Here is a 56,313-nt window from a genome sequence, read left to right as displayed (position 1 = left end):
GCGGCAGCTTTTTGCTGACCTGGGTACCCACCGAGCCGTCACCCGTGGTGGCGATCGAATCGAATGAGGCACGTTCGAGGGACTCGTCGTAGACGTTTAAGCCCCGCCCCGGTGCCGTGGGTAGTGATCGGCGCCTGTACATCAAGGCTGCCGAGGGCACCGAAGTTGACGAGCCCGATCCCGCTGGGGACGTGCGAGGTCACCGGCGCGGTCGCCGTCCACGTCTGCACCCGCCCCCAGTTGTCCAGCACCATGTCGTTCTGCCCATACGTGGTGACCGGTCCGGCGGTGAGTACTTGGTCGACCGCGGCCCTGAGATGACGAACACTCCAGCGCCGAAAACGTCCGGTGTCCCCGCGGGGATGCCTCCGTCGGTGTGGATCTCCCCGGTACGCAGCGTGCTCACCCGCATCGCGCCCCCGTCGGCGGCCCCGTCCCAGTCACAGTGCCCGCCGACGAAGACGCCGCTACCGCGCACCGGACGGTCGGCGCTGCCGGCACTCAGACAGAGTAGCTCCGCAGTGATCTCCACGGCCTGGTCGGGCTGCTGGTCCCATAGAGTGAAAGCCCCCTGCAACGCGTCGGCGCCGAAGCCGTGCGGGCGCTCGACGCGTCCTCGCACGTCGGCGGCCTCCACGACCAGACGGTTCACGGCCACGTGGTCCGAGCGCACGGCGTCCCGGGCGAGCAGCACCTGGCCTGTGACACGTACCCCACGCAGCGCGAGAGTGCCGAAGTCGGCCACGGAGGTGTCGTTGAGGAGCGTTCCCATCTGGCACATGCCGTATCTGTAACTTCGCCACGACCTATGAGGGCCTGCCCGGACAGCTCCACCCCACGGAAGGTCTTCGCCATTTCTTCGGCGGCGATGACATGCAGCTCGTCCTGCGGAAGTAGGAGCGCGCGCGAGGCCCCGGTAGGTCAGAGACTGCGCCGGAGGAGGGGGCGCCGCAGTACCGGCGGAGACAGGACGCCCCCCCCAAGCTCCCGGCGTCACAGGCGGAACGGGGGAGCGTCAGAGGGTCTGCTGCTTGCCGAGAACAGCCGAGTCGAGCAGTTCATCCGTCTCACTGTCGGTCAGCGAGAGCGCCAGTGCCAGTTCTGCGACGATCGGCTGACGGGCGCGCTTGAGCATGTCCTTCTCTCCTGCGGATAGCCCGCGCACCTCCTGACGCCGCATGAGGTCACGGACGACTCCGGCGGTGAGCCGAAGGTCGCCGGCGTGGAGCATCTCGCTGTTCGCCTTGAACCGCCGAGACCATGCCTCCTCCTGCTCACCTGTGGGAGCCCTCAGCAGACTGAACAGTTCCTGCACCTGCGCCACGCTGCAGACCGACCGCAGGCCCACCTCGCGGGCCCTCTCGACCGGAACGGCGATGCGAAGGTCGGTCCGGTGGATCTGGAACTGGACATAGCACGTGCTCTTGCCGTTGACCGAGCGATTGAGCACCTCGGTGACGGTGCCCGGACCGTGGTGAGGGTGAATGAGTGTCTCTCCTTCGGAGAACTGCATGCTGTGCTCGACTCCTACTTGGGTGCGATGCTGCGCTCGGCCGTGCCTGCGTTTGATGCAGGGCGTAAGGCCGTCCCAGCGCTCAGCCTCCTACCGCAGACGGTCAGAGGCGGGCGCGCCTGGGAACGCAGAGACCGGCGCGTTCATACGGATTAACGCGCAAAGCCTCTGCGAACCAGCTCCTCCATTTTCCCACCACGCCGCACGTAGCTTGGGGTGTAACCCCGGTCACATTTCTTCGGGCGGCCGGGCGGCCGGGCAGCCGGGCGGTCGGGCAGTCGGCCGCGGGGTCGAACTCAGGCAAATGATATGCATCAGCCGGGCAGTCGGCGCTCGTTCATGGGGTGTATCTGCGCTGAATACAGTTCCTATGCCTGCGCACTGGAAAGCTTCAACGAGGCAGGCAGTCACGGCATTTTGCTGCTACTGTGCAGGTGACACGCATATCGATGAGATGCTTGAGTGCACCTGTTTTCAGGATTTCCATCTCCTCCGCGTCGGGACCCGCTGTCATATCCTCCGGGCGACAGTCGTGCGGAGCGCAGATTGGGAAGCGGGGTCCGCATGGCCGACAAGGGTAGTGCGCTGGATCTGGTGCTGGCGCAGATTGAACGGCAATTCGGCAAGGGTGCGGTCATGCGCCTCGGTGAGCGGCCGAACGAGCCGATCGAGGTGATCCCCACCGGGTCCACCGCGCTCGACGTCGCGCTCGGCGTCGGCGGTCTCCCGCGCGGCCGTGTGGTGGAGGTGTACGGCCCGGAGTCCTCCGGCAAGACGACGCTGACGCTGCACGCCGTGGCCAACGCGCAGAAGGCCGGCGGCCAGGTTGCGTTTGTGGACGCGGAGCACGCGCTGGACCCGGAGTACGCGAAGAAGCTGGGCGTCGACATCGACACCCTCATCCTCTCGCAGCCGGACAACGGTGAGCAGGCGCTGGAGATCGTGGACATGCTGGTCCGCTCCGGCGCGCTTGACCTGATCGTCATCGACTCCGTCGCGGCCCTGGTGCCCCGTGCGGAGATCGAGGGTGAGATGGGTGACTCGCATATGGGTCTGCAGGCGCGTCTGATGAGCCAGGCGCTCCGGAAGATCACCGGCGCGCTCAGTCAGTCCAGGACCACCGCGATCTTCATCAACCAGTTGCGCGAGAAGATCGGTGTGATGTTCGGTTCACCGGAGACCACGACCGGTGGTAAGGCGCTGAAGTTCTACGCTTCGGTGCGTCTGGACATCCGCCGCATCGAGACGCTGAAGGACGGCACCGACGCCGTGGGTAACCGCACCCGCGTCAAGGTCGTCAAGAACAAGGTCGCACCCCCGTTCAAGCAGGCCGAGTTCGACATCCTCTACGGCCAGGGCATCAGCCGTGAGGGCGGTCTGATCGACATGGGCGTGGAGCACGGCTTCGTCCGCAAGGCCGGTGCCTGGTACACCTACGAGGGCGACCAGCTCGGGCAGGGCAAGGAGAACTCGCGCAACTTCCTCAAGGACAACCCGACCTCGCCAACGAGATCGAGAAGAAGATCCTGGAGAAGCTCGGCATCGGTGTGCACCTCGAGGAGTCCGCAGAGCTGGTCCAGCAGCGGGCGGTCGACACCCCTTAGCCCAGAGCAAGTCCGCGCCCTCTGCCGTGCCGATCACCGTCGCACCGCACCACACCGACAGCTCAGCGGACGCGTAACCTCAAAATTCTCTGCGCACGCGATGAGCCGCTCTGTCAAGAGAGATATCTACCACGCTGGAAATGGCCTGAGCAGTGGGCCGGCCATTAGACGACACGATGTCACGGTTCGATTCGGATGGTTCTCGATACCACCTGAGGTTTACGAAGTGAGAAATCGGCTCGTCGTCAAGGGTGCACGTCAGAACAATCTCCGTGACGTGTCCGTCGAACTACCCAAGGATGCGCTGATCGTGTTCACGGGCGTATCTGGTTCCGTAAAGTCAGGTCTGGCATACGACACCATATTCGCAGAGGGGCAGAGGCGTTATGTCGATTCCCTCTCTTCATCTGCACGACAGTTTCTCGGGCAGCTCGACAAGCCCGATGTCGATGCCGTCGAGGGAATGTCTCCGGCGATCGCCATCGATCAGAAGACCTCAAGTCGCAACCCGCGCTCCACGGTGGGCACCATCACCGAGGTCAACGACCACCTGCGCCCGCTGTACGCCAGGATCGGCCACCCCCACTGCCCCGAGTGCGGTGAGCCGACAGACACCGCGGCGCATCGTCGACCTGCTGCTGACGAGGACGAGGGGACCCGTTTCCACGTGCTGGCCCCGGTCGTCCGCGACCGCAATGGCGAACACGCCGAGGTCTTCCGTCGGTTGTCCGCCGACGGGTTCAGCCGGGTCCGGGTGGACGGGGCGGTCCTGGCGCCGGCTACCCGCCCACTCTGGACAAGCGCAGGAAGCGCTCGATCGATGTGGTCGTGGACCGGCCGACCGTGAAGAGGGGAGTCGAGCAGCAAATGGCCGTAGGTGGTCTCCAGCCGCCTTCCCTCGATGGTGCCGTGGTCGATCATCACGGTTGACGTGGGCCGAGGTGACGCCGGCGAAACTCGACTCGCCTCGGACACCGGGCACCCGGCGACGCACTGAAGTTCACGTCTGTGTGGGGTTTGGTGACGCTGGTTCAGCTGGTGCGTGCTCGAAGCGAACGGCACCGCCGATGCCCGGCAGTTTTCCCTGGGTCCGCCTGCTGAAGCTTGAGCGGTTCTGCTCGCTGACCGACCACGGGCGCGACAGCGTCACCGGCGAACAGCCGGACACGGTCGGGCTGTTCCGCCACCCGTGGGGAATCGAATCGGATCCCCCCGGAGTGAGGCGCCGACGCTGGCGAGGCGGCGATCTCAATGCAGCCCACCCAAGCATCGAGGTCAGATGTGATCTGTTGACATGCTGAACCGTGCTCGATTTACTCCATCCAGCGCCGGAGTCGACCACTCCGCGCCAGAGGTACGCCCAGCCGGTATCGCGGTCCACGCACCGTAAGCCCGGACTGAGTCGCCAGGATCCACGCGGAGCGCGGAGTCCGAGGCGGGGACGTACCCTCCACTCACGGGAGCTCAAGATGTCCCCCACCCATCGCGTTCGCTTTCACAGGCGGGTCCCTGTGGCAGTCGCTGCGACAGCGGCTCTGACCACTGCACTGTTCGTGTCCTCCACCGCGAACGGTGCGTCCCAAGCAGCGAGTCCTCCGCCGGCACACGCCGACTTCGACTACCAGATCGGCGAGCCGTACACGCCGCCGGCCGGGGTGAAGGTCGTGAGTCGCGACCACAGCGCCTCTCCTGCGGCCGGCCTGTACAACATCTGCTACGTCAACGCCTTCCAGGCTCAACCGGGAGCCGAGAGTGAGTGGGGCGACCTGCTGCTGCGGGACGCCGACGGTGACGTCGTCTATGACGAAGGCTGGGGCGAGGCGATCCTGGACATTCGGAGCGACGTAAAGCGGCAGCGCATCGCCGCCAAGGTGAACTCCTGGATCGACACGTGTGCGACCAAGGGCTTCCAGGCCGTCGAGCCCGACAACCTCGACACGTTCGCACGGACCGATCTGATCACCGAGGCGAACGCGAAGACGTTCGTCAGGATGCTCGCCGACCATGCCCATCAGCAGGGTCTTGCGATCGCGCAGAAGAACACCGCGAACTTCTCCCTCGCCCGGGACGAGACGGGCCTGGACTTCGCCGTCGCCGAGGAGTGCGGTGAGTGGGACGAGTGCGGGGACTACACCGAGGGGTTCGGTGACAACGTCATCGTGATCGAGTACAAGGCCTCGGCATTCAAGGCGACGTGCGCCGATTTCGGCAGCCGGCTCAGTATCGTTCTGCGCGACGTCGACGTCAGCGCCCCGGGTGACAGCGGATACGTCCGAAAAACCTGCTGAGTCGCTTCCGGGGCCGGGGCCTGGCCGTGGACTCATCTGGGCCGGGGGATCCGTACCGGCTCACGGCCCGCCCCTGTGGACGGCGGGGCAGGCCCCGGACTCCGGAGGCGATCCTCGTCCGTGATCAGCAGCAGGCCGGAGTGACATGCGTGCACCGTCGACTACCGGGTAGTCGGCAGCGCAAGGCGTAACCGAGCAAGAAGGGGTTGTTTCCCATGTCCTCCTCCCTCGTCGAAACCGTCGACATCAAGGCGCCGGTCAGCGTTACCTGGGCTCTGTGGAGCGATGTGGCGCAGTGGCCGAAGTTCCTCAGCCACGTACAACGTGTCGATCCGATGGACGAGCGTCGGTTCTCCTGGCAGTTGTCCCTGCCGGGCGCCGACAAGAGCTTCGTCGCGGAGCTCACCGAGGTCGTCCCGCAGGACCGGATCGCCTGGAAGACCATCGAGGGCGTGCATCACGCCGGAGTGGTCACATTCCACCGCCTGGACGAGACGTCCAGCCGGGTCGCCCTGCAGATCGAGTACGACCCCAGCGGGTTCGTCGAGCGCCTGGGTGCTCTGACCAACCTCGACTCGGTGCTGGCCAACTACGACCTGGGTGAGTTCCAGAAGCTGGCCGAGTCCACGGTGGCGGGCGACGTCCCCCGGGGCCTGTGAGACGGCCCGTTCACCGGGTGGAGCAAGATCACAGACGTGATCGCCCGTACGCACCTCTGGAGTGCGTACGGGCGATCACGTCTGTCGCAGGACACCGACTCCGTGTCAGCGTCGTGACGGCGTAGAGGAATCGGCCTGCCGGGAGGCGGGTTCGTCCGTCTCTGCGTCCGGCCCGTGCTCCGCGTCGGCACTCGGGCCGCCGGCTTTCGCCGACTCGCGTGCCGCCGCCGAGGCGCGCGAAGTACGAAGCGGCGACTGGGTCCACTCGGCGAACCACCAGACTCCCGCCACCACGCACGACCACAGGAGCCCGCCCAGCATCGCGCTCGGCCACGGGGACCGCTCCGCGTACCGCTCCGCAGCGGTCAGTACCACCCAGCCGACGACCAGCACGGTCACTACTCGTACGCGCCTATACCTGAACATTCCCGCCCGCTACCCTCTCGACGAGGGCTTACGCAGCGTGACCCCGAAAGAATTTCTCCGGTTGGCATCCGGTTGGCGCCCGATCGGCGTCCGGGTGGCAGTGCGGGTGCGCCGTCGGGATGACAGTCATGTGTCCGCCCTTCCGGGTAGGGCCCGCGCCCATGTCCGATGCGAGCGTCGAGGCACGGGCGGGGCTACGGATCAGAGGTCAGCTCGGCCTGCCCGCGCGTCGTCTCCTCCCGTGGAACGGGGGTTGTCCGCGGCGGCGGGAGCAGGTGGGATGATCCCATGAAGAAAGCGCTTTCACCGCTCCACGCCGAACCCCTGGCACCCTTTGACCACCTCGATCACCGCTACCGCGGGGAGAACCCGGTCCGTACCCTCGGCCATCTCTTCCGGCCCGACCGCGGCCGGCTGGCCCTGGCCGTCGCCATCTTCGTCGTGAAACACAGTCCGATCTGGCTGCTGCCGCTGATCACCGCCACCGTTCTCGACGTGGTCGTCCAGCACGGTCCCGAATCGGGGATCTGGAAGGCGAGCGGTGTTCTGCTGTTCATCCTCGTGATCAACTACCCGCTCCACCAGTGGTACGTGAGGTGCCTCGCCGGCAGCATCCGCCGTATGGGCATCACTCTGCGCTCGGCCCTCTGCCGCCGGATGCAGCAACTGTCCATCGGCTATCACTCCCGGGTGAGCTCGAGCGTGCTGCAGGCCAAGGTGGTCCGTGACGTCGAAGCCGTCGAGCAGATGGTTCAGCAGAGTTCCGACTTGGGGCTCGGTGCGGTGGTCACCCTGATCGGAGGGCTCGTGGTCATCGGGGTGCGCGTACCGGAGTTTTTGCCCGTGTTCCTCGTCGTGGTGCCCGCATCCGGCTTCCTCGTGATGAAACTGCGAGGGCGGCTGCGCAGCCACAACGAGTCCTTCCGCCGCGAGGTCGAGCATCTCTCCTCACGCGTAGGCGAGATGACCACGCTCATCCCCATCACCCGCGCCCACGGTCTGGAACGGACAGCACTCGGCCGGGTCGACGGTTCGCTGCGCCAGGTGTTCGCGGCCGGGATGCGCCTGGACCTGATCAACGGCCGCTTCGGGTCTCTGGCCTGGGTCATCCTCAACACCCTCGGTGTGCTGTGCCTTACGGGCTCCGCCCTGGTGGCGTACCACGGGTGGATGGCCATCACCCCCGGGGACGTGGTCATGCTGAGCTCCTTCTTCACCGTCCTGACCGGCTCCGTGACTACCCTGCTGGGTCTGGCTCCCCTCCTCGCCAAGGGCCTGGAGTCGGTGCGGTCGGCAGGGGAGGTGCTGCAGGCACCCGATCTGGAGAACAACGCCGGCAAGGCCCGGGTCGAGAGCGTCGTCGGGCGCATCGACTTCGAGGACACCGGGTTCGCCTACGAGGACGGGGAGCCTGCGGTCGACGGCTTCACCCTCTCCGCCCGGCCGGGGGAGACCATCGCACTCGTCGGAGCCTCGGGCGCGGGCAAGTCCACGGTCCTCAACCTGCTCATCGGCTTCATCAGGCCCACTTCGGGCCGCATCCTGCTCGACGGCACCGACATGGCCGGACTCGATCTCCGTACCTACCGGCGCTTCCTGTCGGTGGTGCCCCAGGAGTCGATCCTCTTCGAGGGCAGCATCCGCGACAACGTCACCTACGGCATGGGAGACACGGACGACGAGGCACTGGAGCGCGCCCTCCGGGACGCCAACGCGCTTGAGTTCGTGAACGGCCTGCCGAGCGGTCTGGACACCGTCATCGGGGAGCGCGGCGCGCAGTTGTCGGGCGGTCAGAAGCAGCGTCTCGCCATCGCGAGGGCGCTCATCCGTGATCCGAGGGTGCTGGTGCTGGACGAGGCGACCTCCGCGCTCGACAACCGTTCCGAAGCCCTCGTGCAGGAAGCTCTCACCCGGCTCGTGCACGGACGGACCGTCTTCGTCGTCGCCCACCGGCTCTCCACGATCCAGGGCGCCGACCGCATCGTCGCCATGGAGGGCGGGAGAATCGCCGAGGTGGGGACGCATGAGGAACTGCTCGGTACGGGCGGTGTGTACGCGGGACTGCAGCCCGCTCACCCGAGGTGATCCCGACTGGCGTTGTCTCTGAATCGTCCGGCGGCCAGGACATCCACATGACCGACGACCGGTCGATGCGGGGATGAGGAGGGTCGGAACGCTGTGACGCCGCGTAGTCGAGGTGGCGGCGTTCGAGGAGAGCGTGCGGTCCCGTCCGGACATATGCCCTGATCAACCACACGCCCCATGACGTCGACGCCCCGGCCCCCCAGCCGCGAACTCCTGCGCGGCAGGAACATCACTGCACGGCTCACGGTGCCTGCGCCGGACCGCCGTCGTTCACGAGCGCTGACACCCGGACCGGCGGCGTCGCGCACCTCTGCCGTACCGGAGTGGGGAACTCCTGCTGCAGGCCCGGAAGTCCTGCTGTCGGCCGCGGAGAGTTTCGCGACGGGCGTCTGCCTCAGTACGCGGCTCACGCGCGCACAGACGAGGGAGCGGGGAGGCTCTGAGCATCCAGGGCTCCCCGCTCCTCATGCGCCCGGACCTCGCGCGACCGCTCGCGTGATTCGTACACGGGAGCGTGTGCCGCGCGTCCGTGCGGAGTCGAGGGCAGGGAGATTCGGCTAAGCGTGCGAGGCGTCATACCAGAGCGGGACGCCGGGCGGGCAACTTCGACAACTGCACGCCGAGCACGGGCGATTGACGACTACCGTGTGTGTCCGGTGATCAACGGTGGGCTCATATCGGTCGAGCCTGCCTCAGCCGTTGACCCGTGCCTGACCGACCACCGTAGGTGTCACCACACGAATGCCGATTCCTGGTGCCCCACGTACCGAGGACGATGATGTCTCAACTTCGCGCACCCACAGCGCGACCGGAACGCCGCGAAGGCGGACGGCACGGCCGTCCGGGTGGCCGCTCGCACCCGGCCGCGAACCGGCCGCGCGCCGCGCAGCCCGCTCCAGACGGCCGTCTGCGTTCACAGCTCCTGCGCTCCGCCGTCCTGCCGACCGTGGCCGCCGTGCTCAGTGGCGCCGCAGCCGTCATCTTCACCGTCCGCGCCTCCGGGGTGCAGCCGTCGGGCAGCCTCCTGGCGGCGCTCGGCGGATCCGGCGCACTGGCCGTGGCGGCGGTCGCCGCGGCCTTCCTCGGCGCCGGCCGTGTCGCCACGGGGGTGCTCGGCCGCGTGCTGGCGCTCCGACGCACCGGTGCCCAGCACCAGGCCGAGATCCAGCGCCTCGTGGAACAGCTCCGTGACGGCGAGCCCGTGCCGGCCCGTGGGGCCACACCCGCCGCCGCCCCCGACGCGGACGCCTTCGATCTCCTCGCCCAGGAGATGGGCCGCTCGCAGGACGACGCTGTTGCCGCCGTCGTCCAGGCCTCCCAGCTGTTCCGCAGCAGTGGGAACGAACAGAAGGTCGAGGTCTTCGTCAACCTCGCCCGGCGACTGCAATCCCTGGTGCACCGTGAGATCCAGATCCTCGACGAACTGGAGCACGAGGTCGAGGATCCCGATCTGCTCAAGGGCCTCTTCCACGTCGACCATCTCGCCACTCGCATCCGTCGGCACGCCGAGAACCTCGCCGTGCTCGGCGGCGCCGTCTCACGGCGGCAGTGGAGCAATCCCGTGACCATGACGGAAGTGCTGCGCTCGGCGATCGCAGAGGTCGAGCAGTACCCACGGGTCAAGCTGGTCCCGCCGATCGACGGCACGCTGCGCGGACACGCGGTCGCCGACGTGATCCACCTCCTCGCCGAACTCGTGGAGAACGCCACGGTGTTCTCCGCTCCGCACACCCAGGTCCTGCTGCGCGCCCAGCGTGTCACCGCCGGACTCGCCCTGGAGGTCGAGGACCGGGGGCTCGGCATGCCGGGCCCCGAGCAGAAGCGGATGAACACCCTGCTCGCCGACCCCGATCAGGTCAACGTCGCCCATCTGCTGCAGGACGGGCGGATCGGGCTCTTCGTCGTCGCCTCCCTGGCCCGCAGACACGGCATCGCCGTACGGCTGCAGAGCAACATCTACGGGGGCACCCAGGCAGTGCTCGTGCTGCCCGAGATCCTGCTGGGCATCGACATCGATGCCACGACGGCGCCCGGCACCGCTCCGGCGCCGCAGCCCCGAGCCGAGCACCGGCTGCCTCCCGCGCACGACGCCCCGCCCGTCGCCCCGCCGCAGGCCGCGGTCCAGCCTCCGCCACGGCTGGACGCGATGCCCCTGCAGGACCGGGGCCGGGGGCAGGGGCCTCCGTTGCCGCTGCGTGCCGAGCGGGTCGACCGTCCGAACCTCGCCGCCTCGCCGCCGGGTGGGCCTGTCCAGTCGGCCGGCCCCCTCCCGCCCGGTGGAGGGGTGTCGTCGGCCGGGCTGCCCGACGGGCCGGCGCCGTCGGCCGCACCCGCCGCACTGCCCGGGACCCTCGCATCCGTCCCGTCCGCCTTGGACGTGGCGGCCCCCGCCGAAGCGCCGGCGCCCCCTGTCACGGTGGTCGACCCCGGCCGGCCCCGGCTCCCCAGGCGCAGCAACCAGGAGCATCTGGTTCCGCAGCTCAGGGAGGCTCCCGTTCCGCGTTCCGAGGACGAGAACGCCCTGCACGACCCGGGCCTGATGGCCGCCTTCCGCCGCGGGGTCGATCTCGCGGAGGCCCAGACCGCCGAGGATCCGCAGACGACGGAGGCTTACGGCACGCCCGGCCCGGCGCCGGCCGCCTCCGGCGTCATGACCGTCGGGGCGCAGCGGTCCCACGCCCTCGCCCCGCTGCCCTCCCGCGGATCCGTCCCCACCGCGACCGTCGGTACGGAGCGAGTGGACCCGGATCACCGGGGACCGCTGACGCCCGAACCGGATCCCCGAACCGAGAACATGTTCAAGGAGTAGATGCACCATGACGAGCGAAATGCCGTCCGGGCAGGTCTCGGACCTCGACTGGCTGCTCGGCGGCCTGGTCCAACGAGTGCCCTACACGCGCAGTGCCGTCCTCCTCTCGGCGGACGGCCTGGTGAAATCCGTCCACGGCATGGACGTCGACAGCGCCGACCACATGGCCGCCCTGGCCGCGGGCCTCTACTCGCTCGGCCGGAGTGCCGGTGCCCGGTTCGGGGACAACGGCGACGTGCGACAGGTCGTGGTCGAGCTCGACTCGACGCTCCTGTTCGTCTCGACCGCCGGTTCGGGCACGTGCCTCGCAGTCCTCGCGGGCCGCGAGGCGGACGCCGCCGTTCTGGGATACGAGATGGCCATGCTGGTCAAGAGCGTCCGCCCGTACCTGATGACGCCGCTCCGACAGCCGGCCGGAGCGCCGTTCACACCGGGGTTGTGAGGATGCCGGCCCCGCAGGACGGGCCGTTGCTCGACGACGCGGCAGGCCGGCTCATCCGCCCGTACACCGTGAGCAACGGCCGGACGAGGCCGACCGCCGTGCTCGACCTGCTCTCCCTCGTGATGGCCACGGGGAGCGAACCCCAGGTCCACCTCGGCCCCGAACACACCGTGGCCCTCGAGCTCTGCGGCGGACCCACGTCAGTGGCAGAGGTCGCCGCCCATCTCCGGCTCCCCGCCGTCGTCACCAAGGTCCTTCTGTCCGACCTCGTCGACTGCGGGGCGGTCACCGCGCACGCCCCCGCGTTCCATGACATGCCAACCGACCGATCCCTGCTGGAGGCAGTGCTCGATGGTCTACGACGACAGCTCTGACAGCTCCGGAAGCTCCGAATTCTTTCCCGTGGCCCTCAAGATCCTGGTCGCGGGCGGCTTCGGCGTCGGCAAGACGACATTCGTGGGCGCCGTCAGCGAGATCGCGCCCCTGAGTACCGAGGAGCTTCTCACGCAGGTCAGCGCGGCGACCGACAGCCTCGAAGGCATCGAATCCAAGTCGGCGACCACCGTGGCCATGGACTTCGGCCGGATCACGCTGTCCGCGCAGCACGTCCTCTACCTGTTCGGCACCCCTGGGCAGGAGCGCTTCTGGTTCATGTGGGACGAGCTGTCCAACGGGGCTCTGGGCGCGGTCGTGCTGGCCGACACGCGTCGGCTGGCCGAGTGCTTCGCGGCCGTCGACTTCTTCGAGCGGCGCGGTATCGGATTCATCGTCGCGGTCAACGAGTTCGACGGCGCCTACCGTTACGAACCGGAAGAAGTGCGCGCCGCGCTCGATCTCGGGCCCGCAGTGCCTGTCGTGCTCTGTGACGCAAGGATCGCCAGTTCGGGCACCGGGGCACTGGTCACCCTCGTCCAGCACCTCATCAACGCCACGGCGCCCGCGCCGCTCTCGGGCTTCGGAGCCCATCCGTGACCCCGTGTGGGGGCGGGTGACTCAGTCGTGCAGGAAAGCGGTGATCCGCTGCCGCAGCGAGGACGCGTCGAGTCCGTGCGCCCTGAGGTGGTCCGTCATCTGTCCGTACCTGCGCAGTTCGCTCCGACCGACGCCCAGCCCCAGTACCCGGTGGGGCAGGTCGGCCAGGGCGTCGTTCGCCGACGCCGTGGACGTACCCGCCAGGTAGGGCTCGACGATCACGACGTCCGCCGTGTCGGCCGTGCCGACCGCCCGGCGGAGCCCCGCGGCGTCGAAGGGGCGCACGGTGGTGGAGTACAGCACGGTCGTGTCCAGTCCCTCTGTCGCCGCGAGGACGTTGTCGAGCATCGGTCCGACGGCGACGACCACTCCGCCGCTTCCCTGTCGCACGACGTCGAATCCTGGATGCGTGACCGGGCGGCCCGTGCTGTTCGACTGCAGGGAGAGCCGCACGTAGACACGGCCGTCCCCCACCACAGACTGCCGCAGCAGCGCCTCGGCCTCGTCGGGGTGGCCCGGCACGTGCACGGTCCAGTCGTCGAGCGTGTCGAGGAGTGCGACGTCGCCCGGCGACATATGGGTGAAACCCCCGGCCGGCCAGTCGTAGGAGGCTCCGGCGCTGACCAGCACCCCGCCCACCCCCTGATGTCCGAAATCCAGCTTCACCTGTTCGAACGGGCGCTCCACGAGAAAGCTGGCGAAGGTGTGCATGACCGGCCGCACCCCGGTCAGAGCCATCCCGGCGCCCGCCCCGATGAGCAGCTGTTCCCTGATCCCGACATTGACCACCCGGTCCGGATGGGCCTGCTCGGCCGGGCCGAACCCGTCGCGGCTGATCTCGGCGAGCACCAAGGCGATGCGGGGGTCCTCGTCCAGCAGTCGGGTGGTGGTGGTGATGAACCGGTCACGCATGGTGTCCATCGGTGTGCCTCTCGTCATGTTCGGATGCGGATGATCAGCGGGTGGGCGCCACGCGGGCGATCACGGCGTGCGGCCGGCCGGGGTGCGGTGTGGTGAAAGCGGCGTACAGGGCTTCGTGGTCCCGCCCGTCGACGGTCCGGACCGACCACCCGGCGGCCTCGAACCTGGCCGCCATGCCGCCCGGCCTGGTGTACGTCGCCGAGGCGTTGTCGATCACCACGGTGTGCAACTGCTCGAGCCCGGCCGGCCCCGCGTAGGCGATCGCCTCGTGGTTGCTGCCCTCGTCCAGCTCGGCGTCGCCGGTCAGTACCCACACACGGGGGTCGTCCAGCCCTTGCGCCCGCAGTCCCAGCACGCTGCCCACGGCGAGCGGGAGGCCGTGCCCGAGGGACCCGCTGCCGATCTCGGCTCCCGGCACCAGCAGGCGGTCGGGGTGGTGCCCGAGCGGTGAGTCGTACGAACCGAAGCCGGTGAGCAGCTCCTCACCGAAGAAGCCGCGTGCGGCCAGCACGGCGTAGTACGCCATGGGGCCGTGGCCCTTCGAGAGCAGGAACCGGTCGCGGCCGGGGGAGCCGGCGGTGTCGGGCGAGACCCGCAGCACCCGGTCGTACAGCACCCAGAGGGCATCGAGCGTCGAGGTGGCGGCGGGGCCGTGCTTCTCGTCACCGGTCATGAGACTCATCAGCGGCCGGAGTGCGTCGTAGCCGTGGACCGGCGGGGGAATCGTCTTCGTCATGCGCCCAGCGTTCGGCCTCAACCATGGTTGAGGTCAAGCCCCGGGGAATGGGTTCGTAAGCACCGGTGCAAGTGCGGTATTGTTCTCATGCGCCTTCAGCCAGGGGGAAACCCCAGGTCAGGCAGGTAGCGGGACGTAGCGCAGCTTGGTAGCGCACTTGACTGGGGGTCAAGGGGTCGCAGGTTCAAATCCTGTCGTCCCGACTGGAGACAGTCGCAGGTCAGGGCCGGTATCGGAGAAATCCGACACCGGCCCTCGATCGTTCCTGCAAGCCGGTGTGTCCTTGACGGCGTCGGCGGGTGGCCGCGACCCGGGTCTGCGGGGGGATGCGCCAGCGACTGGGGCCGTGTGTACGCGAGTAGCGCTGGGCGGCCGTCTTATCCGTGGCTGGTGATCGCGCGGACGATATGACCCGGGACTCCAGAGTCGACGAAGCAGGCCAGGCCTCCGTGCCGGAGGTCGTGGCGGCATACGCGCTCGAACCCGAGTCCGCTGCTGAACTGATCGTTCCACGATGATTTCAGCAGCGGGTCGCCGACGGGAACCGGCACGACGCCACCCAGTTCCTGCCGCTGCTGGATGCCGTCCCGCCGATTGGGGGGCTGCGCGGACGCCCTCGCCGCAAACCGCGGCGTCTGTACACCGACCGTGGCTACGACTTCGACAAGTACCGCCGCCTGCTGTGGAAGCGCGGCATCAAACCCGTGATCGCCGAATGATGGGCAAGGATCAAGTACGGAGCCCGAGATGCCTGCCCAGCTGGCTGCGCAGACGCGCGGAAGCCCCACGCAGAGTCCCGAGTTGCCGCACTTCTGCCGCCGCCAGCTCTGTCCGTCCTGCCAGCGCGAGCACAGCGGCGTAGGGGCGTTCGCCGTCGGCGAGCTTCGCCGCCACGGCGTCACGGACGGCTCGCAGCACTGTGTGGTCCGCGCCCGGATGCTCCGCCAGCAGGCGAAGGAGCCTGTTGTCGTTCCAGGCACTGTCCCGGGCCGTGCTCAGTTCCAGCAGTGTGCTGGGCGCGGTGGAGGGATTGACGGCCAGCGCCTGCCAGACGAAGGGGTACGGACAGCGCGCGAGTCGATGCAGGACGGCGGAGTCGTCCTCGGCATGCGCCAGTTCGAGGTAGTCGGCAGGCGTGTGCACGAGCATGGCCCCTCAGGATCGTCGGGGCGATCATTTTCTCATCAGGGCCCGGCCTGAACACGACCACTCCACGTTCGGCCGGACCCGGCGGGCGGGGATGCCGAGCGAGCGGAGGCCGCACCGGTGTGTCCGGGACGGCCTCCAGGACGTGATCGGGTGCCTCAGGCGGTTTCGCCGCTGCCGGAGCCGGCCCCCTCCGCCTTCTTGATGCCCTTGGTGATGTCGTCCAGGACCGAGAGCTCGGGAGCCTCGGTGTTGATGTCGAAGCCCGAACGGACCACCACCAGCATGCCCTTGACGTTGGGGGAGGGGAACGCGAGCGACTCGACGTATCCGTCGTCCCCGTCCTTGGTCACCACCTTCCAGCGCACCAGGTAGCCCTTCTGCCCCGCGATCGTGACGGCCTCGGACTTCAGCTCATCGTGCGAGGTGATGCCGCCGTAGACCTTCTCGCCGTACGACTCCTCGGCGTTGGTCCGGATGTCCGCCTCCGCTGCTGCCTTCGCCGTGGTCGCCTCGATCTCCAGGACCTGTGCCGGAGCGGAGGACACTCCGGCACGCACACACTTCTCGTCCTTGTCGCCCGGGCAGGCGTGGGCGCCGGTCGACACCCCCGCGCCGATCGGCCCCGACCGGCCGGTCCAGCCGTCGGGCACGGGGATGCTTATCCCGCTGGCCGCGTCGGTGGCGTACCCGTCCTCCGTCGGGGGCATCTGCTGGTCAGGGCTCCGGCCGCCGCCGTCCTGCCCGCCGCCGTCCTGCCCACCACCGTCCGGCGCGCCGGGGAGGCGAGGGCTTTCCGAGGGTGCGGGCGTTTCGGCCGATGAGCCGGCGCGGTCGCCCGAACTGTCGCCCAGCAGGTACGCGCCGCCACCGACGGCCGCGAGTACGACGACGCCGGCGACGATGCCCGCGCCGATGCGTATGCGACGGCGCCGTACCGTCGCGGGCGGTATCCGGAGCTGGTCGGTCCAGTGGCTCCCGTCCCACCAGCGTTCCTGGAGGGGGCCGATTCCTGTGTGCCCGGGGTCTGGATGCCAGCCGGGCGGGGTCATCTGCGTCACAGGAGCACCGTAGGCGCACCGGGTGAGAATCGTATGAAACGCACGGGGTGGTCGTGGTCACGTCCAGGCGGGCCGTGGCCCCCGCGGGGAAGCGCAACTCCGAGCGGCGCCGGACGTGTTCTGTGCGCGCCGCTCCGGGCGGCCCTTCCTCCCTCCCGCGTACAGCAGGTCCCGGCGGGCGGCTACCGCGGTCGGCCTACGGTTCGATCAGCCCGGCCCGGATCGCGTAGCGGGTGAGCTCCAGACGGTCGCGGAGGCCCAGCTTCTGCAGCAGGTTGGCCCGGTGTCGTTCCACCGTCTTGACGCTGATCACGAGCATGCCCGCGATCTCCTTCGACGAGTGGCCCTCGGCGACCAGCTTGAGGATCTCCTCCTCGCGCTCGGTGATCGCCCGGTCAGGGACGTCGCCGCCGTCCCTGACCCGGTCCAGATAGTTCCGGATGAGGGCGGTGACGGCGCCCGGATAGAGGAACGGTTCGTCCCGCATGGCCGCACGGCACGCCTCGACGAGATCCCGGTCCGCGACGGACTTCAGGACGAAGCCCGAGGCGCCTGCCTTGAGGGCCTCGAAGAAGTACTGCTCGTTGTCGTACATGGTGAGCATCAGGATGCGCAGCTCCGGCATGACCCGGGAAAGCTCACGGGCCGCCTGAAGGCCCGTCAGGCGCGGCATGGCGATGTCGAGGACCGCCAGGTCGGGCCGCTCGGTGCGCGCCATCTCGATGGCCTCGGCACCGTCGCCCGCCTCGGCGACGACCTGGAGGTCCGGTTCGTTGTCGAGGATCAGCCGCACGCCCCGGCGGACCAGGGCGTGATCGTCGGCGAGCAGGATGCGGGTCTTCCGGGTTCCGGAGGGGGAGTGGGGCATGATCTCAGGCGCTTCCGTTCCGTACGGGCACTTCGAGGCGAACGTCCGTGCCGCCCGTCACGCCGGCGGAGAGAGTGAGTGTCGCACCGATGAGCAGGGCGCGTTCGCGCATGCCGCGCAGACCCGCACCCTCGGGGGCGTCCCCGAGGCCGCGGCCGTCGTCACGGATGCGCAACTCGACCCCTTCGGGGCTGCGGCGCAGGGAGAGTTCGACCAGGGTGGCCCGGGCGTGCCGGACGGTGTTCGTGAGCGCCTCCTGGGCGATGCGGTAGACGACCAGCTCCGCCTCCTCACCGAGCGGCGGCAGGTCCTTCTCCATCCGCCGTCTGATCGTCAGCCCCCTCGGCGTCGGTGTCTCGGTGGTCAGCGCCGTCAGTGCGCTGACCAGACCGAGCTCCTCCAGCACCCCGGGGCGCAGCCGTCGCGCGATCCGCCGGATCTCGTCGAGGCTGCCCCGGGTGATCTCCTGGACCTGCGTCAGTTCCTCCCGCAGGGGTTCCGGGGCGTGACCGGTCACCCGCTTCAGCTCCAGCAGGACCGCGGTCAGGGTCTGGCCCACCTCGTCGTGCAACTCCTGGGCGACCCGCCGCCGCTCGGCCTCCTGGGCCCCGAGAGCCCGGGCGTTGCTGGTCGCGCGCTCGGCTTCCAGCCGGTCGAGCATGCTGTTGAACGTCTCGATCAGTGCCGCGACCTCTCCCTCACCGGCGACCTCCAGGCGCGGCCGCGGGCTCAACAGGTCGGTGGTCGTCATCGCGCGGGTGACGCGCTGCAGCGGCGCGAGGCCCAGCCGCAGGAGCAGCGCGTTCGCGCCGAGCATCAGGGTCATGCCACCGGCCAGGATCAGGGCCTCGGTCAGTACCACCGGGGCGGACACGGTGATCGGGCCGAGCAGCAGCAGGGCACCGGCGGCGACCAGCACCGCGGCGTTGAGCAGGAAGATGCGCCAGAACAGGGACAAGACCGCACGGCCTCCTTCGGACGGGTACGCGGGCGACTGCCTCCACTATCGCCGGTCATGGGGTTCGCGCGGCTGCGGCCCCGGCCCATGGCCGCGTCTGCATGGTGGGCCCCCTCGAAGATGGGTGTCAGCCCCGATGTCCCGCGGCCCCCGCTCGCGGCGACCATGGAGTCGGATCCAAAGGATTCCGGTCCGACTGATCCATCCGATCCGGGAGGGAGTCACCATGCCCCACTACGACGAGCGGCTGCACGGTTTCGAGGACCGGCTCCGCGGCTACGACACCGGACGCGCCCACGCCCCGGAGCGAAACGCCTCGCGCGGATTCCGCCCTGGCCCCACGACGTGGCTGTGGCTCGCCGTCGGCGTCGTCGGCCTGCTGGCCGGCATCTTCATCGGTCACGGCCTCCTGATCGCGGCCGGGCTGGTCGTGGCGGGGATGGCGGGACAGCTCCTCGACCCGCAGAGGCGTAGGCCGCGGGGCGGCGTACCGCGGCCTCGCTGAGCGTTCCGGGCTTTGGTCCGACCACATGTCCTGTGTGACATAGTCGGGGCATGTGTATCGCTCGGAACAGGGAGTAGCGGATGCCCGTCGAGTGGCAACCCGTACGGCAGTCCCGCACCCATGAGCTCGTGCTCCAGACCATCGAGGAGCGGGTCTTCGCCGGAGAGCTCAGGGCGGGTGACCGCCTGCCGCCCGAGCGGGAGCTCGCGCCGGTGCTCGGTGTCAGCCGGTCCGCGCTGCGGGAGGCGCTCAGGGTGCTGGAGACCATCGGCGTCCTGGTCGCCCAGCCCGGCAGGGGTCCGGATTCGGGTGCGCGCATCGTGCGTAACCCGGACGACGCGCTCGGCCGCCTTCTGCGTCTGCACTTCGCGCTCGGCAGCTACGGCCTGCACGACGTGCTGGAGGCGCGTGTCGTCCTCGAACGGTCCAGCTGGGAGGCCGCGGCCCGGCACGCGAAGGCCGAGGACCTCGACGCGGCGGGGGAGCTCGTCCGGCGGATGGGGGAGCCGGATGTGGGCGTGGCCGAGTTCAACGACCTCGACACCCGCTTCCACGTCCTGATCGCCGGCAGTTCGGGCAACGCTCTGACGTCCACGCTCACGTCCGCGGTGCGCGAATCCGTCCGCCCGCTCATCCTGCGGGCCCTCGAGGAGGCCGACGACTGGCCGGCCACGGCGGGCGCGCTCAACGACCAGCACGCGCGACTTCTGCGGCTGGTGCGCGAGGGGCGGGGCGGCGAGGCTGCGGACCTGGTCGAGGAACACATCCGTGGTCTGCACGGAACGCTGGTCGACGAGAACGACACCCCGTAGGGGACGCCTGCTGCCGAACGGGAGCGGGGACGGTGCGCGCACACACCGTCCCCGCTCCCGTTCGGCCTTTCCTCCCCCGCGCGTGCCCTGAGGCTTCCCGACTCGGACCGAGGCTAGTATGGTCGGACCATAAATACGAGGAGGCCCCATGCGTATCGGACTCTTCGCCACCTGCCTGGGAGACACCCTCTTCCCGGAGGCGGTGAAATCCACCGCGGTGCTGCTCGCCCGCCTCGGCCACGACGTGGTCTTCCCGCCGGACCAGACCTGCTGCGGCCAGATGCACGTCAACACCGGCTACCAACGTGAACCCGTCCCGCTGGTCCGCAACTTCGCCGAGCAGTTCGGGGACTCCTCGATCGACGCGGTCGTCATGCCCTCCGGATCGTGCGCCGGATCGGTACGCCACCAGCACGCACTCGTCGCCGAGCGCTACGGCGACGCCGCGCTGCGCGCCGGGGTGGCCACCGTCAAGGCCAAGACGTACGAACTCTCCGAGCTCCTCGTCGACGTCCTCGGCGTCACCCGGGTCGGCGCGTATTTTCCCCACCGTGTCACCTACCACCCCACCTGCCACTCCCTGCGCATGCTCCAGGTCGGTGACAAGCCGCTGGCGCTCCTGCGTGCCGTCGAGGACATCGACCTGGTCGAGCTCCCCGAGGCCGACTCCTGCTGCGGATTCGGCGGTACCTTCGCCGTCAAGAACGCCGAGACCTCCACCGCGATGCTCCAGGACAAGATGCGCAACATCTCCGGGACGAAGGCCGATGTGTGCGCCGCCGGGGACTCCTCCTGCCTGATGCACATCGGAGGCGGGCTGTCCCGCATCAGGTCCGGGACGCGCACCCTGCACCTCGCCCAGATCCTCGGATCCACCCGCACCACGCCGTACGCCCTGATGGAGGCCGCCCGATGAGCACGTTCCTCGGCATGCCCGCCGCACCGCCCCGCTCCCCGTACGGAACGGGAAATCTGCGTGGCGACCGGAAGTTCCCCGAGGCGGCCCACGACGAACTCCGCAACGAACAACTGCGCCGCAACCTCGGCAGGGCCACGCGCACCATCCGGACCAAGCGCCTCGACGTCACCGGCGAACTCCCCGACTGGGAGCAACTGCGCGACGCCGGATCGGCCGTCAAGACCGACACCATGAACCGGCTGCCCGAACTCCTGGAACAACTGGAGCGGAAGGTCACCGAGCGCGGCGGTACCGTCCACTGGGCGCGCGACGGCGTCGAGGCCAACGAGATCGTCACCCGGCTGGTCAGGGCGACCGGCAGCAGCGACGTCATCAAGGTCAAGTCGATGGCCACCCAGGAGATCGGCCTCAACGAGCACCTCGAAGCAGCCGGCATCACCCCGCACGAGACCGACCTGGCCGAGCTCATCGTGCAGCTCGCCGACGACAAGCCCTCGCACATCCTGGTCCCCGCGATCCACCGCAACCGCGACGAGATCCGGCAGATCTTCCTCGACGAGATCCCCGGCGTCGACCCGGACCTCGACAACGTGCCCGCGCACCTCGCCGCAGCAGCCCGCGCCTACTTGCGCGAGAAGTTCATGACGACCAAGGTGGCGGTTTCCGGCGCCAACTTCGGCATCGCCGAGACCGGCACGCTCACCGTGGTCGAGTCGGAGGGCAACGGCAGGATGTGCCTGACCCTGCCCGACACCCTCATCACCGTGATGGGCATCGAGAAGGTCCTGCCTCGGTACCAGGACCTGGAGGTCTTCCTCCAGTTGCTGCCGCGCTCCTCGACCGGCGAGCGGATGAACCCGTACACCTCGATGTGGACCGGAGTGACACCCGGCGACGGCCCGCAGGACTTCCACCTCGTGCTCCTCGACAACGGCCGCACCGCCGCGCTCGCCGACACGATCGGCCGCGAGGCTCTCAACTGCATCCGCTGCTCCGCCTGCCTCAACGTCTGCCCGGTGTACGAACGCGCCGGCGGCCACGCCTACGGATCGACGTACCCCGGCCCGATCGGCGCGGTCCTCACCCCGCAGCTCGCCGGGATGCACGCGGCGAAGGACGACCCCAACAGCTCGCTGCCGTACGCCTCCAGTCTCTGCGGCGCGTGCTTCGACGCCTGCCCCGTGAAGATCGACATCCCGTCGATGCTCGTGGAACTGCGCCACCAGCACACCGAACAGTCCGGCACCACGGCCGAGAAGCTCGCCATGAAGGCCGCGGCCGGAGTGATGGGCAGGCCGAAGCTGTTCACCGCCGCGCAGAAGGCAGCGTCCCTCGGCAGGGTCTTCGGCGGGCGCGACGGCGCGATCTCACGACTGCCGGCCCCGCTCAGCGGCTGGAGCGACAGCCGCGACACCGCGGCCCCGCCCAAGCAGTCCTTCCGCTCCTGGCTGGCCTCGGCCGAAGGCGCGGAGGCGATGCGGGCAGCGGCCGACGAGGGTGCCCGGCTCTCGGCCGGGACCACCGAGGAGGACCAGTGACCACCACCCCCACCGCGCGTGACACGGTGCTCGGCAGGATCAGGGACGCCCTGGCCCTCGCGCCCACCCCCGGGACCACGGTCCCCCGTGCCTACCGCACCGGCCACACCCTCCCGGACGGCCAACGCCTCGAACTCCTGACCGGTCGGCTGATCGACTACAAGGCACAGGTCCACCCATGCACCGTGGACCGCACGCCCGAGGTGATCGCCGGCATCCTGCGTGAGCACGGCGCCCGGCGGATCGGCGTCCCGGACGGGCTGGACGAACAGTGGCTCCTCGCCTACGACGGCGAGGTCCAGCGGGACTCGGCCGACATCCCCGCCCCCAGCCTCGACGCGCTGGACGGCGTGGTGACGGCCTCCGCAGTCAGCTGCGCCGAGACCGGCACGATCTTCCTGGACGGATCGTCCGACCAGGGCAGGCGCGCCCTGTCCCTCGTCCCCGACCTGCACGTCTGCGTCGTAGACCTGTCCTCGGTCGTGGCAGGTGTCCCCGAGGCGGTTGCCCGGCTGGTGCCGGAGAGGCCGACGACCCTGATCAGCGGTCCGTCGGCCACGTCCGACATCGAACTGGAGCGGGTGGAGGGCGTCCACGGCCCCCGCAACCTCGCGGTGGTGATCCGGACCGACGCCTAGGGTCCGACCCCGGTGTCCGCGCTGCTCGCGGGCACCAGGGTGCGGCCGTGCGTCAGGCGCCGAGATCGTAGAGGGCGAACTCCTCCCAGGAGCCGGTGATCTCGGTCGAACGCGCGCGCAGTGCGTACTGGAGTGATCCGGTGTAGCCGTTCTCCATGGCGACGAAGAGTCCGTTCAGCGTGGACTGGATCGCCCAGCGGTCGAGCTGCTCGTTGTAGTACAGGACGAACCGCTCCCAGCCGCCCGCGCTCGTGGAGCGGGCGCGCAGCACGTTCTGTGCCGGGCCGGTGTAGTTCTTCTCGACCGCCACGTAACGGTTGTTCGCCAGGGACTTCAGGGCGTACGTCGCGGAAGCCTCGTCCCACTCGAAGGCGAAGCCCTCCCAGGCGCCGCCGATCGTGGCGGAGCGGGCCCGCAGCGCACCGGTGTGGGGCGCGGCGTAGTTCACCTCGGTCGTGGTGAACTGCCCGTTGCGCGCCGACTGCAGGGCCAGGAGCTCGGGTTCCGCAGCCGTGGTGGTGACGCCGTCTCCAGCACCCAACGGGGCCTTGCGGGCGTCCGCCTCCCCGGTGATGCGTGTCAGACCGGTGCCGTCCACCGCCTCCCAGCCGCTGGGCACTGCGGCAGCCGGTCTGTCGGCCCGCGGTGCGGCTCCGGCCGCGGGCGAGGCCAGCGCGGAAGCCGCCAGAAGGGCGCTCAGGGACAGAACAACGGATGTGATGCGTCGCACAGGTATTCCTCACTCGTCGTCAACGAAATTCCGGGGCCTGTGAGAAGGAGTCCGTGACGGTGTCCGGCCGCCTAGTCAAAAGATTCATCGAATGAACAGAAGAGCATCGATGAATAACGTTGATCGTCGACCGGATCCCGCGCAGGGCGAGCCGTCTCCGTATTCTTCACACCCCCGAAAAACCGCGGTCCACGCCCTTCTCCGGGCGTTTCGGCAGTCGCTGCGCCAGTCGGCGAAGCGGCCTCAGCGTAACTGTGTGGCGTGTGTTTCGGAAATGAATTGAGGGGATTGTGCGAGGTGTTGGTAAAGGTCGCACTGCATTGCTGATTCCGTAGTTTCCTGTTCATGTGGGCGACGCCTTCTGTTTCCCCCGACCGAGGTTCGTCCGGCCTCCGGCGGGCCGGGGTCACTGCCTTGCGCCGAAGCAGTCGGCGACACCCTCGAAAGGCTGCCGCCGACTGTCGTCGAATCCCCGCTCAGGCGCTCAGGTCATCGGAGACCGTGGGTGACCTCAAGGGGGGCGAAAGCGATGCGGGTCCTCGAACCGTCGTCGGCCCAGGCGACCTCGACCGTGTCCCCGTCCACGTTCACCCCGCTCACCACCGCGGAGAGCGGTGCCGCGTCCCGCTCCGCCGTCAGCGATGCGAGAGCCACCAGCAGTTCCGTCCCTTCCACGTCTGCGCCGAGCCGCGGGAGCACCGCCCACCGGGTGAACGCCGTGCCCTGCGGGGCCCGCACGTCCTCCGGTTCCGCCCAGCCGTGCAGCCCGTGCAGCGTGGAACACACGGGGCCTCCGGGGTCCGTGGCCCAGCCCGTCTGCTCGGCCCGCGTACCGGCCGGCGCGCCGAGGACGCGGTGGGCCCGCAGTTCGTACCGGCCCCGCACGACGGTCACGCTCTCGACCCGCAGTCCCGGCCAGGTCGGCGGGCCGTCCGGGAAGACCGGGCAGTGCCAGGACGCGGCCCAGCCCCAGTCCTCGCCGTGGCCCGCACCCAGCGGCTGGATCCGGACACGGCTGCTGCGGGAGCCCCCGACCCGTAGCGAGAGGTGATTGTCCGCGGTGTTCGCGGACGCCGTGGGACCGGTGGCCGTCGAATACGCGAGGCGCGCGTAGAGCGGGTCCGACACGTCCGCGGTCTCGCCCTCGTGCGGACGGACATGGTCGCTGCCGTGGTTGTGCAGCCGCACGATGCCGTCCGCCCGCGTCGACTGCACCAGCAGCCCCGGCGACGGCAGCGAAAGCACCCGGTCCGGGCCCTCGCTCGGGGCGGCCTCCTCCTCCGCCGTCCACAGCGGGTGCTCCGCCGGGGCGAGCAGCGCGACGAAGGCCTTGGACGCCCAGTACGGCGACGACGGACCGGAGTACACCTGGAGCGTCGCGTCGTGCGGACCGTGCCAGCCCAGGCTGAGCAGACCGTCGTCCCCGGCCGAACCGTGCTCGAGGAAGTACCGCAGCGACCCGCTGACCAGCCGGCGTGAGACGCCCGGCGCCAGTGGGGTGTGGCCGGACACCGCGCCCATCCCGACCGCCGCGCCCGCCGCGAATCGATAGGTGAGGGAGCGCCCGAAGTGCATCGGGGCGCCGTCCGCACCGAACATCAGCGAGAAGCTCTCCAGATGCTCGCTCAACCGCGCGCCGTAGTGCGCGGACAGTTCCGCGTCGCCCGACAGGTACGCGTCCAGTACGGGATACAGGTGCAGCGCCCACCCGTTGTAGTGGTCGAAGGCGCGCCCGTCCCCGTCGGCGTACCAGCCGTCGCCGCGGTACCAGACCTCCAGCAGGTCGAGCGCCCGCTGCCTGGCCCGGGCCGTCTCTGCGTCGCCCCGGCCGACCGACTCCAGGAAGCCGGCGACGGAGAAGGGGAAGAGGTACCAGTTGTTGGGTGCGGGGGTGTGACGCAGGGCGCCGCGCAACCATTCCTCCGCCCGGTCCTGTGTGGCGGTGTCCAACCGGTCCCACAGCCAGGGACGGGTCAGCCGCAGTCCGATCGCCACCGACGCCGACTCCACCATCGGCTGGCCGAACACGGTGTGGTCCAGGATCAGCGGCCAGGACTCGGCGTCGTCCCGCCCTGCCGTACGCGTACCGGCGGTGAGCCCGTCGGCATACCGCTCCAGCCAGTTGTGCGGGTCCTTGCCCTCCGCGCCGGCGACCCGGAACGCGGCGGTGAGGAACGTACGGGCGTAGCCCTCGAGGCCGTCGGACCTGACCCCGGACCGCGAGGGGCGGCCCGGCAGGTCGAGGAGGGCCCGTCCGGGGGTGGCCCACTTCCAGGCGGCGTCCAGCAGACCGTCCGCCGCCGCTTCCCAGTGGGCCCGGGTGTAGCCGGTGTACGGGCTCGTCGCGCGGTCGTCGGAGGGGAGCGGAAAGGAGAGGGAGGTCATGCGAGGAATGCCAGCCTTTCGCGTCGTACGGGATGGGCGAAGCCGTCGCCGGCGGCCCAGCGGGCGACCTCGCCGACCGCCAGATCGGCGAGCCGCCGCAGTTCGTTGCCCTGGGATCCCGCGAGATGGGGGGTGATGAGCGCGTTGTCGCAGTCCCACAGCGGATGGTCCGACGGCAGCGGGTCGGGGTCGGTCACGTCGAGCACCGCCCTGATGCGTTCAGCCCGCAGCACGTCGGTCAGGGCGTCCTGGTCGACGACCGCACCCCGGGAGGTGTTGATGAGTACGGCGTCGGGCCGCATCGAGGCGAGGAGGCCGCGGCTGACCAGACCCGTGGTGGCGGGCAGCAGCGGTGTGTGGACACTGACCACGTCGCTCTCCGCGAAGAGCCCGGCCAGGGTGACGGGGCGTACGCCGAGCCCGGCGGCCTCCTCGTCCGAGACGTACGGGTCGTGGAGCAGCACCCGCAGGTCGTAGGGGCGCAGCAGTTCGATGACCCGTCGGCCGATCAGGGAGGCCGACAGAACGCCCACCGTGCGGCGGTAGTTGCCCACGTCGGGCGGGATGGCGAGCCAGGCGTCGCGCATACGGGTGGCCCGGTGGTCGCGGGCCCGCTCCAGGACCCGCTTGCCGGACAGCAGGATCATCGCGAGGGTGTACTCCGCGACCGGCAGGGCGTTGGCCGCCGCAGCCGACGACACCTCGATGCCTCTGTCCCAGCAGGCGTCGGTGACATGGCCGCGCACGGTGCCCGCCGTGTGCACGACGGCCCGCAGCGACGGCGCGGAGGCCAGGACGCCCGCGTGGACCGGCGGGCATCCCCAGCCGGTGATCAGGATCTCGGTGTCGGCGAGGACGGTGCGGGCCGCCTCGGTCGCGAAGTCGTCGATCGCGGGCCCGGGGGCGAGGGTGCACACCTCGGCCAGCGCCGCCAGGGAGTCCGGGGTCAGGACCGCGGCTGCGGCGTCCGCTCCCATGGCGAGCGCGGCGCGCGGCCGGCGGTGTGCGGGGGGAGTGCTGGGCATGGTTCTCCTGTGCGGTGGTCCGGGTGGGACAGCCCTTACTTGACGGCACCCGCCGTCAGTCCGGACCGCCAGAAACGCTGGAGCAGGGCGAAGGCGAGGATCAGGGGCACCACCGCGAGCAGCGAGCCCATGATGACGACCGGGTAGTACTCGGGCGATACGGACGCGGAGCTGTTCCATGAGTACAGGCCGAGGCTGACCGGGTACAGGTCCTGGTCGGAGAGCATCACCATGGGCAGGAAGAAGTTGTTCCAGATGGCTGTGAGCTGGAAGAGGAAGATGGTCACCAGCCCGGGCCCCAGCATGCGGAGCGCCACCCGGAAGTAGGCGGCCAGTTCGCCCGCGCCGTCCATCCTCGCGGCCTCCAGCACCTCGTCGGGCACATAGCCCTGGCTGAAGATCCGGCCGAGGTAGACCCCGAACGGATTGAACAGGACGGGGATGAAGACGGCCCAGAAGGTGTTCACGAGGCCGGTGCCGGAAGCCATCAGGTAGAGCGGCAGGGCAAGCACCGTCTGCGGCACCATGACGGCTGCCAGCACCAGGCCGAACAGCTTCTCCTTGTGAGCGAAGCGGTACTTGTCGAAGGCGTAGCCGCACGCGATGCTGATCAGGGCGCCGAGGGCCGCGCCGAGCACCGCGTACAGCAGGCTGTTGCCGTACCAGCGGCCGTACAGCCCGCCGTCCATGGCGAACAGGTCCTTCATGTTCTGGACGAAGGAGAAGTCGGTCAGGGACAGGAAGTCGCTGCTGAACAGGGCGTCCCTGTCCTTGGCGGAGGCGAGCACCAGCCACAGCACCGGCAGCAGGGTGTACAGCACCGAGACGAAGACCACGAGATTGACGACGGAGCGGCCGAGGAGCCGGGGCCGCAGCGGTGATGCGGGGCGGGACAGGGTCGACGCGCTCATCGGGCGCCCTCCTCGGCGGCGTTTGCGCGGTTGGTCCAGCGGGTGACGCCGTAGGAGAGGGCGATCGTGCACAGGAGCAGGATGACCGAGGCGGCTGCCGCGAGACCGTAGTTGTTGCGGGTGAAGGCCGCGTCGTAGATGTACATGCTGGGCGAGAAACGCGAGTTGATCATCGGGGTCGACTGGCTCAGCAGCATCGGTTCGGTGAAGAGCTGGAGCGCGAAGATGAGCGTGAACATCGCGACCATCACGATCGAGGAGCGCACCAACGGGGCCTTGACCTGCAGGGCGGTGCGGACGGGGCCGGCGCCGTCGACGACCGACGCCTCGATCACCTCGCGGGGGACCGCCTGCAGGGCGGCGTAGAACACGACCATGTTGTAACCGAGGTTGCTCCACAGCGCGATGTTCACGATGGACGGGAGGACGGTGTGCACCCCGAGGAAGTCGACGGTGATGTCGGCCCTGCCGAGCAGGTCGATGACCGGGCTGATGCCCGGCGTGTAGAGGTACAGCCAGATCAGGGCCGCGATGATCCCCGGGACGGCGTGCGGCAGGAACAGCGCGAGCTGGACGGTGCCCCGCAGGCGGACCACGCCCGAGTCCAGCAGCAGCGCCAGCACGAGGGCGCCGATCACCATCAGCGGGATGTACACCACGCAGTACAGGGCGACGACACCGAGACCGCCGAGGAAGGTCGGGTCGGCCAGTACGGCGGCGTAGTTGCGGAGCCCGGCGAAGACCGTCCGCTCGGGTCCGAAGCCGAGGCCGGGCTGGTCGTCGCTGAAGAAGCTCAGATGGACGGCGGTGGCGACCGGGATCAGGAAGACGGTCACCAGAAGGACGAAGAACGGCGTCATCAGGACGCCGCAGGCGCCGAGTTCACGCCGCCGGGCGGACCTGCGGGATCCGGGTGCCGGCGCGGCTGCGGCCGGACTTCTCGGTGACGGCCGGGTGGTGGCGTCCGCGGCTACGGACACGGGAGTGGCGCTGGTCATGGGTGTCACCTGCCTCTCTGCTGCTGGGAACGGGACGCGGACCACCGGTCAGGTGGAGCGCCGGGTGGTGGAGAGACCGAGGGCCTTGAGGTCCGGCATGGTGCCGTCCTGCGCGGCCCGGACCGCTCCGAGGATCGTGCCCTGGCCTCCGCTCGCCCGCGCCAGCCCGTCCTTCATGAGCTTGCCGGTGGCCGTCATCCGGGGGCCCCAGGTCCAGCCCGGCCGGATCTTGCGGGCCTCCTGCTCGAAGAGGGTGTAGATGTCCTGGCCGCCGTAGTAGGCGCGGTCGAAGGCCTGGCGGCCCACATCGACGAGCCCGGGCGCGGCGGGGTACTGGCTGCTCGCGCCGCTGGAGAGCCGGGCACGCAGCGCGTCCGCGTGCGACACCTGCCACTCGATGAACTCCATCGCGGCCTCCGGATGCGCACTGTCCTTGGTGATCGCGAAGGTCGAGCCGCCGTGCGTCCCCACGCCCGGGTCGGCCGGATCCCACTGGGGGAGCGGTGCGAGGGCCCACCGGCCCGTCTGGCCGGGACGGGCCTTCATCTGCGCTCCGGCGTCCCACGCGCCGCTGAGCCTGCTGAGCACCAGGCCGTTCCCGATCTGGACATCGCTCTGCCGGCTCTCCACCGCGTTCATGAAGACCAGGTCCTGGTCGGTCAGACGCTGCCAGAAGGCGGACACACGCCGGGTGGGCGCGTCGGCGAGCGAGACGTTCCAGGCGCCGCCCGACGTGTCGAACCACTGGGCCCCCGCCTGCCATGCGAACGCGGCGAGATGCGTGTCACCGTCCGTCGGGAAGAGCGCCATCCGGCGGTCGCCGCTCCTGCGGCGTACGGACCTCGCCGCGTCCTCGAAGTCCTCCCAGGTGCGAGGGGCGGTCAGGCCGTACCGTTCGAAGAGGTCGGTGCGGTAGTGCAGCACCATGGGTTCTATGTCGAGCGGGACGCTGAACACCCGCTTCTCGAAGGTGGTCAGGCCCAGCGCCTGCGGCAGCAGCTTGGCGCGCAGCCCTTCGCCGACCAGGTCCGTGATGTCGCGGCAGACCCCGTCGATGGCGAAGCCCGGGACCTGCGGGTACTCGATGGTGGCGACGTCCGGGGCGTTTCCGGCCCGGGCCGCGTTGCTGAGCTTGGCGTACCCGCCCTGGGCCCCCGAAGGGACCTGCTGGTAGTCGACCTGAACGGTGTCGTGGCTGCGGTTGAACGCGTCCACGACCTCCTGACTGCCCCGCAGGGCGGACCAGAAGGTGATCCGCGTCCTCCTGCCGGTCCTGCTGCTCACGCTTGTTCCGGTACTGCTCGTACCGCCCGATCGTGTGTCTCCGCCACCGCCTCCACAGGCGCTGAGCGCGCCTGTCAGAGGCAGTGCGGCGATCGTGGCGAGCACGGATCGACGGCTCTGTCGACCAGGCATGTGCGCCTCCCGCGGCTCCTGATTCGAGACACGGGGAATACTGATCGGCTGATCGATAAGGGTCAATAGATCGATCAAAAGAAGCTTGAAGTGTTCAAACGATCAGACTGTGGGGTGGGGCAGTCCCTGCGTCGATCCGCGCACTTCGAGGCGGGGGAGCAGCTCCGTCCGGCGCACCGGACCGGTGGCACCTGCCGGGTCCGCCAACCGGTGGAGGAGAAGCTCGGCCGCCGCCCGGCCGATCTCGGCCCGCGGCGGCGCCACCGCGGTGAGGGCGGTGCTGCCCAGCGCCGCGACGACATCGTCGTACGCCACCACCGAGCAGTCCCGCGGCACCCGGATCCCGCTCTCCGCCAGCCGCTGGACCAGCATCAGGGCGTCCTCGTCGCCGTGCAGGACGGCACCCGTCACGCCGCGGTCCCGCAGCAGGGCGGTGAGATCCGGGACCGGCTCCCGTGCGCCCGGCTCCCCGGGGCCCGCGTTCGGGGAGCTGAGCACCACCGACCAGTCCTCCACCTCGGGCCGGGAGGCGGCGATCTCGGTGAACGCCGCCCGTATGGAGCGCGCTGTCGGGCTGTCGTTCCGCGCGGCCAGTACGAGTCGGCGGTGACCGAGCGAGATCAGGTGGTCCACGGCCAGGTGCATCCCGTACCAGTGATCGGAGCAGACCGAGTCCATGGCGTGCAGCGCGCTGCCGGGCCGGGGCCGCCGTTCCATCAGGACGGTGGGGACCCCCATCCCGGCGAGCCAGCCGTAGTCCGCCTCCTCGCCGGCGACGCTGCGCCACCGGGGGGCGATCAGCAGCCCGCGCGCGCCCGCGGCCAGAGCCCGCTCCACCTGCGGCCGTTCGGCCCCGGCCGCCTGCGGGGCGATGTACAGGGTGATCCGGGTCCCTGCCTCCTCCAGGGCTGTCCTGGCGCCGTGCAGGGTCTCGTAGAGATACGAATGCCTTTCCGGGACGACGAGGGCGACCGCGGCTCCGTCCGCCTCCGGTTCACGGCTCCGGGCGGCAGGCACCGCCGCCGTCCGTCCCGCCTCCCCCATCGGGCGGACCACACCGTGGCCACGCCGCAGCATGCCCGTCCTGGCCAGCTCCTCCACGTCCCGCCTGAGCGTGACCGGCGAGACGTCCAGCTCGTCGGCGAGCGAACTCACCTTGACCGCGCCGCGCGCGTGCACCACGGCGAGAATGCGCTTCCGCCTCAGCTCAACCGGCTCCCGCATGCTGGCCCCCTTGCCTACCGCTGTGCGATGTTCGTTTGAACGTTTTCGTGAGCGATCGCAGCATAGCGAGGGACCCGCGCTTCGTGCGGTCACCGGGTGGACGAGCACCCGCCGACAGGAAGTTGTGTCTACCATCTGATCCGGCATGGACACCATCACACTCTGGCAACTGGCCGCGCTCGCGGCGGCATCCACCCTCGTCGGGTTCTCGAAGACGGCGGTCAGCGGTGCCAACACGATCAGCCTCGCGGTCTTCGCGGCCGTCCTCCCGGCCCGCGAATCGACCGGGGTGCTGCTCCCGATCCTGATCGCCGGCGACATGCTCGCCGTCCTCGTCTACCGTCGTCACGCCCACTGGCCGACCCTGCTGCGGCTCTTCCCCGCCGTCGCGGTGGGCGTGGTGGCGGGCACGGTCTTCATGATGTGGGCCGACGACGCCGCCGTACGCACCTCGATCGGCGCGATCCTGCTCTTCATGGCGGGAGTCACCGTCCTGCGCCGTCGCGCCCGGCCCGAGCCGGAAGCGGGAGACGGCAACGAGGAGGGCCCTGTGCGCGGCGGGCGCCTCAAGGCGCGCTCGTACGGGGTGCTCGGCGGATTCACCACCATGGTCGCCAACGCCGGCGGTCCCGTGATGTCGCTCTATCTGCTTTCGGCGGGCTTCCGGAAGCTCGGCTTCCTCGGAACGTCCGCGTGGTTCTTCCTGATCGTCAACACCTCGAAGGTGCCCTTCAGCGTGGGACTCGGCCTCATCGACGCCCAGTCGCTGCTGCTGGACGCAGCCCTCGTGCTCTTCGTCATCCCGGGTGCGTACCTCGGCCGGGCCTGCGTCGGCCGGATCAACCAGAGGCTCTTCGACCGGATCGTGATCGGAGCCACCGTCCTGGGCGGTCTCCAGCTGCTGCTGAGCTGAAGGCCGCCCGGGGAGGGGCTGTCAGACGATGCCCTCGGCGATCTCCGCCTGCTCACGTGCGTTGCCGTACGCGGCCGGAGTGCTGTACGAACGGCGCGCTACGAACCACCACACCGTGGCCAGGACCAGCACCGCGACCAGGGCGATCGACGCGTAGTTCATCGAGTCGATGGTCACCGGCGAGGACTGCGGGAGCAGGAACAGCACGCTCACGACGGCGACCCACGCCACGGCGATCCAGCCGATCGGCTTCGACCAGCGGCCGAGGTGCCAGGGGCCGCGCTCGAACCGGTCCCCGGCCCGCAGCTTCAGGTAGATCGGGATGGCGTACGCGGGCGTGATCCCGATGACGTTGATCGCCGTGACGGCCCCGTACGCGGTCGCGGAGTACAGGGAGGGAACCGCCAGCAGCGCGGCGACGGCGACCGAGAGCCACACGGCGGGCACCGGGGTCTGGGTGCGCGCGCTCACCTTGCGCCACAGCGCGGAGCCCGGCAGCGCGTTGTCACGGCTGAAGGCGAACACCATCCGGCTGGCGGCGGCGACCTCGGCGTTGCCGCAGAACAGCTGCGCGGCGATCACGATCAGCAGCATGGCGGTGGCGCCCGCCGTGCCCAGCGCGTCGATCAGGATCTGTGCCGGGGGGACCCCGGTTGCGCTGTTCTGGGTGCCCGCGTAGTCCTGGATGGCGAAGGTCAGTCCGGCCAGCAGCACGAAACCGGCGATCCACGAGACCCAGATCGCCCGGACGATGCCCTTGGCCGCCGTCACCGACGCGTTGGACGTCTCCTCGGACAGGTGCGCGGAGGCGTCGTAACCGCAGAAGGTGTACTGGGCCAGGAGCAGACCGATCGCCGCCACATAGATCGGGTTCTCCCAGCCGGTGCCGTTGACGAACTCCGTGAAGACGAACGACGGCGACTGGTGGTTGGAGGGCACGATGGCCAGCACCGTCACGATCACGGCCACACCGCCCAGGTGCCACCAGACACTGATCGAGTTGAGCACACTGACAAGGCGCACACCGAAGAGGTTCAGTACCGCGTGCAGCAGGAGGATGCAGAGGAAGATCAGCATCGTGGAACCGGGGGTGGGATCGAAGCCCCACTGCAGATTCAGCAGGGCTCCCGTGAACAGGGCAGCCCCGTAGTCGATGCCGGCGATCGCGCCCAGGAGACCGAGCAGGTTCAGCCACCCGGTGTACCAGCCCCATTTGCGGCCACCAAGCCGGTCCGCCATGTAGTAAAGGGCCCCCGACGTCGGGTACGCGCTGGTGACCTCGGCCAGGGCCATGCCCACACAGAGCACGAACAGGCCGACACCGGCCCAGCCCCAGAGCATCACGGCCGGGCCACCGGTCGACATGCCGAAGCCGTACAGCGTCATGCAGCCGGAGAGGATCGAGATGACGGAGAAGCTGATCGCGAAGTTGCCGAAGCCGCCCATGCGACGGGCCAGTACCGGCTGGTACCCGAGCTCGCGCAGCCGCTGCTCTTCGTCCTTCTGCGGTGTGGGCTCCGTGCTCGACGGGGTCGAGGCGGATATGGACATGGGAGATGACCTCCGGGTGGGGGGACGGGGAAAGGAAGGGTCCTGAGGCGGTGACGGCAGGTCAGCCACGGGCGGTTCGCTGTCGAGGGCCGGCCGGTCAGCCGTGCGGGGGCTCTCTCCCGGGCACGGGCTCGGCGGTCAGACAGCGGTTCCGGGCCCGGAGGAACACGTCCTCCGCGCCGACCGGATCCTGCGGGGTACGGGTGCGGTGGGCCCAGGGCACCGACGTGTAGTACGGACCCATCGCCCGGAACACCGGTGCGGCGTCGGAGAACCGGAGCGAACCCCACAACGCGTGGGCGAGATGGTTGAGATCGAGCAGGGACCGTGCGGCCGGTTCGGCGGCCGCGAACCAGATGTCGAGGGCGCGCCGGGCGTCCCGCTCACCGTCCTCGGTGACCCAGTGCAGGTCAAGCGCCCGCTCGTGACCGTGCTCACGGCGGTAGCGCTCCACCCGGACATAGAGCGGCAGCACATGGAGCGAGGAGCCCTCAGGGGCCGAAGAGGCCGCCCACTGGACGAAGTTGACCGCCTCGGAGAGGGAGCCGCTCGCCTGTCTCGCGTAGACGAACTGCAGCATCCGGTGATAGGCCTCGCGGTTGAACGGATCGCGTTTGTCCGCCTCCGCCAGCAACCCCCACGGCCCGGGGAACAGCATCGGGCCGGGAGGCAGCAGCCGGTGCTCCTCCATACGCTGCCCCTCGTCGAGCTGGGACAGTGCGAGCAGGCAGACCCAGGGCACCGGATCCGTGGGTGAGGCGTGCGCGGCGGAGCGGCACCCCTCCCACGCCTCATGCCACAGCTCCTGCGCTCTCGGACGCCCCTCCCGGTGGGCGCGGACGGCCCGCTCCACGGCCACCCGTGCGAGCATCACCGTCGCAGCGACGCTCTTCGGCTCCTCGGCGAGCCAGGTGTGCACCGTGTCGGAGCCCGCAGCCACAGCCGCGAGGATCTGGGTCCGCTGGGTCCAGAGCGCCCAGTCCGGCGTGCTCTCCAGCAGATTCCGCATGGCGAGCCAGCGGCCGGTACGCACATCCTGTAATGCCACCCGCAACGCGTGATCGTGGCCTGCGGGGTGGTAGACCGGCCGGAAATCACCGGCAGCCATGCGTGCGCCCCGCCCCTGAACGCGCGGTGGGGGAAGGGCGGGAGGCCGGACACGGCGGCACGGCGCAGATTCGTCTCGTCATGAATCCTCATGGAACGTGGGGGGTTGGGCTGTTCAGCGATGAACTACCGGTGGTCATCGTCCGGTTGTTCACCCGGCGGAGAGTGTAGAGCCCGGAGAGCCGGCGTTTCGGTGACTCCGCGGATCTTACTCAAGTAGTCCACACGCACAGGACGTTGATCTCTCGCCGGGGCGCCGCGCAGGATGTTCTGGAGAGGGTTGACGCAAGACGTGGTCTGCACGACTGTGGGCGCAGGGACCAGATGATCACGATTCCGCCCGGGTCCGGGTGGTCCGCACGGCTGGAGCGTCGCTTGACAGAGCCGGTACTCGCCATCGACCAGGGGACGTCCGGGACCAAGGCACTGGTGATCTGTCCCGAGCGTGGGGTGATCGGTTCCGGTTCGGCGCCCGTGCGCCCGCGGTACGGCGCCGGTGGCCTCGTGGAGGCCGATCCCGCCGAGCTGATCGGGTCGGTACTCGACGCCGGCCGGCAGGCGGTGGCGGAGGCGGCCGAACCCGTTGCGGCCGTCGGGCTGGCCAACCAGGGCGAGACGGTGCTGGCCTGGGACCCTGCGACAGGCCGGCCGCTGACCGACGCCGTCGTCTGGCAGGACCGGCGCGCGGAGGGGATCTGTGACGAGCTCGCCGCACACGGGGACGAGCTGAAGCGGCTCACCGGGCTACCGCTCGATCCGTACTTCGCCGCCCCCAAGATGGCGTGGATCCGCCGTGAAGTGACCCGGAGAGGTGTCGTGACGACCAGCGACTCCTGGCTGGTCAACCAGCTGACGGGAGCCTTCGTCACCGACGCCGCCACCGCGGGGCGCACCCAGCTCCTCGGACTCCGCGACGTCGACTGGTCGCCCGAGGCACTGGAGATCTTCGGCCTGTCGGACGAACGGCTGCCCGACGTCGTCGACTGCGCCGGACCGGTCGGCACCACCACCGCGTTCGGCCCGGAAGTACCCCTGACCGGCCTCCTCGTCGACCAGCAGGCCGCCCTGCTGGCACAGAACGCCCTGGAACCCGGCCAGGCCAAATGCACCTACGGCACCGGGGCGTTCCTCCTCGCCCAGACCGGCCGTCGGCCGAGCACCGGCTCCAGCGGCCTCGTCAGCTGCGTCGCCTGGCGTCTCGGCGGGCTGACGGACTACTGCCTCGACGGCCAGGTCTACACGGCGGCTTCGGCCGTGCGCTGGCTCACCGACCTCGGGGTGATCTCCGGCGCCGCGGACCTCGATCGGGTGGGCGCGTCGGTCCCCAGCACCGGCGGAGTCACCTTCGTCCCGGCGCTCGCCGGCCTCGCCGCACCCTGGTGGCGCAGCGACCTGCGCGGATCCCTGACCGGCCTCGGCCTCGACACCACAGCCGGACACCTGGTCAGGGCCCTCTGCGAGGGCATCACCGCGCAGGTCGTCGCCCTGGCCGAGGCCGCCGGGTCCGACCTCGGCTCCCCGCTGACCACACTGCGCGTCGACGGCGGCCTGACCCGATCCGCGCTGCTCATGCAGACCCAGGCGGACCTGCTGCAACGCCCGGTCGAGGTCTCGGCACTGCCCGATGTGACCGCGCTGGGGGCCGGAGCGGTGGCACGGCTCGGGCTCGACCCCCGACTGCCGCCGAGCAGCGCGACACCCGAGTGGCGGCCCTCCGCGGTGTACGAACCACGCATCGGCCCAGAGGAGGCGGCGGAGCGCCTCGCCGGATTCCGGGCCGCCGTGGACAGCCTGCGGGAGCGCGCGTGACCGTCACCCTCACCACGGCCGGCCCCCTGCCCTCGGGGCAGGAGGCGGACGACACGTACGACGTCACCGTGATCGGCGCGGGCGTCGTGGGAGCGGCCATCGCCCGAGAACTGGCCCGCCACCCGCTGCGCACCGCCCTGATCGACGCCGCAGACGACATCGGCAACGGCACGTCGAAGGCCAACACCGCGATCCTGCACACAGGGTTCGACGCCGTCCCCGGATCGCTGGAAGCCCGCCTCGTCCGCGAAGGGCGTGACCTCCTCGCCGCCTACGCCACGGACACCGGCATCCCGGTCGAGCGGGTCGGGGCCCTCCTCGTCGCCTGGGACGAGGACCAGCTCGCCGCACTACCCCGACTGCGGGACAAGGCCGTACGCAACGGCTACGACAGATCCCGCGTCATCGGAGCCGACGAGCTGCGGGTCCGCGAACCACATCTCGGACCCGGAGCGCTCGGTGCTCTCGACGTTCCCGACGAGAGCATCATCTGCCCCTGGACCACCCCGCTCGCCTTCGCCACCCAGGCGGTCCGGGCAGGCGTCCACCTGCACCTGAACTGCCGGGTGGCGGACGTCGGCAGCGACGCCGACGGCCATACGCTCACCACCTCGCGCGGACCGCTGCGCACGCGTTACCTGGTCAACGCGGCCGGGCTGCACGCAGACGAGATCGACCGGCTCCTCGGCCACGACGCGTTCACCGTGACCCCGCGCCGGGGCCAGCTCATCGTCTACGACAAGCTCGCCCGCGACCTCGTCGGCCACATCCTCCTGCCGGTCCCGGGCCCGGAGGGCAAGGGCGTCCTGATCGCACCGACGGTGTTCGGCAACGTCCTCCTCGGACCCACCGCCGAGGAGCTCGACGACAAGACCGACACCGGATCCACCGCCGACGGCCTGCACCTCCTCCGCGAGAAGGGCCGCCGGATCGTGCCCGGGCTCATCGACGAGGAGGTCACCGCCGTCTACGCGGGCCTGCGCGCCGCCACCGGCCAGGAGGACTACCGCATCCAGGAGTACCCCGCTCTGCGCTACGTCGCCGTCGGCGGAATCCGCTCCACCGGCCTCACCGCGTCCATGGCGATCGGCCGCCACGTCATGGAACTCCTCGCGGCGACCGGGCTGGACCACGGCGAGCCCCACGCACTCCCGCCCCTGACGATGCCCGGCCTCGGCGACGCCTTCCCCCGCCCCTTCCGGAACGCCGCCCTGATCGCCGAGGATCCGGCATACGGCACGCTCGTCTGCCACTGCGAACAGGTCACCCTCGGCGAGATCCGGGACGCCCTGGCCTCGACGATCCCCCCGCACTCCCTGGACGGCCTACGGCGCCGCACGCGCGCCCGTGGCGGCCGTTGTCAGGGTTTCCACTGCGGCGCCGCCGTCCGCGCCCTGTTCGAGGAGGCGCGGCCATGACCCGCATCGCACGTGAGGTCGACGTCCTGATCGTCGGCGCGGGCCCCGCCGGTCTCGCGGCCGGAGCGGAACTCGCCGCCGCGGGAGCGGGACGGGTGGAGATCCTGGAGCGCGATCAGCAGGCCGGCGGAATGCCCCGCCACTGTCACCACGGCGGATTCGGGGGACGTCTGGACCGGTCCGCGTACGCCTGGGCATCGGCGACGGCATCCGCGTACGCACAGCGAGGGACGACCGGGCCCGAATACGCCCGGCGGAGCGTGACCGCTGCCCTGGACGCGGGCGCGGCCCTGCGCACCGGAGTCACCGTCACCGGCTGGGCGGGACCCCGCACCGTCGAGACCACCGGACCGGCCGGACTCGAACGGATCACCGCCCGAGCCGTCGTCCTCGCCACAGGCGCCCGCGAACGGCCCCGCAGCGCTCGGCTGATCCCCGGCACCCGGCCGCCCGGTGTCTACACCACCGGCGAGCTCCAGCAGGCCGTCGACCTGTACGGCCAGCCGATCGGCACCAGGGCGGTCGTCGTCGGTGACGAGCCCGTCGGCCACGCGGCCGCCGCCACCCTGCGCGCCGCCGGGGTCGACGTCGTCGCCATGGTCACCGACCGTCCGTCCGCGCCGGTCCGGCTGCGGAACCGGCGCGTCCCGCTCCTCACCGGTGCGACCGTCACGGGACTCACGGGCAGGACCCGGCTGTCCGGGGTGGCGCTGCGCCACGACGACGGCCGCACCACCACACTGCGCTGCGACACACTCGTCCTGACCGGCGACTTCGTCCCCGACCACGAACTGGCCAGGCGCGGTGGGCTCGTTCTCGACCCGGGCACCCGAGGTCCCGCCTACGACGCCTCGTTCCGGACCTCGCGGCCCGGTGTCCTCGCGGCCGGGAACCTGCTGCACGCCGTCGAACGCGCGGGGTTCGCCGCGGGGGAGGGCCGGGCCGTGGCGGTGCCCGTACTGCACCGCCTGGCAGGAACCGACGACCCCGCGGGAGGCGGTCGTCCGCTGGTCGTCGAAGCACCGCTGCAGTGGATCGCCCCCAACCTGACGGGGCCGGACGGGGTGCGCCCGCAGGGGGGCCGGTTCGTGCTGCGCACCGTGCTGCGGCTGGCCCGGCCGCTGCTCGTCGTCTCGCAGGACGGGCGTGAGCTCCACCGGGAGCGGCATCTGGCGGCAGCGGTCCCCGGAAGGCCGTTCACCCTGGCGGCCGACTGGACGGACCGGGTCGACCCCGCCGGCTCGTCCGTACGGATCACCGTGCGCTGAAGGGCGGGCCGGGGACCGCTCAGGGAATGAGCAGCCAGTCCGCGCCGACGGCGGCCACCAGCCCGATGCCCAGCAGCCAACTCCCCAGCCGGGTCCTGCCGTTCCTGCTCAGCTCGATGACCACACCGCAGAGGATGAGCGCGAGCCCGTAGACCCCGACGACCAGCACCGAGGAACGGCTCGCGATCCGCAAGGCCAGGACGACGGCCATCGCCGCCATGCCCGCCGAGGAGAGCACGATCCGCAGCCGCCGCGCCTGACGTGGTGTGAGTCTCCGCTCCTGCGCGGCGGGTCCGGATATCCCCGCAGGGCTTTCGCCCGCCTCCGGGTCCTGCTGGTCCTGCTGCGTGTCCTGCTGCTGGGCCTGGTCCTGGTCCTGGTCAGAAGTGCTCATGACGCCGGATCGTAATGGCTGCGGCCCGTGATGTTCGCGTCACCGGGGGATCACCCCGGTGACCAGGGGGCTCGATCAGGCGATCGACGCCGACACGATGGCCGAGACGGCCAGGTTGCAGGCTGCCGTCACCCACACCGCCGGGTGCGGCTCCCGCTCCACCAGCGTGGCCCCCAGCTTGCCGGGCGTGACCAGGTCCACGACGAGGAAGGCCACGGCCATCATGATCAGGCCGAGCAGCCCGAACGCGGCGGTCGAGGCCAGCCCCTTGCCGAAGTCCTCGTACGTCGTCCAGATCGACGTGAACACGATGCCGCCGATGCCCACCAGGGCCGAGCTCAGGAGCAGCGCCGCGTTGCGGTTGCGCTCCTCCCATATCTGGCGGCCGAGCTTGCCCGGTGTCAGGGCGTCGATCAGAAATATGCCGAGAACGAGCAGTACGACGCCGAGGGCCCCGTATGCGGTGGCACGGCCGAGGCCGTTGATGATGTCGGTCATCGGGGCGTCCGTCTCCTGAGCGAGTGGTCGAAGAATGGAACACGAACGTGGCGGTTGCGATCGACACGTCGTCAAGAAGGAGCAAAACCTATCGCACTCATGTGCTCACTCCCCGGCCCGGCCCCCCTGCCGCAAGCGGGGTGCCTCCGTGGCCGCGTCCACCGTCGCAGCGCCCCGTTCGTCTCCTCGCGCGTCTCCGCCGTCATGTCGTCCGCCGCCGGTGTCCTCCTCAGCGTCCGCGGGCCCCGTGGGGTCCACGCGTCCCGCCAGCTCCCGCGCCCAGCCGATCAACCCGTCCACACCGATCCCGTGCGGATCAGCCGTCCGGAATCCTTCGACGGCGGCGGCTCCCCGCCTCAACAGCCGTGCTCCGCCTGTCGTGTTGCCCCGGGCCGCGTGCGTCAGCCCCACCGACATCTGCGCGAGGCCGCGCCACAGCTCGCGCTCCGTGTCCGGCCCGGACTTCCAGGCGTCCTCGAACACCTCGTGGGCATGGAACGGCATACCCGCGTCCAGCAGCCGCTGGGCCTCGCGCACCGTCTCCTCGGGGGAGCGGACGACTCCCTCCGGCTGCCGCTCCACCCCAGGTGTTCCGTACGGCAGGGGGCGCCCCAGCCCGTCCCGGGGGCGCGCATTGCGCGCCCGCCCTTCCTCGTCGCGGTCCCTGCGAGATTCGTCCACTCCTCGATTGTGCCTCGCACCTGCGAACAACCGTGGGAACCCTGTCCCTGGGCACCCGCGCGCGACTAGGCTCGGTGCCCTCCGCAACCACCCTGGGAAGGGGAGGCATGAAGCCGTCCCGGCCGTTGTACGAGCGCGAACCGGAACTCGCCGCCGCAGCGAAGGCGTTGGACGCCCTCTGCGGCGGGCAGGCAGCCGGCGGGCTGCTGGTCTTCAGCGGCGAAGCAGGCATCGGCAAGACCGCGCTGCTCGGCGAGATCAAGGCCATGGCCGAAGACCGCTGCACCATCTGGTCCGCGCGCGGCGGCGAGACGGTCACCTCGGTGCCCTTCCACGTCGTACGCCAACTGCTCCAGCCCGCGCTGGACCGGTTCCCCGCCGACGAGACCCGCGCCCTGTTCGGCGACTGGTTCGAGATCGCCGCACCCGCTCTGGGCCTCGCCGATCCCAGAGGCCCGCAACCCGACCCGCAAGGTGTCAGGGACGGCCTCGACTTCGTCGTGTCCCAGCTCGCCTCCCGCCTCAGCCACCGACCGCTGCTCCTCATAGTGGACGACGCGCACTGGGCGGACGGCGAATCCCTCGCCTGGCTCGCGGGCTTCACCGCGCGGCTGTCCGAACTGCCCGTGCTGGTCCTCCAGGCTCACCGCCCCCAGGAGCTGGCCGACCGTGACGCCGACTGGGCCATCGCCCGCACCCCCCGGAACAACGGCGCCGAGGGACACCCGGCCCTGACCCGGGTGGCGTTGCGCGCGCTCACCCCCGAGGCCACGGCGGACCTGGTGCGCGCCGGGCTGGGCGACCACGCGGACGATCCCTTCTGCCGCGAGGTCTGGGCCGTCACCGGAGGCAATCCGTACGAAGCGGTCGAACTCGTGGCCAAGGCACAGGACCGCGAACTGGCGCCGGTCGAGGAGTCCGCCGGGTTCCTGCGTGAACTCGGGGCTTCGGCCCGGGGCAGCGGGCTCGTCGCCCGCCTCGAACGCCTCGGCACCAACGCCAACCGCTTCGCCTGGGCGGCGGCCGTTCTCGGCACCGAGATCTCCCAGGAACTCGCCGCCACCCTGGCCGGAATGAGTTCGGCCGAGGCCGCGGACTGCACGGCGCGGCTGCGGGAGGCCCGGATCGTCAGCGGCTTCGATCCGCTGGAGTTCGTCCATCCGCTCATCGCCAGCGCCGTCTACCGCTCCATCCCGCCTGCGACCCGCACCGCCATGCACGGACGCGCCGCCTGGGCGATCACCCAGGCCGGACTCGGCGCGGCGGCGGCATCCCGCCACCTGCTCGAAGTCCACGCGGACGACGACCAGGAACTGGTCGCGCAGCTCCGCGAAGCAGCCCGGCAACACCTCGCGGTCGGGGCCCCGGAGGCAGCCCGGCGCTGCCTCGAACGCGCACTGGACGAGCCGCCGCGCCCCGGTGACCGGGCGGCGCTGCTGTACGAACTCGGCTGTGCCACCCTGCTCTCCTCGCCGGCCACCACGGTCCAGCACCTCCGCGCCGCGCTCGACACGCCGGGCCTCGACGGGGCCCTCCGGATCGACGCCACCTTCCGGCTGGCCTCCGCCCTTTCCCACAACAACCAGCTCAAGGACGCGGCGCTCTCGCTTGCCGCCGAGGCGTCCCGAACCGCCCCCGGCCCCGGCCTGATGCGGCTCCAGGCCGCGCACTTCCTGTGGGAGGGCATGCAGGCCGCCGAGGACGACGGCCCCGGGCGGTCGGCCCGCCTGGCACGCAACGCGGACCACCTCAAGGGCCGCGACAACGCCGAGCGCGCCCTGCTCACCCTGCGGGCCTTCGACGCCATGCTCCGTGGTGAGAACGCCCAACTCGTCGTGGACTTCTGCGAACGCGCGCTCGTCGACGGGCGGCCCGCTCGCGGGCTCGGCTGGACGGACTCCGAGTGGGGCTTCGAACTACCCGCGATGGTGGGCATCACCTACGCGTTCACCGACCAGCTCGACCGGGCCGGAGCGCTCTTCGGCGAGGCGGTGCGCGCCTTCGAGATCTCCGGCTGGAGCGGCGCGCACCTCGCTTTCGCGCACACCCTCCTGGGCCTCGTGCACCGCCGTCGCGGACGTCTGGCGGAGGCCGAGGTCTTCCTGCGCGAGGGTCTGCGCCTCGCCGACCGTGCCGGCAGCGGACTGCCCGTTCACTGGGACGCCACCTGCCTCCTCGTCGACACCCTGCTCGCCCGCGGCCGGACCGCGGAGGCCCGGCTGGTCGCCGACCGGTACGACTTCGGCCCGCCGTACCCCAGCGCGATGGTCCTGCCGGACGCCCCGTGCGTACGCGGGCGACTGCTGCTGGCCGAGGGGCGCGCGGAGGAGGCCGTGGCCGAGCTGGAGGCCGCGGGGGCGGCGCTGGAGCCGCGAGGCCGCTTCAACGGGGTCTGGGCCCCCTGGGCGGGGGATCTCGCCCGCGCCCTGGCCGACACGGACCCGGTCCGGGCCGCCCAGCTGGCGACACGGGCGCGCGTCCACGCGGAACGCTTCGGCACGGACACCGCGATCGGCGAGGCCCTGCGCTGCCTGGCCCTCTTCGTGCCCGCGGAGGAGGCCACGCACCTGCTGTCCGAGTCCGTGCGCCACCTCGAAACGTCCTCGTCCGCCTACGAGCACGCCATGGCCCGTTTCGAGTACGGCATCGCGATCCGGTCCGAGCGGGAGCTCGCCCGGGCCCAGAAGCTCGCCACCGCCTGTGGTGCGGAGGGACTCGCGACCCGCGCCCAGCAGGCACGCGCGTCGATCCGGTCCTCCGAGTGAGGTAATGTTTGTCCTGCGCAGCCGCCCGGGAGCTCCGGGAGGAAACGCATCGGGACGTAGCGCAGCTTGGTAGCGCACTTGACTGGGGGTCAAGGGGTCGCAGGTTCAAATCCTGTCGTCCCGACTCGTGAGAGTCGCAGGTCAGGGCCGGTTTCGGAGAAATCCGAATCCGGCCCTTGATCATTTCTGGGACCCGGCTGTCGACTCCTCGGCCGCGAGAGGGTGCGGCGGGAACACGCGCCACGCACAGGGGCACCTGAGGGCGGCGCGCGCCAGGCGCAGCGTCGTTCCCGTGGCGTGGCGATCACAGGGCGACCGGGGGAGGGGCGTGTCGCACCAGCCTGTGGCTCGGCCAGGCACCCGCTCCGCGGCACGGCCGGGGGAGACGCGCCGCATCCCCCCCGGCCGCTCAGCCCTCGGTCCAGCCGTGGTTCTTGGCGAACTGGAGCAGCCCGTCGCGGATGTGCAGGATCTGGGTTCCCGTCAGCGTGGGGGCGGCGGACAGCAGCACGTCGGTCACCTCGTGCAGATAGTCGTTCGCGGCGAGCACGTCGCACAGGGAATCGTCGTTGTCCGCCTGCCTGGGCGGAGCCGGCCGGGCGGCGACGGCGGCTGTCCGAGCGGCCGGCGGTGTGGCGTCGGCTCCCTCCGCGAGCCGGACGGACGAAGCCTTGAGGCCGCGGTCCCCCTGCTCCACCTCGAACTCCACGGCGATGCCTGAGCGCAGGAGGTGCTCGGACACCAACAGATCGTTCACATGCAGGAAGACGTCTTCCCCGCCATGATCCGGAGCGATGAACCCAAAACCCCGAACACCGTCGAACCGCACCACACGACCTGCAACCATGCCATCAACCCCAGAATAAGCCGGGCCACTTGCCCGGATGAATGTCACGCTTCCGAAAATTGGCCGGTGCCGTGCGACGAGGGCAGGGCACGATCGGGCCGGTTATGGATCCTTGCTGCGTCCCACCCCTTCGGACGTCATGCGGCGGCCAGGTCCAGAATGTACTGACCGTAGTCGCTCGTGGGTCCCAGGCTGTCGCCTATCGCGGACAACTGAACGGCGTCTATGAACCCCATCCGGTAGGCGATCTCCTCGATACAGGCGATACGGATCCCCTGACGCTTCTCGATGATCTGCACGAAGGTCGCCGCTTCGAGGAGGCTGTCATGGGTCCCGGTGTCGAACCACGCGCTTCCGCGGCCGAGATTGACGAGCCGGGCGCGGCAGCTTTCCACGTAGTTGAGGTTGAGGTCGGTGATCTCCAGCTCTCCCCGCGGCGACGGGGTGAGCTCGTCGGCCATGGAGATGGCATCGTTGTCGTAGAAGTACAGTCCCGTGACCGCGAGGTTCGACGTCGGCTTTTCGGGCTTCTCCTTGATGGAGACGATCTTTCCGTCCTTGTCCAGTTCGGCTATCCCGTAGCGTTCGGGATCGGCGACCGGGTATCCGAAGAGGGTGCAGCCGCTGAGGGACTCACGCTCTCTCTGCAGGAGGGTCGGGAGCTGGTGGCCGTAGAAGATGTTGTCGCCGAGGATCAGGGCGATCTGCTCGCCCCCGATGAAGTCCCGGCCGAGGCGAAGTGCGTCGGCCAGTCCGTCCGGGTGCTGCTGGACGGCGTAGTGCAGGTCGAGGCCGATCCGGTGCCCGTCGCCCAGTAACTCCTGGAAGGCCCCGATGTACTTGGGGCTGCTGATGATCAGGATGTCCTGGATTCCCGCGTGCATGAGAACGGAGAGCGGATAGTAGACCATCGGCTTGTTGTACACGGGCAGTAATTGCTTGGATGTTATGCCGGTGACCGGCCTGAGCCTGGTCCCCGCCCCTCCGGCCAGGACAATTCCACGCATGATTCACTCCGAGATCTCTGGGTTCTTCACGGCAGCAGCGGGCGCCACCAGGAGCTGTTCTCCCGGTACCAGTCCGCTGTTTGGCGCAGTCCTTCCGAGAAGGGGACCTGAGGGGCGTATCCGAGCAGTCGAGCCTTGCTTCCGTCCAGGGAGTAACGCTTGTCGTGACCGAGTCGGTCCGGCACCGGCTCGATCATTTCCGGGCCGAATCCGAACTCCTCGAGCAGAAGGTGGGTGAGTTGGAGATTGGACAGCTCGGAACCGCCGCCGATGTTGTACACCTCGCCTGGAAGGCCTTTCTCCAGAACCTGCCATATTCCCCTGCAGTGGTCGTCCACGTGCAGCCAGTCCCGGATGTTGTCGCCGTTTCCGTAGAGCGGCAGGGAGCGTCCGCCCATGAGCTGGGTGATGAACCGGGGAATGAGCTTTTCCGGATACTGGTAGGGGCCGTAGTTGTTGGAGCAGCGGGTGACCGATATGTTCATTCCGTATGTTCTCGCATACGCCAGCGCGATGTGGTCGGCGCCCGCTTTCGACGCGGCGTACGGAGAGTTCGGATCGACGGGCGACTCCTCCGTCCACGAGCCCTTCGCGATCGATCCGTAGACCTCGTCCGTCGACACATGGATGAAGCGTGGAATGCCGGCGCCACGGGCCGCCTCCAGCAGTGTCTGCGTACCCAGGAGGTTGGTACGGACGAAAGCGCCGGGGCCTTCGATGGAGCGGTCGACATGTGTCTCGGCGGCGAAGTGGACGATGACGTCGTGCCCCGGCAGCAGAGAACGGAGCAGCGGGGCGTCGCAGATGTCACCGTGCACGAAGGAAAGGCAGGGGTGGCCGGCCACCGGAGCCAGGTTCTCCGTGTTCCCGGCGTACGTCAGTGCGTCGAGAGCGGTGATTTCCATCTCGGTGCGGCCGGGAAAAGAGCCGCCGAGCGCATGCCGGACGAAAGCCGAGCCGATGAATCCGGCGGCTCCGGTGACTAGGGCGCGCATGGGTCTCCTTGATTGTCGATCCGATGCCCTGCGATCCGTGATCGGCGCTCTGCTGTCCACCAGTGGTCACGCAGAGGCGACGTCGCGTTTCTGGGCGCGCCAGTGCCGGACCCATTCCTCCAGGATCTCGGCTGCCTTCTCGGTCCCGTGCTCGGCACGTACGGATTCACCGACGTCGTGTGCTTTCCGCCGCATGTCATCGTCGGACAGAGCAGCGCCGAGTGCCACGTCGAGGCGTTCGGCGGTGAACTTCTGGAATGGAATGGGCTTCGCCGCCACACCGAGCGCGTGCACGTTCGCCGCCCAGAACGGGCTGTCGGCGAAGGTGGGCACGACAACCTGGGGGCGGCCGGAGCGCAAGGCTTCACCGGTGGTGTTGCAGCCGCCGTGGTGGATGAAGGCGGCGGAGCGCGGCAACAGCCACGGGTAGTGCACGTCATCTATCCGGAACACGTCTTCCGGGACCGTGGTGGGCCCCCCGCCCACGAGCACGAGCCGGCGCCCGTGGGAGCGCACCACGGCCAGGACCTTCTGCAGGGTCTCGGCCGGTGGGTGCACCGGCCAGATACTGCCGAAGGACAGGGTCACCGGGGGAGTCCCGGAATCCATGAAGTCGACCAGCTGCTGCGGCGGCGTCCACTTCCGGTCCCAGAACCAGTAGCCGGTGATGTGTGAGCGTTCGGGCCAGTCGGAAGGCTCGGTGAACAGAGCGCGGGTCACCGGGCAGAGCAGCGGGACGTCCTTGCCCAGATTTCCGTAGGGTGCGCCGAAAGGCAGCGGCGGCAGACTCGCGTCCTTACGAAGACCGCGGATGGTGATCCAGTCCAACAGTCCCGCAAGCCGGTGGGTCAGGCGGTTGTAGGACCTACCCAGGTGGTACTGCGGGAGGATCATCGCCGGCCACTGTGCCGTCGGGTTGAGGGGCCACCAGGTCACCGAGCCCCACGGTGCGCTGTCGTCGGACTCGAAGGAGATGCGGCTCAGGATGCTGTTGACCACGAGGTCCGCGCCCGCCGAGGCCTTCGCCACCTTGGCGGCAAGCTCCTGGATGTGCTCGGAGGTCGGCCGCGGGACCTTCCGCGCGGCACGGAACAGTGACGCACCCTGCTGCAGCGCCTCCGCGAGGGCAGGGTGGGCGAGGAAGTCACGCGGACTCCCGGGCAGTTCGATGAACTCCAGCCCTGCCTCCCGCACCAGCGCCTCGAAATCCCCGTGGGTTGCGAGAGTCACCGCGTGCCCTCGGGCCTTCAGTGTCGTGCCCAGTGCGATGAACGGCTGGACATCCCCTCGCGATCCCAGTACGACTAACGAGGCGCGCATGGACCCTCCATAGAAATGTCGCTGGTGAGACGGCTTCGACCCGGATGGTCAGTAGGCCGAGGTGTAACGGTCGAGAATCCTGTCGAGGTAGTCCGGCTCGGAGACCGACCGCATGGGCGGCAGCAGTCCGCACAGTTTGGCTATCGAAACCCTCGTCAGGGTCGGTGCCGTGTCGATGACTTCGTGCCGGGGGGCGACGCCCATGCGCTGTTCGATTCCCCGCACGACGGTCGCGATCGGCTGTGGCACGCCTGAGGCGATGTTCACGATCTCCTCCTGCACCCCCTGGGCGAGCAGCCCGTCGATCGCCTGGACCACGTCGGCCACGTCCACCAGGTCACGGTGCGCACCCCGGTGCAGCTGCACGGTCCCGCTGCGTACCTGCCCGACGAGCGAGGGCAGCAACTGGTGGGACCGCTGCCATCGGCCCACGGCGTGGCTCAGGCGCAGGGACAGCCACCGTGCACCGGACTCGGCGATCGCACGCTCCAGCTTCAGTTTCTGCCTGCCGTAGGGCGATTGCGGCTTCACGTCCGCCCGTTCGTCCAGGGCGACTTCCGTGGTTCCGTAGATCGCGTGGGACGCCGTGGACAGGTAGACGACGAGGCGGCCCGCGCGGTGGCACCGGTCGGTGATCTCGTGCACCAGCGCCTCTTCGCGGGCGAACTCCTCAGGCGCCCGGACGCCGGTGCTGGACACACCGGCGGCGACCACCGTCGCGCACGGGTGCCGGTGCGCGATCGTGGCCAGGTTCTGTGCGATGAACCCGTTGCCGATGATCTCCATCAGACCTGCTTCCCTGCCACGACACGATGGGCGGACGTGGCGATCCGGTCGAGGAGTTCGGCGGTACGCAGCGCGGTCGCGGCCCAGGCGTCATGGTCCGGATCGGATCCGGAGGATCTCGACCGCGACACCGCCTTCACGAACGACTCCGCCGATCTGGCGAACTGGTGCTCAGCGGGAAGCGTGATCTCCTCGGCATGGTCCTGCTCATCGATGCGGACCAGCGGCGCCATGGTGGGTGGCGGGGTGAACGCTCGGTCGACGGACAGTCGCCCGCTGCTGCCCCACAGCGTGTAGCTCGACCCGTAACTGTGCTCGAAGCCGAAAGTGACTGTCACGGTCTCCCCGGTCGCCGCCGCGAGCACCGCGCTCCCCGCCACGTCGACGCCTGCCGCGGGGTCCTCCCGCAGCACAGCCCCCGCGACGGTGAGTTCGTTGCCGAGGAAGTACTGGGCCAGCCGGACGGGGTAGAGCCCTGCGTCGAGCAGCGCACCGCCGCCGAGGTCGGCCCGGTAGCGCACATCGGTCCCGGGCAGCGGCGGAAAGCAGAACGCCGCGTCGATGTGCCGTAGACGTCCGATGCGGCCGGCTCCGACGAGCTCGGCGACCCGCCGGTGCAGTCCGTGGTGGACGAACGCGATGTTCTCGCGTAGTACCAGCCCCCGGTCTGCCGCGAGTTCGGCCAGTGCGGCGGTGTCCGCCGGGCGGGTGGTCAGCGGCTTCTCGGCCAGTACGTGCTTGCCGCACATGAGCAGTCGGTTCACCCACCGGTGGTGCAGTGAGTTGGGTACCGACACGTAGACGGCGTCGATGTCGTCCCGCTCGAGCAGTCTCTCGTAGCCGTGTACGGCGGCGCAGTCGAAGCGGGCGGCGAACCGTTCCGCCTTGTCCCTCTCGCGGCTGGCGACCGCGACGACCGTGCTGTCCTGAACATCTCGCAGCGCGGGCAGTGTCCGCCGCCAGGCGATCGAAGAAGCGCCGAGCACGCCGATGCGCACCGGACCGGACTGATGAGGGCTGTCCATCGGTCAGTTCCCCATCGGTCGGAGGGTCAGGCTGTGCAGGCAGGCTGTCAGGCTCCTGGCCTGTATGTTCACGTAGTGGCTGTGCTGGATGAGGTCCGTCAGCTGGTGGACGGTGAGCCAGCAGAAGTCCGCCGGGGCGGTGAGCTTGCGATCCGGGTCGGCTTCCACGATGAGGTAGCGGTTGCGGGTATGGAAGAACCTGCCGCCCTCCTCGGACAGGACGGTGTCGAACCGGATGCTGTCCTGGGGCGCCTGCAGCATCTCGTCCAGGAACGGAGGGCGGGCCCTTGCCGGCACGCCCCGGTAGTCCTCCGGCGTGCACTGCAGGGTGGGAGCCACCTCGACCATGTCCAGAAGTCCGGGCTCTGCCCTGACGTTGGCCAGGACGTGCAGGACTCCCTCGATCCGCTGGGTCAGGAAGGCGACCACTCCGAGGTTACGCGCCTGGATCATCGGCTGCGTCCAGCCCCGCACCTCACGGCTGCCCGCGCGCACGTCCACGGCCATCACGTCGAAGAACAGGCCTGTCTCGTGTGAGATCCGGTCCGACGAGCGGTGCCAACCCTCGATTTGGCCGAGGCCGACCGGCGTGGTGTCCATCTCGGAGCGAACGCGGGCGTCGGTGATCCAGTGCTGCACCTGACGTGAGGTGCGGAGCGTGCCCTGGTCCGCACCGAGGGACCTGACCAATGCGGACCGGAAGGTCCCACTCTGGAAGTCGTGAGCCTTCGAGAGGCCAGTGCCGGACAGTGGAAGGCACGACAGGACGGTGCGCGCGTCCATGTTCACAAGATCGTCAATCGATAATAATTCGTGCAGTTGGCCGATCGAGAGCCAGTGGAAGCCTTCCAGCACCTCGACGTGTTCGTCCACCTCGACGATGATGTTGCGGTTGCGCTTGCGGTAGAACCAGGACCCCTGCTCCGACTGCAGCACATCGGTGATCACGTGCTGTGACGGGGCATCGCGAAAATAGTCCAGATAGGGGACCGCTTTACCGCCGTGCACCCCGGTGTAGTTACTCCTGGTCGCCTGCACGGTCGGCGAAAGCTGTAAGCCGTTGCAGTTCCCGGGCTCCATCTTGGCCTGCATCAGGCAGTGGAGCGTGCCGTCGAATTCTTTTACCAGGATCCCGAGCAGGCCGATCTCCGGTTGGCTGATGATCGGCTGCGACCACTGGTGTTGTGCCGGCCCCTGCGTGGCCCTTACATTCAAGCCCTCGATCGAGAAGAACTTGCCACTGTCATGAACGATGTTTCCGGTCGCGGCTTCGAACCGCCAATCGGTTAGTGCATCAAAATCAATTCTTCGGACCTGCGACGCATCACTGTCTCTGAGTCCGGTGAACCAGCTGTGGAAACTCTTCAGGCTCGCGGCTGTGCTGTCGGCTGCCCATAAGGATCGCGCTATCCGCATGGATAAGACGGAATCCTGAGTATGTAACGCGGACGGAGACTCCAACGAGGTGTGAGTCATCCTTAACTCCCTCGGATTTGACGTGTGGGGTGCCGGAGTGGACGACTGTCGCTGACCGCGGCTCAAGTGCTGGTGGCCGGGCGGGGTTTAAGGGCCGCCGATTCGGGCTTTCTCCGCCCTGTGACCCTGTGGATCGGCGTGACGCACGCTTCAGCCAAGCGTGATCGGTCCGCCGCTGTCAACCCACTCCTGCTGTGAATGTCGGCCGGAGAACGCCAGGATGGATCGTGTGATGCAGCTCACATGGCAGCTCGGCTTGTATGGCCTAGCGTTAGGGAACTGATCGCTGAAGGTGCAGCGGGTCTTTCCTATGTTACGCACCGGTTTCCGGCCGGCGCAGTGCAGGACCGCTGTAGAGTCCGACTGATAGGCGGGGGCGCCGGACCGTGCAAGCATTCATTCGTTGCTTCTCTGCCGTTCCCGGCCTCCTGTATGCCAGGAGTTGCCTGGTGGGAGCGTGTGAGCGGTGTATCCGTACAACGCCGACAGGTGCGGGGCGCAGGGCGTGAGGGATGGCGCCGAAGCCATCGTTTCCGTGTGACGTTGTTGCTGGGATGTATATTCGCGACATGGCGAGAGGCTCGAAATTGACCAGGGGCATTGGTTCGTTACCGTCCGTTCACGCCGATGTTCCGATCGCAGTGGTCGGGATTTCCTGCCGGTTACCCGGAGCCAATTCACCGGAAGATTTCCGGCGGCTCCTCAGCAACGGCGTGAACGCGGTGACACCAGTGCCACGAGGCCGGTGGGCGAGTCCTCGGGCCGAGGAACCGGCGGTTGCCTTACGCGGCGGCTTCCTCGACCGGGTGGACGGTTTCGACGCGGACTTCTTCGGCATCTCGCCGCGCGAGGCCGTGGCCATGGACCCGCAGCAGCGGCTGGCGCTCGAGCTCGGCTGGGAGGCGCTCGAAGACGCGGGCATCGTCCCGCGCAGCGTCGCAGGTCGGCGATTAGGCGTCTTCGCCGGAGCGATGAGCGACGACTACGCGTCTCTCCTCCAGCAGCAGCCCGCCGAGGCGGTCACCCACCACACCCTCACGGGTCTGCACCGGGGCATGATCGCCAACCGAATATCCTACTTACTCGGAGTTTCCGGACCGAGCCTGGTCGTCGACTCGGGCCAGTCCTCCTCGCTCGTAGCAGTGCACATGGCCTGCCAGAGTCTGCGAAGCGGAGAGAGCGAGATCGCCCTCGCCGGCGGAGTGAACCTCAACCTCACCTTCGACGGCACCCTGAGCGTCTCGCGATTCGGTGGACTCTCACCGGACGGTCGTTGCTTCACCTTCGACGCCAGGGCGAACGGCTACGTCCGAGGCGAGGGCGGCGGTTTCGTACTGCTCAAGCCACTGGCCCGGGCATTCGCCGACGGAGACCGGATCCACGGCGTCCTGCGCGGCAGTGCGGTCAACAACGACGGCGGCGGTGACAGCCTCACCGCACCGAGCCGGGCAGCGCAGGAGGACGTCCTGCGCCGGGCCCATGCCGCAGCCGGAATCGAGCCTGCGGACGTGCAGTACGTAGAACTGCACGGCACCGGTACAGCGGTCGGCGACCCTGTCGAGGCGGCGGCACTGGGGGCGGTCATCGGATCGTCGCGTCCGCCGGACATGCCGCTGCGAGTCGGCTCGGCCAAGACGAACGTGGGGCACCTGGAAGGCGCTGCGGGCATCACCGGCCTCATCAAAGTCATACTCGCGCTGAAGACGGGTGAACTCCCCCCGAGCCTCAACTTCGACAAGCCGAACCCCGCCATCCCGCTCGACGACTTGAACATCCGGGTGCAGACCGAGGCGTCCCCCTGGCCCAGGCCCGAAGTGCCCCTGACCGCAGGGGTGTCCGCCTTCGGTATGGGCGGTACCAACGCGCATGTCGTGGTGGAGCAGGCTCCCGTCGCCGAGGAACAGCCCTCCACGCACGCACCGGCGACGGTGCTGGACATGGGCTCGGTGGTGCCGTGGCCGGTATCAGGCCGTTCCTCCGAGGCATTGCGCGGACAGGCTTCGCGGCTGCGTGAGCTGGCTGCCGGCTCTGCCGTCGGCGCGTTGGACATGGGGTGGTCGCTGGCGTCGTCGCGGACGGCTCTGGAGCACCGTGCCGTCGTGCTGGCCGCGAACCGGGAGGAGTTCCTCAGCGGGCTCGACGCACTGGCGTCCGGCGAGCCTGCGGAGAACGTGGTGAACGGGGTTGCCGCGGGGGACCCTCCCGGCGTGGTGTTCGTCTTTCCCGGCCAAGGGACGCAGTGGGTCGGCATGGCGACCGGGCTGCTCGAGGCATCGCCGGTCTTCGCCGAATCGATCGGGGAATGCGCAAAGGCGCTGACGCCGTACATCGACTGGGACCTGACCGACGTCCTGCGCGGTGCATCGGGCGAGAGCCCGCTCGACCGGGTGGACGTCGTTCAGCCCGTTCTGTGGGCTGTGATGATCTCGCTCGCCCGGGTCTGGCGCTCGCTCGGTGTCGTCCCGACGGCCGTGCTGGGGCACTCGCAGGGCGAGATCGCCGCCGCGTGCGTGTCCGGTGCTCTGTCACTGGCTGACGGAGCGAGGCTGGTTGCCCTGCGGAGCCAGGTCATCGCCCAGGAACTGGCGGGCCGTGGCGGCATGATCTCGGTCGCCGCTTCGCCGGAGCGGGTGGCTGAGCTGCTGGCGGCCCAGGACGACGTATGGGCCGCAGTGCTGAACGGCCCGGCCTCGACGGTCATCGCGGGGAGCCCCGACGCTCTGGCCGGGGCCGTCGCCTCGTTGGAATCGGCCGGTGTCCGCACGCGGGAGATCGCGGTGGACTACGCCTCACACACGCCACATGTCGAGCAGGTCCGGGATCGGCTGATGGAGCTGGCGGCTTCGATCACCCCGCGGACCGGCGACGTGGCGATGTACTCGACCGTAACCGCCTCGCCGGTCGACACCACATCGCTCGACGCCCAGTACTGGTACCGGAACCTGCGGGATCCGGTGCGGTTCCAGGACACGATTCACTCCCTGCTCGACGCCGGGAGCACGGTGTTCCTTGAGGTCAGCCCGCACCCGGTGCTGACATCCGCGATCACGGAGGCGGGCCACGCCGCCGACGCCGAGATCTTCGCCGCCGGGACGCTGCGCCGCGATCAGGGCGGATCCGAGCGCCTTCTGACATCGTTGGCAGAGCTCTGGTCCCACGGCGTCGGCCCTGACTGGACACAGGTGTTCGCCGGCACCGGTGCACGCCGGACCGACCTGCCCACATATGCCTTCCAGCGCCGGTCCCACTGGCCGGCTCTGTCCGACGCCACTGAGGTCCGGACATCCGACACCCCGGCTGCGGAACCCGTAACTGTCGTGGAGGGCGAACCGGCCCCCGACGCGCTCCATGTGGTCAAAACGCAGGCCGCTGTCGTGCTGGGGCACGGGACACGGGCCGGGCTCGACGTGCGGCGGACCTTCAAGGACCTCGGGTTCGACTCGATCATGCTCGGCGATCTGTGCAACCGGGTGAACACCGCCATGGGTACGCGACTGTCCAGCGTCACTCTCTTCGACCATCCGACCCCGGCGCGGCTGGCCCGACACATCGAGTCAGGGGCTGCCGAAAGCGCTCCTGCCGCGGTCCGAGAGGCCTCCTCCCCGACCGACGACGACGATCCGATCGCGATCATCGGGATGAGCTGCCGCTATCCCGGCGGAGTGTCTTCTCCCGAGGACCTGTGGCGCGTCGTCCTCGACGAAACGGACGCCATCTCGCCGTTTCCTGAGGACCGAGGCTGGGACATCGAGAGGTTGCGTGGCTCCGACGGCCACGCCAACAGCTTCGCCGAGGGCGGCGGCTTCCTCGACCAGGTCACGGACTTCGACGCCCGCTTCTTCGGCATCTCACCCCGCGAGGTACTGGCGATGGACCCGCAGCAGCGGCTCCTGCTGGAGACGTCGTGGGAGGTGCTGGAGAGGGCGGGCATAGCCCCGGACTCGTTGCAGGGCAGCCGGACCGGCGTGTTCATCGGCACGATGGACCAGGAGTACGGACCGCGGTTGCACGAGGCCTCGGACACGTTCGACGGCTACCTGCTCACGGGCAAGACGACCAGCGTCGCCTCGGGCCGCATCTCCTACCTGCTCGGACTCACCGGACCCGCGATCACGCTGGACACGGCGTGCTCCTCCTCGCTGGTGGCGCTGCACCTGGCGGTGCAGTCCCTGCAGTCAGGGGAGTCGTCTCTCGCGATCGCCGGCGGGGTGACGGTCCTGTCCTCTCCGGGAATCTTCACCGAGTTCAGCCGACAGGGCGGGCTGTCCCGCGACGGCCGCTGCAAGGCTTTCGCCTCTGCCGCCGACGGCACAGGCTTCGCCGAGGGTGCAGGGCTGCTGCTGGTCGAGCGGCTGTCCGACGCCCGACGCAACGGACACCGGGTACTGGGCCTGGTGCGGGGTTCGGCGGTGAATCAGGACGGTGCGTCGAACGGGCTGACCGCGCCGAACGGCCCCGCGCAGCAGCGGGTCATCCGTCAGGCGTTGGCGAACGCGGGGGTGTCCGGTCCCGGGGTGGACGTGGTGGAGGCGCACGGGACGGGGACGACTTTGGGTGATCCGATCGAGGCGGATGCTCTTCTTGCCACGTATGGGCAGGGTCGGTCCGAGGTTGGTCCGTTGCTTCTGGGGTCGTTGAAGTCGAATATCGGGCATGCGCAGGCGGCTGCGGGTGTTGCCGGGGTCATCAAGATGGTGATGGCGATGCGGCATGGTGTGGTGCCTGCGACGTTGCATGTGGATGAGCCGTCGCCGCATGTGGACTGGACCGCTGGTGCGGTGGAGTTGGTGACGGAGCGGAGGGTGTGGCCGGAGACGGGTCGGGTGCGTCGGGCGGGTGTGTCGTCGTTCGGTGTGAGTGGGAC

48 protein-coding genes, 2 tRNA genes and 2 pseudogenes (1 of these 52 only partly in view) are annotated in these 56,313 nt (G+C 69.5%); 23 read left to right on the top strand and 29 right to left on the bottom strand.

The window, feature by feature from the left end; translation table 11 throughout:
- From ABZ441_RS27755 to ABZ441_RS27745, 3 genes are all read right to left on the bottom strand, one after another.
- Nucleotides 1-142 carry the 5' end (the start) of a hypothetical protein gene (locus ABZ441_RS27755; protein ID WP_358979066.1) on the bottom strand. Its footprint begins 164 nt before the window's first position, so the window shows 142 of its 306 coding nt (coding positions 1-142); its start codon is at nucleotides 140-142; the stop codon falls past the left edge of the window.
- 57 nt (nucleotides 143-199) lie between these two features.
- On the bottom strand, nucleotides 200-781 hold the full coding sequence (locus tag ABZ441_RS27750) for a hypothetical protein (protein WP_358979064.1): 582 nt from the start codon (nucleotides 779-781) through the stop codon (nucleotides 200-202).
- Nucleotides 782-1,015: 234 nt separating this feature from the next.
- Nucleotides 1,016-1,513, bottom strand: a complete 498-nt coding sequence (locus ABZ441_RS27745) for a CarD family transcriptional regulator (protein WP_358979062.1) — start codon at nucleotides 1,511-1,513, stop codon at nucleotides 1,016-1,018.
- A gap of 564 nt (nucleotides 1,514-2,077) precedes the next feature.
- On the opposite strand from ABZ441_RS27745, the pseudogene recA reads away from it, so the two are divergent.
- The 4 genes and pseudogenes from recA to ABZ441_RS27725 form a co-directional block, all read left to right on the top strand.
- Nucleotides 2,078-3,063: pseudogene (gene recA, locus ABZ441_RS27740) on the top strand (recombinase RecA); the annotation flags it as partial.
- A 154-nt stretch (nucleotides 3,064-3,217) separates the two neighbouring features.
- Nucleotides 3,218-3,964, top strand: coding sequence for a hypothetical protein (locus tag ABZ441_RS27735; RefSeq protein WP_358979060.1), 747 nt, complete (start codon nucleotides 3,218-3,220; stop codon nucleotides 3,962-3,964).
- A gap of 664 nt (nucleotides 3,965-4,628) precedes the next feature.
- Nucleotides 4,629-5,405: an endo alpha-1,4 polygalactosaminidase gene (locus tag ABZ441_RS27730; protein ID WP_358979058.1), complete on the top strand. Its 777-nt coding sequence runs from the start codon at nucleotides 4,629-4,631 to the stop codon at nucleotides 5,403-5,405.
- A gap of 215 nt (nucleotides 5,406-5,620) precedes the next feature.
- Complete coding sequence (locus tag ABZ441_RS27725; protein ID WP_358979056.1) at nucleotides 5,621-6,064, top strand: SRPBCC family protein; 444 nt, start codon at nucleotides 5,621-5,623, stop codon at nucleotides 6,062-6,064.
- A 105-nt stretch (nucleotides 6,065-6,169) separates the two neighbouring features.
- On the opposite strand, the gene ABZ441_RS27720 is transcribed toward ABZ441_RS27725, so the two are convergent.
- Complete coding sequence (locus tag ABZ441_RS27720; RefSeq protein ID WP_358979054.1) at nucleotides 6,170-6,463, bottom strand: hypothetical protein; 294 nt, start codon at nucleotides 6,461-6,463, stop codon at nucleotides 6,170-6,172.
- A 315-nt stretch (nucleotides 6,464-6,778) separates the two neighbouring features.
- Here ABZ441_RS27720 and ABZ441_RS27715 point away from each other — a divergent pair, with 315 nt between their 5' ends.
- The 5 genes from ABZ441_RS27715 (at nucleotide 6,779) to ABZ441_RS27695 (ending at nucleotide 12,798) form a co-directional block, all read left to right on the top strand.
- Complete coding sequence (locus tag ABZ441_RS27715) at nucleotides 6,779-8,575, top strand: ABC transporter ATP-binding protein (protein ID WP_358979052.1); 1,797 nt, start codon at nucleotides 6,779-6,781, stop codon at nucleotides 8,573-8,575.
- A gap of 778 nt (nucleotides 8,576-9,353) precedes the next feature.
- Nucleotides 9,354-11,384: an ATP-binding protein gene (locus ABZ441_RS27710; RefSeq protein ID WP_358979050.1), complete on the top strand. Its 2,031-nt coding sequence runs from the start codon at nucleotides 9,354-9,356 to the stop codon at nucleotides 11,382-11,384.
- Between the two features lie 7 nt (nucleotides 11,385-11,391).
- A complete protein-coding gene (locus ABZ441_RS27705; RefSeq protein ID WP_358979048.1) occupies nucleotides 11,392-11,826 on the top strand; it encodes a roadblock/LC7 domain-containing protein in 435 nt (144 codons plus the stop codon).
- A gap of 2 nt (nucleotides 11,827-11,828) precedes the next feature.
- On the top strand, nucleotides 11,829-12,200 hold the full coding sequence (locus tag ABZ441_RS27700; protein WP_358979046.1) for a DUF742 domain-containing protein: 372 nt from the start codon (nucleotides 11,829-11,831) through the stop codon (nucleotides 12,198-12,200).
- Entirely contained in the window at nucleotides 12,178-12,798 is a 621-nt protein-coding gene (locus tag ABZ441_RS27695) for an ATP/GTP-binding protein (protein ID WP_358979044.1), read from the top strand. The genes ABZ441_RS27700 and ABZ441_RS27695 overlap by 23 nt, the downstream gene beginning before the upstream one ends.
- Nucleotides 12,799-12,819: 21 nt before the next feature.
- Here ABZ441_RS27695 and ABZ441_RS27690 read toward each other — a convergent pair whose 3' ends face one another.
- Together ABZ441_RS27690 and ABZ441_RS27685 are read right to left on the bottom strand one after the other, a co-directional pair.
- Nucleotides 12,820-13,719: a transketolase gene (locus ABZ441_RS27690; protein ID WP_358979115.1), complete on the bottom strand. Its 900-nt coding sequence runs from the start codon at nucleotides 13,717-13,719 to the stop codon at nucleotides 12,820-12,822.
- A 34-nt stretch (nucleotides 13,720-13,753) separates the two neighbouring features.
- Nucleotides 13,754-14,455 carry a transketolase gene (locus ABZ441_RS27685; protein WP_358979042.1) on the bottom strand — a complete coding sequence of 234 codons (702 nt, stop codon included), beginning with the start codon at nucleotides 14,453-14,455 and terminating at the stop codon, nucleotides 13,754-13,756.
- A 129-nt stretch (nucleotides 14,456-14,584) separates the two neighbouring features.
- Between ABZ441_RS27685 and ABZ441_RS27680 the strand changes: the two genes are divergently transcribed.
- Both ABZ441_RS27680 and ABZ441_RS27675 read left to right on the top strand, forming a co-directional pair.
- Nucleotides 14,585-14,658, top strand: a tRNA-Pro gene (locus ABZ441_RS27680).
- Between the two features lie 324 nt (nucleotides 14,659-14,982).
- Nucleotides 14,983-15,168 (top strand): annotated as a pseudogene (locus tag ABZ441_RS27675) (transposase); the annotation flags it as partial.
- Between the two features lie 16 nt (nucleotides 15,169-15,184).
- Here the strand turns inward: ABZ441_RS27675 and ABZ441_RS27670 are convergent.
- The 4 genes from ABZ441_RS27670 to ABZ441_RS27655 form a co-directional block, all read right to left on the bottom strand.
- Nucleotides 15,185-15,604, bottom strand: coding sequence for a hypothetical protein (locus ABZ441_RS27670; protein ID WP_358979039.1), 420 nt, complete (start codon nucleotides 15,602-15,604; stop codon nucleotides 15,185-15,187).
- Between the two features lie 155 nt (nucleotides 15,605-15,759).
- Nucleotides 15,760-16,653: a DUF2510 domain-containing protein gene (locus ABZ441_RS27665; RefSeq protein WP_358979112.1), complete on the bottom strand. Its 894-nt coding sequence runs from the start codon at nucleotides 16,651-16,653 to the stop codon at nucleotides 15,760-15,762.
- Nucleotides 16,654-16,858: 205 nt separating this feature from the next.
- Nucleotides 16,859-17,530, bottom strand: a complete 672-nt coding sequence (locus ABZ441_RS27660) for a response regulator transcription factor (protein ID WP_358979036.1) — start codon at nucleotides 17,528-17,530, stop codon at nucleotides 16,859-16,861.
- A gap of 4 nt (nucleotides 17,531-17,534) precedes the next feature.
- On the bottom strand, nucleotides 17,535-18,488 hold the full coding sequence (locus ABZ441_RS27655; RefSeq protein ID WP_358979033.1) for a sensor histidine kinase: 954 nt from the start codon (nucleotides 18,486-18,488) through the stop codon (nucleotides 17,535-17,537).
- 226 nt (nucleotides 18,489-18,714) lie between these two features.
- Here ABZ441_RS27655 and ABZ441_RS27650 point away from each other — a divergent pair, with 226 nt between their 5' ends.
- The 5 genes from ABZ441_RS27650 (at nucleotide 18,715) to ABZ441_RS27630 (ending at nucleotide 22,900) form a co-directional block, all read left to right on the top strand.
- Entirely contained in the window at nucleotides 18,715-18,993 is a 279-nt protein-coding gene (locus ABZ441_RS27650) for a hypothetical protein (RefSeq protein WP_358979031.1), read from the top strand.
- Between the two features lie 80 nt (nucleotides 18,994-19,073).
- Nucleotides 19,074-19,805: an FCD domain-containing protein gene (locus ABZ441_RS27645; protein ID WP_358979028.1), complete on the top strand. Its 732-nt coding sequence runs from the start codon at nucleotides 19,074-19,076 to the stop codon at nucleotides 19,803-19,805.
- A gap of 148 nt (nucleotides 19,806-19,953) precedes the next feature.
- On the top strand, nucleotides 19,954-20,721 hold the full coding sequence (locus ABZ441_RS27640; protein WP_358979026.1) for a (Fe-S)-binding protein: 768 nt from the start codon (nucleotides 19,954-19,956) through the stop codon (nucleotides 20,719-20,721).
- Nucleotides 20,718-22,262, top strand: a complete 1,545-nt coding sequence (locus ABZ441_RS27635; protein ID WP_358979024.1) for a lactate utilization protein B — start codon at nucleotides 20,718-20,720, stop codon at nucleotides 22,260-22,262. The genes ABZ441_RS27640 and ABZ441_RS27635 overlap by 4 nt, the downstream gene beginning before the upstream one ends.
- Entirely contained in the window at nucleotides 22,259-22,900 is a 642-nt protein-coding gene (locus tag ABZ441_RS27630; protein WP_358979022.1) for an LUD domain-containing protein, read from the top strand. Before ABZ441_RS27635 ends, ABZ441_RS27630 begins: the two co-directional genes overlap by 4 nt.
- Nucleotides 22,901-22,952: 52 nt before the next feature.
- Here ABZ441_RS27630 and ABZ441_RS27625 read toward each other — a convergent pair whose 3' ends face one another.
- The 7 genes from ABZ441_RS27625 to ABZ441_RS27595 form a co-directional block, all read right to left on the bottom strand.
- The gene (locus tag ABZ441_RS27625) at nucleotides 22,953-23,621 is read right to left on the bottom strand and encodes a hypothetical protein (protein WP_358979110.1); all 669 of its coding nucleotides are present in this window, start codon (nucleotides 23,619-23,621) and stop codon (nucleotides 22,953-22,955) included.
- A gap of 498 nt (nucleotides 23,622-24,119) precedes the next feature.
- The gene (locus tag ABZ441_RS27620) at nucleotides 24,120-26,015 is read right to left on the bottom strand and encodes a DUF2264 domain-containing protein (RefSeq protein ID WP_358979020.1); all 1,896 of its coding nucleotides are present in this window, start codon (nucleotides 26,013-26,015) and stop codon (nucleotides 24,120-24,122) included.
- Nucleotides 26,012-27,040, bottom strand: a complete 1,029-nt coding sequence (locus tag ABZ441_RS27615; protein WP_358979018.1) for a hydroxyacid dehydrogenase — start codon at nucleotides 27,038-27,040, stop codon at nucleotides 26,012-26,014. The genes ABZ441_RS27620 and ABZ441_RS27615 overlap by 4 nt, the downstream gene beginning before the upstream one ends.
- Nucleotides 27,041-27,075: 35 nt before the next feature.
- Nucleotides 27,076-27,951 carry a carbohydrate ABC transporter permease gene (locus ABZ441_RS27610; RefSeq protein ID WP_358979016.1) on the bottom strand — a complete coding sequence of 292 codons (876 nt, stop codon included), beginning with the start codon at nucleotides 27,949-27,951 and terminating at the stop codon, nucleotides 27,076-27,078.
- Nucleotides 27,948-28,949 carry a sugar ABC transporter permease gene (locus ABZ441_RS27605; RefSeq protein WP_358979014.1) on the bottom strand — a complete coding sequence of 334 codons (1,002 nt, stop codon included), beginning with the start codon at nucleotides 28,947-28,949 and terminating at the stop codon, nucleotides 27,948-27,950. The genes ABZ441_RS27610 and ABZ441_RS27605 overlap by 4 nt, the downstream gene beginning before the upstream one ends.
- A gap of 48 nt (nucleotides 28,950-28,997) precedes the next feature.
- Complete coding sequence (locus tag ABZ441_RS27600) at nucleotides 28,998-30,365, bottom strand: extracellular solute-binding protein (protein ID WP_358979011.1); 1,368 nt, start codon at nucleotides 30,363-30,365, stop codon at nucleotides 28,998-29,000.
- A gap of 102 nt (nucleotides 30,366-30,467) precedes the next feature.
- Complete coding sequence (locus ABZ441_RS27595) at nucleotides 30,468-31,589, bottom strand: substrate-binding domain-containing protein (protein ID WP_358979009.1); 1,122 nt, start codon at nucleotides 31,587-31,589, stop codon at nucleotides 30,468-30,470.
- A 145-nt stretch (nucleotides 31,590-31,734) separates the two neighbouring features.
- Here ABZ441_RS27595 and ABZ441_RS27590 point away from each other — a divergent pair, with 145 nt between their 5' ends.
- Nucleotides 31,735-32,502 carry a sulfite exporter TauE/SafE family protein gene (locus ABZ441_RS27590; RefSeq protein WP_358979007.1) on the top strand — a complete coding sequence of 256 codons (768 nt, stop codon included), beginning with the start codon at nucleotides 31,735-31,737 and terminating at the stop codon, nucleotides 32,500-32,502.
- A gap of 21 nt (nucleotides 32,503-32,523) precedes the next feature.
- On the opposite strand, the gene ABZ441_RS27585 is transcribed toward ABZ441_RS27590, so the two are convergent.
- Nucleotides 32,524-34,053, bottom strand: a complete 1,530-nt coding sequence (locus ABZ441_RS27585; protein WP_205023851.1) for an amino acid permease — start codon at nucleotides 34,051-34,053, stop codon at nucleotides 32,524-32,526.
- Between the two features lie 97 nt (nucleotides 34,054-34,150).
- Nucleotides 34,151-35,161 carry a hypothetical protein gene (locus tag ABZ441_RS27580; RefSeq protein ID WP_358979004.1) on the bottom strand — a complete coding sequence of 337 codons (1,011 nt, stop codon included), beginning with the start codon at nucleotides 35,159-35,161 and terminating at the stop codon, nucleotides 34,151-34,153.
- Between the two features lie 374 nt (nucleotides 35,162-35,535).
- Here ABZ441_RS27580 and ABZ441_RS27575 point away from each other — a divergent pair, with 374 nt between their 5' ends.
- From ABZ441_RS27575 to ABZ441_RS27565, 3 genes are read left to right on the top strand one after another with little or no spacing between them, the layout of a single operon-like run.
- Complete coding sequence (locus ABZ441_RS27575; RefSeq protein ID WP_358979002.1) at nucleotides 35,536-36,969, top strand: FGGY family carbohydrate kinase; 1,434 nt, start codon at nucleotides 35,536-35,538, stop codon at nucleotides 36,967-36,969.
- Nucleotides 36,966-38,387: an FAD-dependent oxidoreductase gene (locus ABZ441_RS27570; RefSeq protein WP_358979000.1), complete on the top strand. Its 1,422-nt coding sequence runs from the start codon at nucleotides 36,966-36,968 to the stop codon at nucleotides 38,385-38,387. Before ABZ441_RS27575 ends, ABZ441_RS27570 begins: the two co-directional genes overlap by 4 nt.
- Nucleotides 38,384-39,655, top strand: a complete 1,272-nt coding sequence (locus ABZ441_RS27565) for an FAD-dependent oxidoreductase (protein WP_358978998.1) — start codon at nucleotides 38,384-38,386, stop codon at nucleotides 39,653-39,655. Before ABZ441_RS27570 ends, ABZ441_RS27565 begins: the two co-directional genes overlap by 4 nt.
- Before the next feature lie 19 nt (nucleotides 39,656-39,674).
- Here the strand turns inward: ABZ441_RS27565 and ABZ441_RS27560 are convergent, their stop codons facing one another.
- The 3 genes from ABZ441_RS27560 to ABZ441_RS27550 form a co-directional block, all read right to left on the bottom strand.
- The gene (locus tag ABZ441_RS27560) at nucleotides 39,675-40,049 is read right to left on the bottom strand and encodes a hypothetical protein (RefSeq protein WP_358978996.1); all 375 of its coding nucleotides are present in this window, start codon (nucleotides 40,047-40,049) and stop codon (nucleotides 39,675-39,677) included.
- Nucleotides 40,050-40,124: 75 nt separating this feature from the next.
- Nucleotides 40,125-40,547, bottom strand: a complete 423-nt coding sequence (locus tag ABZ441_RS27555; RefSeq protein WP_205023845.1) for a DUF350 domain-containing protein — start codon at nucleotides 40,545-40,547, stop codon at nucleotides 40,125-40,127.
- A 105-nt stretch (nucleotides 40,548-40,652) separates the two neighbouring features.
- A complete protein-coding gene (locus ABZ441_RS27550) occupies nucleotides 40,653-41,228 on the bottom strand; it encodes a DUF309 domain-containing protein (protein WP_358978993.1) in 576 nt (191 codons plus the stop codon).
- Between the two features lie 107 nt (nucleotides 41,229-41,335).
- On the opposite strand from ABZ441_RS27550, the gene ABZ441_RS27545 reads away from it, so the two are divergent.
- The gene (locus ABZ441_RS27545) at nucleotides 41,336-43,993 is read left to right on the top strand and encodes an AAA family ATPase (RefSeq protein ID WP_358978991.1); all 2,658 of its coding nucleotides are present in this window, start codon (nucleotides 41,336-41,338) and stop codon (nucleotides 43,991-43,993) included.
- A 50-nt stretch (nucleotides 43,994-44,043) separates the two neighbouring features.
- Nucleotides 44,044-44,117 (top strand) — tRNA-Pro (locus ABZ441_RS27540).
- Between the two features lie 285 nt (nucleotides 44,118-44,402).
- On the opposite strand, the gene ABZ441_RS27535 is transcribed toward ABZ441_RS27540, so the two are convergent.
- The 7 genes from ABZ441_RS27535 to ABZ441_RS27505 all read right to left on the bottom strand — a co-directional run bounded on the left by ABZ441_RS27535 (nucleotide 44,403) and on the right by ABZ441_RS27505 (nucleotide 51,389).
- Nucleotides 44,403-44,840, bottom strand: a complete 438-nt coding sequence (locus ABZ441_RS27535; protein ID WP_358978989.1) for a cold shock domain-containing protein — start codon at nucleotides 44,838-44,840, stop codon at nucleotides 44,403-44,405.
- Between the two features lie 137 nt (nucleotides 44,841-44,977).
- Nucleotides 44,978-45,847, bottom strand: a complete 870-nt coding sequence (gene rfbA / locus ABZ441_RS27530) for a glucose-1-phosphate thymidylyltransferase RfbA (protein WP_358978987.1) — start codon at nucleotides 45,845-45,847, stop codon at nucleotides 44,978-44,980.
- 26 nt (nucleotides 45,848-45,873) lie between these two features.
- On the bottom strand, nucleotides 45,874-46,842 hold the full coding sequence (gene rfbB, locus ABZ441_RS27525) for a dTDP-glucose 4,6-dehydratase (RefSeq protein ID WP_358978985.1): 969 nt from the start codon (nucleotides 46,840-46,842) through the stop codon (nucleotides 45,874-45,876).
- Between the two features lie 66 nt (nucleotides 46,843-46,908).
- On the bottom strand, nucleotides 46,909-48,162 hold the full coding sequence (locus ABZ441_RS27520) for a glycosyltransferase (protein WP_358978983.1): 1,254 nt from the start codon (nucleotides 48,160-48,162) through the stop codon (nucleotides 46,909-46,911).
- 48 nt (nucleotides 48,163-48,210) lie between these two features.
- Nucleotides 48,211-48,948: an NAD-dependent epimerase/dehydratase family protein gene (locus tag ABZ441_RS27515; RefSeq protein ID WP_358978981.1), complete on the bottom strand. Its 738-nt coding sequence runs from the start codon at nucleotides 48,946-48,948 to the stop codon at nucleotides 48,211-48,213.
- A complete protein-coding gene (locus ABZ441_RS27510; RefSeq protein ID WP_358978979.1) occupies nucleotides 48,948-49,973 on the bottom strand; it encodes a Gfo/Idh/MocA family oxidoreductase in 1,026 nt (341 codons plus the stop codon). Before ABZ441_RS27510 ends, ABZ441_RS27515 begins: the two co-directional genes overlap by 1 nt.
- 3 nt (nucleotides 49,974-49,976) lie before the next feature.
- Nucleotides 49,977-51,389, bottom strand: coding sequence for an NDP-hexose 2,3-dehydratase family protein (locus ABZ441_RS27505; protein ID WP_358978977.1), 1,413 nt, complete (start codon nucleotides 51,387-51,389; stop codon nucleotides 49,977-49,979).
- A 701-nt stretch (nucleotides 51,390-52,090) separates the two neighbouring features.
- Here ABZ441_RS27505 and ABZ441_RS27500 point away from each other — a divergent pair.
- Nucleotides 52,091-56,313 (top strand): beta-ketoacyl synthase N-terminal-like domain-containing protein (locus ABZ441_RS27500; protein WP_358978975.1); only part of this gene is annotated, 4,223 nt, incomplete at its 3' end.

The organism is Streptomyces sp. NPDC005752 (assembly GCF_040630715.1).
Taxonomy (GTDB): Bacteria; Actinomycetota; Actinomycetes; order Streptomycetales; family Streptomycetaceae; genus Streptomyces.
This window is presented reverse-complemented; position numbering and strand designations above follow the sequence as displayed.

What these genes read in the sequence shown, in the direction of transcription:
- ABZ441_RS27750 (WP_358979064.1), bottom strand. Translation starts at nt 781, where the DNA reads ATGTGCCAGATGGGAACGCTCCTCAACGACACCTCCGTGGCCGACTTC.
- ABZ441_RS27745 (WP_358979062.1), bottom strand. Translation starts at nt 1,513, where the DNA reads ATGCAGTTCTCCGAAGGAGAGACACTCATTCACCCTCACCACGGTCCG.
- ABZ441_RS27735 (WP_358979060.1), top strand. Translation starts at nt 3,218, where the DNA reads ATGAGCCGCTCTGTCAAGAGAGATATCTACCACGCTGGAAATGGCCTG.
- ABZ441_RS27725 (WP_358979056.1), top strand. Translation starts at nt 5,621, where the DNA reads ATGTCCTCCTCCCTCGTCGAAACCGTCGACATCAAGGCGCCGGTCAGC.
- ABZ441_RS27715 (WP_358979052.1), top strand. Translation starts at nt 6,779, where the DNA reads ATGAAGAAAGCGCTTTCACCGCTCCACGCCGAACCCCTGGCACCCTTT.
- ABZ441_RS27710 (WP_358979050.1), top strand. Translation starts at nt 9,354, where the DNA reads ATGTCTCAACTTCGCGCACCCACAGCGCGACCGGAACGCCGCGAAGGC.
- ABZ441_RS27705 (WP_358979048.1), top strand. Translation starts at nt 11,392, where the DNA reads ATGACGAGCGAAATGCCGTCCGGGCAGGTCTCGGACCTCGACTGGCTG.
- ABZ441_RS27700 (WP_358979046.1), top strand. Translation starts at nt 11,829, where the DNA reads ATGCCGGCCCCGCAGGACGGGCCGTTGCTCGACGACGCGGCAGGCCGG.
- ABZ441_RS27695 (WP_358979044.1), top strand. Translation starts at nt 12,178, where the DNA reads ATGGTCTACGACGACAGCTCTGACAGCTCCGGAAGCTCCGAATTCTTT.
- ABZ441_RS27690 (WP_358979115.1), bottom strand. Translation starts at nt 13,719, where the DNA reads ATGGACACCATGCGTGACCGGTTCATCACCACCACCACCCGACTGCTG.
- ABZ441_RS27685 (WP_358979042.1), bottom strand. Translation starts at nt 14,455, where the DNA reads ATGACGAAGACGATTCCCCCGCCGGTCCACGGCTACGACGCACTCCGG.
- ABZ441_RS27670 (WP_358979039.1), bottom strand. Translation starts at nt 15,604, where the DNA reads ATGCTCGTGCACACGCCTGCCGACTACCTCGAACTGGCGCATGCCGAG.
- ABZ441_RS27665 (WP_358979112.1), bottom strand. Translation starts at nt 16,653, where the DNA reads ATGACCCCGCCCGGCTGGCATCCAGACCCCGGGCACACAGGAATCGGC.
- ABZ441_RS27660 (WP_358979036.1), bottom strand. Translation starts at nt 17,530, where the DNA reads ATGCCCCACTCCCCCTCCGGAACCCGGAAGACCCGCATCCTGCTCGCC.
- ABZ441_RS27650 (WP_358979031.1), top strand. Translation starts at nt 18,715, where the DNA reads ATGCCCCACTACGACGAGCGGCTGCACGGTTTCGAGGACCGGCTCCGC.
- ABZ441_RS27645 (WP_358979028.1), top strand. Translation starts at nt 19,074, where the DNA reads ATGCCCGTCGAGTGGCAACCCGTACGGCAGTCCCGCACCCATGAGCTC.
- ABZ441_RS27640 (WP_358979026.1), top strand. Translation starts at nt 19,954, where the DNA reads ATGCGTATCGGACTCTTCGCCACCTGCCTGGGAGACACCCTCTTCCCG.
- ABZ441_RS27635 (WP_358979024.1), top strand. Translation starts at nt 20,718, where the DNA reads ATGAGCACGTTCCTCGGCATGCCCGCCGCACCGCCCCGCTCCCCGTAC.
- ABZ441_RS27620 (WP_358979020.1), bottom strand. Translation starts at nt 26,015, where the DNA reads ATGACCTCCCTCTCCTTTCCGCTCCCCTCCGACGACCGCGCGACGAGC.
- ABZ441_RS27615 (WP_358979018.1), bottom strand. Translation starts at nt 27,040, where the DNA reads ATGCCCAGCACTCCCCCCGCACACCGCCGGCCGCGCGCCGCGCTCGCC.
- ABZ441_RS27610 (WP_358979016.1), bottom strand. Translation starts at nt 27,951, where the DNA reads ATGAGCGCGTCGACCCTGTCCCGCCCCGCATCACCGCTGCGGCCCCGG.
- ABZ441_RS27605 (WP_358979014.1), bottom strand. Translation starts at nt 28,949, where the DNA reads ATGACCAGCGCCACTCCCGTGTCCGTAGCCGCGGACGCCACCACCCGG.
- ABZ441_RS27600 (WP_358979011.1), bottom strand. Translation starts at nt 30,365, where the DNA reads ATGCCTGGTCGACAGAGCCGTCGATCCGTGCTCGCCACGATCGCCGCA.
- ABZ441_RS27595 (WP_358979009.1), bottom strand. Translation starts at nt 31,589, where the DNA reads ATGCGGGAGCCGGTTGAGCTGAGGCGGAAGCGCATTCTCGCCGTGGTG.
- ABZ441_RS27590 (WP_358979007.1), top strand. Translation starts at nt 31,735, where the DNA reads ATGGACACCATCACACTCTGGCAACTGGCCGCGCTCGCGGCGGCATCC.
- ABZ441_RS27585 (WP_205023851.1), bottom strand. Translation starts at nt 34,053, where the DNA reads ATGTCCATATCCGCCTCGACCCCGTCGAGCACGGAGCCCACACCGCAG.
- ABZ441_RS27580 (WP_358979004.1), bottom strand. Translation starts at nt 35,161, where the DNA reads ATGGCTGCCGGTGATTTCCGGCCGGTCTACCACCCCGCAGGCCACGAT.
- ABZ441_RS27565 (WP_358978998.1), top strand. Translation starts at nt 38,384, where the DNA reads ATGACCCGCATCGCACGTGAGGTCGACGTCCTGATCGTCGGCGCGGGC.
- ABZ441_RS27560 (WP_358978996.1), bottom strand. Translation starts at nt 40,049, where the DNA reads ATGAGCACTTCTGACCAGGACCAGGACCAGGCCCAGCAGCAGGACACG.
- ABZ441_RS27555 (WP_205023845.1), bottom strand. Translation starts at nt 40,547, where the DNA reads ATGACCGACATCATCAACGGCCTCGGCCGTGCCACCGCATACGGGGCC.
- ABZ441_RS27545 (WP_358978991.1), top strand. Translation starts at nt 41,336, where the DNA reads ATGAAGCCGTCCCGGCCGTTGTACGAGCGCGAACCGGAACTCGCCGCC.
- ABZ441_RS27535 (WP_358978989.1), bottom strand. Translation starts at nt 44,840, where the DNA reads ATGGTTGCAGGTCGTGTGGTGCGGTTCGACGGTGTTCGGGGTTTTGGG.
- rfbA (WP_358978987.1), bottom strand. Translation starts at nt 45,847, where the DNA reads ATGCGTGGAATTGTCCTGGCCGGAGGGGCGGGGACCAGGCTCAGGCCG.
- rfbB (WP_358978985.1), bottom strand. Translation starts at nt 46,842, where the DNA reads ATGCGCGCCCTAGTCACCGGAGCCGCCGGATTCATCGGCTCGGCTTTC.
- ABZ441_RS27520 (WP_358978983.1), bottom strand. Translation starts at nt 48,162, where the DNA reads ATGCGCGCCTCGTTAGTCGTACTGGGATCGCGAGGGGATGTCCAGCCG.
- ABZ441_RS27515 (WP_358978981.1), bottom strand. Translation starts at nt 48,948, where the DNA reads ATGGAGATCATCGGCAACGGGTTCATCGCACAGAACCTGGCCACGATC.
- ABZ441_RS27510 (WP_358978979.1), bottom strand. Translation starts at nt 49,973, where the DNA reads ATGGACAGCCCTCATCAGTCCGGTCCGGTGCGCATCGGCGTGCTCGGC.
- ABZ441_RS27505 (WP_358978977.1), bottom strand. Translation starts at nt 51,389, where the DNA reads ATGCGGATAGCGCGATCCTTATGGGCAGCCGACAGCACAGCCGCGAGC.